Source organism: Aquirufa nivalisilvae (assembly GCF_004307455.1).
GTDB classification, from domain to species: Bacteria; Bacteroidota; Bacteroidia; order Cytophagales; family Spirosomataceae; genus Aquirufa; species Aquirufa nivalisilvae.
In genome coordinates this window covers 57,672-115,342 of the sequence record NZ_SEWX01000006.1, presented here as the reverse complement: position 1 = coordinate 115,342, position 57,671 = coordinate 57,672, and the positions used below count along the sequence as shown (strand labels likewise).

The 57,671-nt window shown below is 38.0% G+C and carries 41 protein-coding genes, 1 tRNA gene and 1 riboswitch (2 of these 43 cut by a window edge); of the genes, 32 read left to right on the top strand and 10 right to left on the bottom strand.

Going from position 1 to position 57,671, the window contains the following annotated elements; translation table 11 throughout:
• The 3 genes from EWU22_RS11090 to EWU22_RS11080 form a co-directional block, all read left to right on the top strand.
• Nucleotides 1-2,265, top strand: the end of a protein-coding gene (locus tag EWU22_RS11090) for an invasin domain 3-containing protein (RefSeq protein ID WP_231962885.1). The gene continues 8,610 nt to the left of window position 1, outside the view; only the last 2,265 of its 10,875 coding nucleotides appear in the window; its start codon lies off the left edge, out of view; the stop codon is at nt 2,263-2,265.
• Nucleotides 2,266-2,763: 498 nt separating this feature from the next.
• Entirely contained in the window at nt 2,764-6,579 is a 3,816-nt protein-coding gene (locus EWU22_RS11085; RefSeq protein ID WP_161566848.1) for a T9SS type B sorting domain-containing protein, read from the top strand.
• A gap of 241 nt (nt 6,580-6,820) precedes the next feature.
• Complete coding sequence (locus EWU22_RS11080; RefSeq protein ID WP_130925604.1) at nt 6,821-10,978, top strand: T9SS type B sorting domain-containing protein; 4,158 nt, start codon at nt 6,821-6,823, stop codon at nt 10,976-10,978.
• A 193-nt stretch (nt 10,979-11,171) separates the two neighbouring features.
• On the opposite strand, the gene EWU22_RS11075 is transcribed toward EWU22_RS11080, so the two are convergent.
• Both EWU22_RS11075 and EWU22_RS11070 read right to left on the bottom strand, forming a co-directional pair.
• Entirely contained in the window at nt 11,172-12,011 is an 840-nt protein-coding gene (locus EWU22_RS11075; protein WP_130925603.1) for a metallophosphoesterase family protein, read from the bottom strand.
• A 106-nt stretch (nt 12,012-12,117) separates the two neighbouring features.
• Nucleotides 12,118-13,728, bottom strand: a complete 1,611-nt coding sequence (locus tag EWU22_RS11070; protein WP_130925602.1) for a DUF5060 domain-containing protein — start codon at nt 13,726-13,728, stop codon at nt 12,118-12,120.
• Nucleotides 13,729-13,858: 130 nt separating this feature from the next.
• Here EWU22_RS11070 and EWU22_RS11065 point away from each other — a divergent pair.
• The 6 genes from EWU22_RS11065 to EWU22_RS11040 all read left to right on the top strand — a co-directional run bounded on the left by EWU22_RS11065 (nt 13,859) and on the right by EWU22_RS11040 (nt 22,431).
• A tRNA-Arg gene (locus EWU22_RS11065) sits at nt 13,859-13,930 on the top strand.
• Nucleotides 13,931-14,849: 919 nt separating this feature from the next.
• Nucleotides 14,850-17,222, top strand: coding sequence for a heavy metal translocating P-type ATPase (locus EWU22_RS11060; RefSeq protein ID WP_130925601.1), 2,373 nt, complete (start codon nt 14,850-14,852; stop codon nt 17,220-17,222).
• Between the two features lie 219 nt (nt 17,223-17,441).
• Nucleotides 17,442-17,651 (top strand): helix-turn-helix transcriptional regulator, encoded by a 210-nt coding sequence (locus tag EWU22_RS11055; RefSeq protein ID WP_130925600.1) that lies wholly within the window; start codon nt 17,442-17,444, stop codon nt 17,649-17,651.
• A 6-nt stretch (nt 17,652-17,657) separates the two neighbouring features.
• Nucleotides 17,658-18,929, top strand: coding sequence for a DNA methyltransferase (locus EWU22_RS11050; protein WP_161566847.1), 1,272 nt, complete (start codon nt 17,658-17,660; stop codon nt 18,927-18,929).
• 6 nt (nt 18,930-18,935) lie between these two features.
• On the top strand, nt 18,936-21,164 hold the full coding sequence (locus tag EWU22_RS11045) for a sensor histidine kinase (RefSeq protein ID WP_130925598.1): 2,229 nt from the start codon (nt 18,936-18,938) through the stop codon (nt 21,162-21,164).
• A gap of 1 nt (nt 21,165) precedes the next feature.
• Nucleotides 21,166-22,431, top strand: coding sequence for a hypothetical protein (locus tag EWU22_RS11040; RefSeq protein WP_130925597.1), 1,266 nt, complete (start codon nt 21,166-21,168; stop codon nt 22,429-22,431).
• A 192-nt stretch (nt 22,432-22,623) separates the two neighbouring features.
• On the opposite strand, the gene hflX is transcribed toward EWU22_RS11040, so the two are convergent.
• The 4 genes from hflX to atpA are packed head-to-tail and all read right to left on the bottom strand — an operon-like array spanning nt 22,624 to nt 27,261.
• Nucleotides 22,624-23,895 carry a GTPase HflX gene (gene hflX, locus EWU22_RS11035; RefSeq protein WP_130925596.1) on the bottom strand — a complete coding sequence of 424 codons (1,272 nt, stop codon included), beginning with the start codon at nt 23,893-23,895 and terminating at the stop codon, nt 22,624-22,626.
• A gap of 60 nt (nt 23,896-23,955) precedes the next feature.
• On the bottom strand, nt 23,956-24,780 hold the full coding sequence (locus EWU22_RS11030) for a DUF2911 domain-containing protein (protein ID WP_130925595.1): 825 nt from the start codon (nt 24,778-24,780) through the stop codon (nt 23,956-23,958).
• A gap of 4 nt (nt 24,781-24,784) precedes the next feature.
• Nucleotides 24,785-25,666, bottom strand: coding sequence for an ATP synthase F1 subunit gamma (gene atpG / locus EWU22_RS11025; RefSeq protein ID WP_109323375.1), 882 nt, complete (start codon nt 25,664-25,666; stop codon nt 24,785-24,787).
• A gap of 14 nt (nt 25,667-25,680) precedes the next feature.
• Complete coding sequence (gene atpA, locus EWU22_RS11020; protein WP_109323374.1) at nt 25,681-27,261, bottom strand: F0F1 ATP synthase subunit alpha; 1,581 nt, start codon at nt 27,259-27,261, stop codon at nt 25,681-25,683.
• Nucleotides 27,262-27,501: 240 nt separating this feature from the next.
• Here atpA and EWU22_RS11015 point away from each other — a divergent pair, with 240 nt between their 5' ends.
• The 15 genes from EWU22_RS11015 (at nt 27,502) to EWU22_RS10945 (ending at nt 40,826) form a co-directional block, all read left to right on the top strand.
• Nucleotides 27,502-28,278, top strand: a complete 777-nt coding sequence (locus EWU22_RS11015) for an FKBP-type peptidyl-prolyl cis-trans isomerase (protein WP_130925594.1) — start codon at nt 27,502-27,504, stop codon at nt 28,276-28,278.
• A gap of 18 nt (nt 28,279-28,296) precedes the next feature.
• Entirely contained in the window at nt 28,297-30,426 is a 2,130-nt protein-coding gene (locus tag EWU22_RS11010) for a carboxy terminal-processing peptidase (protein WP_130925593.1), read from the top strand.
• A complete protein-coding gene (locus EWU22_RS11005) occupies nt 30,426-31,226 on the top strand; it encodes an inositol monophosphatase family protein (protein ID WP_130925592.1) in 801 nt (266 codons plus the stop codon). The genes EWU22_RS11010 and EWU22_RS11005 overlap by 1 nt, the downstream gene beginning before the upstream one ends.
• 7 nt (nt 31,227-31,233) lie before the next feature.
• A complete protein-coding gene (locus tag EWU22_RS11000) occupies nt 31,234-31,386 on the top strand; it encodes a FeoB-associated Cys-rich membrane protein (RefSeq protein ID WP_109325080.1) in 153 nt (50 codons plus the stop codon).
• A 3-nt stretch (nt 31,387-31,389) separates the two neighbouring features.
• A complete protein-coding gene (locus EWU22_RS10995) occupies nt 31,390-33,147 on the top strand; it encodes an ABC transporter ATP-binding protein (protein WP_130925591.1) in 1,758 nt (585 codons plus the stop codon).
• A 39-nt stretch (nt 33,148-33,186) separates the two neighbouring features.
• Nucleotides 33,187-34,077, top strand: coding sequence for an outer membrane protein assembly factor BamD (locus tag EWU22_RS10990; protein WP_130925590.1), 891 nt, complete (start codon nt 33,187-33,189; stop codon nt 34,075-34,077).
• 56 nt (nt 34,078-34,133) lie between these two features.
• Nucleotides 34,134-34,451 carry a DNA-directed RNA polymerase subunit omega gene (locus tag EWU22_RS10985; protein WP_109325079.1) on the top strand — a complete coding sequence of 106 codons (318 nt, stop codon included), beginning with the start codon at nt 34,134-34,136 and terminating at the stop codon, nt 34,449-34,451.
• A gap of 24 nt (nt 34,452-34,475) precedes the next feature.
• On the top strand, nt 34,476-35,384 hold the full coding sequence (porD, locus tag EWU22_RS10980) for a type IX secretion system protein PorD (RefSeq protein WP_130925589.1): 909 nt from the start codon (nt 34,476-34,478) through the stop codon (nt 35,382-35,384).
• 151 nt (nt 35,385-35,535) lie between these two features.
• Nucleotides 35,536-35,626: riboswitch (TPP riboswitch) on the top strand.
• Nucleotides 35,627-35,692: 66 nt separating this feature from the next.
• Nucleotides 35,693-36,415 (top strand): class I SAM-dependent methyltransferase, encoded by a 723-nt coding sequence (locus EWU22_RS10975; protein ID WP_130925588.1) that lies wholly within the window; start codon nt 35,693-35,695, stop codon nt 36,413-36,415.
• Nucleotides 36,415-37,470 carry an AIR synthase-related protein gene (locus EWU22_RS10970; RefSeq protein ID WP_130925587.1) on the top strand — a complete coding sequence of 352 codons (1,056 nt, stop codon included), beginning with the start codon at nt 36,415-36,417 and terminating at the stop codon, nt 37,468-37,470. Before EWU22_RS10975 ends, EWU22_RS10970 begins: the two co-directional genes overlap by 1 nt.
• Nucleotides 37,467-38,093, top strand: coding sequence for a thiamine phosphate synthase (locus EWU22_RS10965; protein ID WP_130925586.1), 627 nt, complete (start codon nt 37,467-37,469; stop codon nt 38,091-38,093). Before EWU22_RS10970 ends, EWU22_RS10965 begins: the two co-directional genes overlap by 4 nt.
• Nucleotides 38,094-38,096: 3 nt before the next feature.
• A complete protein-coding gene (locus tag EWU22_RS10960; RefSeq protein WP_109323364.1) occupies nt 38,097-38,351 on the top strand; it encodes a Trm112 family protein in 255 nt (84 codons plus the stop codon).
• 333 nt (nt 38,352-38,684) lie between these two features.
• Nucleotides 38,685-39,017 (top strand): ArsR/SmtB family transcription factor, encoded by a 333-nt coding sequence (locus tag EWU22_RS10955; protein WP_109323363.1) that lies wholly within the window; start codon nt 38,685-38,687, stop codon nt 39,015-39,017.
• Nucleotides 39,007-39,978, top strand: coding sequence for an SRPBCC domain-containing protein (locus EWU22_RS10950; RefSeq protein WP_130925585.1), 972 nt, complete (start codon nt 39,007-39,009; stop codon nt 39,976-39,978). The genes EWU22_RS10955 and EWU22_RS10950 overlap by 11 nt, the downstream gene beginning before the upstream one ends.
• Nucleotides 39,979-40,049: 71 nt before the next feature.
• On the top strand, nt 40,050-40,826 hold the full coding sequence (locus EWU22_RS10945; protein ID WP_130925584.1) for an alpha/beta fold hydrolase: 777 nt from the start codon (nt 40,050-40,052) through the stop codon (nt 40,824-40,826).
• Between the two features lie 107 nt (nt 40,827-40,933).
• Here the strand turns inward: EWU22_RS10945 and tilS are convergent, their stop codons facing one another.
• Nucleotides 40,934-42,268 (bottom strand): tRNA lysidine(34) synthetase TilS, encoded by a 1,335-nt coding sequence (gene tilS, locus EWU22_RS10940; RefSeq protein WP_130925583.1) that lies wholly within the window; start codon nt 42,266-42,268, stop codon nt 40,934-40,936.
• 52 nt (nt 42,269-42,320) lie between these two features.
• Here tilS and EWU22_RS10935 point away from each other — a divergent pair, with 52 nt between their 5' ends.
• Nucleotides 42,321-43,865, top strand: coding sequence for an OstA-like protein (locus EWU22_RS10935; protein WP_109323359.1), 1,545 nt, complete (start codon nt 42,321-42,323; stop codon nt 43,863-43,865).
• A 97-nt stretch (nt 43,866-43,962) separates the two neighbouring features.
• Nucleotides 43,963-44,568: a T9SS type A sorting domain-containing protein gene (locus EWU22_RS10930; RefSeq protein ID WP_109323358.1), complete on the top strand. Its 606-nt coding sequence runs from the start codon at nt 43,963-43,965 to the stop codon at nt 44,566-44,568.
• Between the two features lie 74 nt (nt 44,569-44,642).
• On the opposite strand, the gene htpG is transcribed toward EWU22_RS10930, so the two are convergent.
• Nucleotides 44,643-46,460, bottom strand: a complete 1,818-nt coding sequence (htpG, locus tag EWU22_RS10925) for a molecular chaperone HtpG (RefSeq protein WP_109323357.1) — start codon at nt 46,458-46,460, stop codon at nt 44,643-44,645.
• A gap of 94 nt (nt 46,461-46,554) precedes the next feature.
• Here htpG and EWU22_RS10920 point away from each other — a divergent pair, with 94 nt between their 5' ends.
• The 5 genes from EWU22_RS10920 (at nt 46,555) to lpdA (ending at nt 54,456) form a co-directional block, all read left to right on the top strand.
• A complete protein-coding gene (locus EWU22_RS10920; RefSeq protein WP_130925582.1) occupies nt 46,555-47,499 on the top strand; it encodes a DUF3667 domain-containing protein in 945 nt (314 codons plus the stop codon).
• A gap of 9 nt (nt 47,500-47,508) precedes the next feature.
• On the top strand, nt 47,509-48,444 hold the full coding sequence (locus EWU22_RS10915; RefSeq protein ID WP_130925581.1) for a type IX secretion system membrane protein PorP/SprF: 936 nt from the start codon (nt 47,509-47,511) through the stop codon (nt 48,442-48,444).
• Nucleotides 48,445-48,690: 246 nt separating this feature from the next.
• Entirely contained in the window at nt 48,691-51,420 is a 2,730-nt protein-coding gene (locus EWU22_RS10910; protein ID WP_130925580.1) for a 2-oxoglutarate dehydrogenase E1 component, read from the top strand.
• Between the two features lie 22 nt (nt 51,421-51,442).
• Nucleotides 51,443-53,002, top strand: a complete 1,560-nt coding sequence (gene odhB, locus EWU22_RS10905) for a 2-oxoglutarate dehydrogenase complex dihydrolipoyllysine-residue succinyltransferase (protein WP_130925579.1) — start codon at nt 51,443-51,445, stop codon at nt 53,000-53,002.
• Nucleotides 53,003-53,049: 47 nt separating this feature from the next.
• The gene (lpdA, locus tag EWU22_RS10900; protein WP_130925578.1) at nt 53,050-54,456 is read left to right on the top strand and encodes a dihydrolipoyl dehydrogenase; all 1,407 of its coding nucleotides are present in this window, start codon (nt 53,050-53,052) and stop codon (nt 54,454-54,456) included.
• 1 nt (nt 54,457) lies between these two features.
• Here lpdA and mscL read toward each other — a convergent pair whose 3' ends face one another.
• A complete protein-coding gene (gene mscL / locus EWU22_RS10895; RefSeq protein WP_109323351.1) occupies nt 54,458-54,811 on the bottom strand; it encodes a large conductance mechanosensitive channel protein MscL in 354 nt (117 codons plus the stop codon).
• 223 nt (nt 54,812-55,034) lie between these two features.
• Between mscL and EWU22_RS10890 the strand changes: the two genes are divergently transcribed.
• Entirely contained in the window at nt 55,035-56,195 is a 1,161-nt protein-coding gene (locus EWU22_RS10890; RefSeq protein ID WP_130925577.1) for a sialidase family protein, read from the top strand.
• A 158-nt stretch (nt 56,196-56,353) separates the two neighbouring features.
• On the opposite strand, the gene EWU22_RS10885 is transcribed toward EWU22_RS10890, so the two are convergent.
• A protein-coding gene (locus tag EWU22_RS10885) for an MATE family efflux transporter (protein WP_130925576.1) crosses the window boundary here: on the bottom strand, nt 56,354-57,671 show its 3' portion. Its footprint extends 53 nt past the window's final position; 1,318 of the gene's 1,371 nt are visible here — the last part of the coding sequence; its start codon lies off the right edge, out of view — the gene reads right to left on this strand; the stop codon is at nt 56,354-56,356.

Below are 57,671 nucleotides of genomic sequence, written 5' to 3'. Positions count from 1 at the left end.
AGACCAGATGTGAATGGAAATGGATTGGCTGACTTCTTAGAAGGTAACCCTGCACCAGTACCTGATACAGATAAGGACGGAACACCAGATTATATCGACTTAGACTCTGATGGAGACGGAATCGCAGATAAGATAGAATTAACGAATGACCCAGATAAAGATGGTAAACCAAACTACCGAGATAAAGATTCGGATGGCGATTGGTTAGGAGATAGCGATGAGCGTGATACGGACAATGATGGAGATCGTATACCAAATTATTTAGATGCAGATTCGGATGGAGACGGTATACCTGATGCATGGGAAGGAAAAGATAAGTGTAGAGAATGCGATAATTCGAATGACGACAATGATAACGGTTGGGATGATCGTGGGGAATACAAAGCAGTGATAGATACCGACAAGGATGGATCACCTGACTTCTTAGATCTAGATTCAGATAATGACTGTATTCCAGACGGAGTAGAAGGCGGCGCAGATTGGGATCAAGATAAATTGGCCAATTTCCGCGATACAGATTCAGATGGAGACGGTATCCTAGATATAGTTGAAGTAGGAGATTGCAATAAACCTTGGGATACGGATGGAGATGGCTTGAAAAACTTTGAGGATACGGATTCTGATGGAGACGGTATTCCAGATGCAATCGAGGCAGGTAAGGATTTATCGAAACCTGTTGATACAGATGGCGACGGAATTCCAGATATGTTGGATTTAGATTCGGACAATGATACCATTCCAGATAAAGTGGAAGTAGGTAGCGACGTATGGAAACCATTGGATACGGATAAGGATGGTAAGGATGACTTCCGTGATACGGATTCAGATAATGATACCGTTGCAGACCGTATGGAAGTGGGTCCAAATCCAAATATGCCACGTGATTCCGATAAAGATGGTTTACCAGATTATCGTGATACTGATTCAGATAATGATACCATGCCAGATGGAGTAGAGGTAGGTATTATCAACGGTGTACCTGTGGATACGGATAAAGATGGTTTGGCAGATATGATTGATACGGATTCGGATAATGACGGAATTCCAGATAGCATAGAAGCTGGTATGGTACCATTAGTGCCATTGGATTCTGATGGCGATCTATTACCAGATTACCGTGATACTGATTCGGATAACGATGGTATATTAGACAGTATTGAGGTTGGTCCAGACGTGAATAATCCGCTGAACACAGATGGAGACTTCCTAAAAGATGGTTCACCGAAATACGATTACCGTGATACTGATTCAGACAACGATGGTATACCAGATTTCATTGAAGCTGGAGCAAATCCATTGAAACCTCAGGATTCTGATGGAGACAATCTCCCAGATTACCGTGAATTAGATGCGGATAATGACGGTATCCCTGACAGCGTAGAAGCGGGTAAAGACCCAATGATTCCTGTAGATTCCGATAAAGATGGTAAAGCCGATTATACCGATACTGATTCAGATAATGATACCATTTCAGATCGAATTGAAGCTGGCGATAATCCAAAAGTACCAGTAGACACGGATAAAGATGGCTTGCCTGATTACCTAGATTTAGATACGGATGGAGATACAATACCAGATAAGGTAGAGGTAGGACCTGATCCAACTAAACCATTGGATACAGACAAAGATGGTATTTATGATTTCCGTGATTTAGATTCTGATGGAGATGGTATTCCAGATAAAATTGAGGCTGGCAAAAATCCAAATATCCCAGATGATACCGATGGAGATGGTTTACCTGATTACCGTGATACTGATTCGGATAATAATGGTATCTCAGATAAAGAAGAAGTTGGTCCAGATCCATTACATCCAATTGATACCGATGGAGACGGAATACCTGATTACAAAGATCCTGATGATGATGGTGATGGTATCCCAGATAAATTGGAGGATGACTTGAATTACGGTGCTTTACCAGATTGTGATCATGACGGTATACCAAATAGTAAGGATAAGGATATTTGCGAACCATTTGTGACGCAAGGATTCTCACCAAATGGAGATGGTGTCAACGATAAGTTTGTGATTCCTGGAATCATGAGCATGCCAAACCACCACTTAACCATCTTTAACCGTTGGGGTAATATTGTGTACGAAATCGACAATTATAAAAATGATTGGGGTGGCGAGATACCAAAAGGCGTAGGTATCGTTCAAGGAGAAGGTACAATTACAGATGGTGTTTACTTCTACATCATCGACTTCAAAGGAGCGAAACCAAATATTCAATCGTTCATTTATGTGAACAGATTGGATAAATAAAGAAATTGAAATGATGCCCTATACATCATTTCAATAAGAGGGAAACCTCAAAAACATTAGAACACGGATTGCAGAAAGTCGGGACTTTTTAAGTTTCGACTTTTTTATTGGGGTAAATAGAGACTCTAAAATCCTATGGAAAAGAGAACAAATTTCTTGCCTTTTAATAAGTATTTTCTCCACCAATATTTTGATATTTGTAGCGCAATGAATAATTGCAATTTTAACCACTAATAGCCAGACAAAACACCTTTATGGTACTTAGTTTGTGCATATCAAAATATGTGTTCTAATCATCAATTCAATCGAAAAGCCACGAGCTTTTTGTCCTGCTTGCCTAACGCAAAATTTTTCTTAGGCCTTTGTTTCTTATTTTTTTGTTTAAGTCATTGGACTAAAGCCACCAAGCCACATTCCACTAGCAAAAATGTAATACTGCACTCAAAAGATGGGAATCAATTCGATCAATCAAAAAAGGCAGGTTCAGCATCGACTAAAATGAGCTTAGCTACCCGCTTAAAAATAACGGGAGATACCCACCAAATAGCCGGAACTAGTCAAGATATCACCATCTCGGCATTGGACGATAATGGAAACGTGGATGTGAGTTATAGTGGTTATAGAGAAATTGCATTTGCTGGACCCAGTGCTGTTTTTGAAGTAGATTCAAGTGATTTGGTACGTTCTGGAGGAGAAATACACATAGATGCCGACTTCAAACCTCAGTTTGCTGATATTGAAATGGGAACCGAAGGATTTAGTGTCAATTTTACTAATGGTCTAGCCATTTTGCCAATGACATTATTTAAAGCAGAAACAACTACAATCACAGTATTGGATAAAGTTTCTCAAATTCAATCCTCAGGCTTAGACCAGCTTACCGTACAGGTGTCTCATGCGGAATTTAGCAGATTTAAACTTCGGATAAATCAAATTCAATATAATAGAATCCCATTAATTGGTCGAAATTTAGTTTATGTAGTCGACCATTATTTTAATCCAATCACCGAATATGATGCATCAAATGATCCTGTCATTATTCGACTAGCCAATTTACCAGGAAGTTTTAATAGAACGAATGGATCTAATTTGTTGAACTTGAGTACGGATTTTGTGAATGGGGTGGCAGATTTATCGAACTTGGGTTTTAGTTATAAAGGGTTTGTTACAGTCGGAGGGACTTTAATTGCCACTTTACAGTCTAATGCAAATATTGCTAATTCAGTTCCTATGGTTTATTATGGAGGAGATGCAATCGGAATAAAAGTGTTAAATTCTTCGGGTAATGCAACCTTAATTCGAAATGCAGGATTAAGTACTAATTTAATGTTAAGAACTTATGATGTTGATGGTAATACAGCCGGTTATTATCATGGGAATAAATCCATTGTTTTTTCAGCCAATGCCAGTCCAGCAAATACAGGTCAAATCCCTCAAATTAATGGAAAAAATATAGGAGATGTAAATACTATTTTTTTTGACAAGGGACAGACCTTGTCGGTTGCTATACCTTCTGTTTTTTACAAAGTAGAAGAGTTTTATATTTCTGTTTCTGATGGGACAATTTCCTCCTCAAGCATTGTAGATCAATTATTTGTCAAAAATAATCATAATGCTACATTAGTAAAATTTAGTGTCAATTTATACAGTCCTCAAACCTCAGGAGAGGCTTTTATAGGTGATAACACCGTCACAGCTTTGGATGCTTACGACAATGTCATTACCAATTATAATGCAGGGACTACGGTAAATAATGTACGCGTTTCCACTAGTTTAAAGGGAACTATTTCGGGTTTATCAGGAATTAATATATTGAATCGAGCTGGTGATTTTGTCAATGGTGTTGCCAATTTAACCCGTTTGGGATTAAAGTTTACGGGTAGAGAAGGAGTAGGAACATTCACTTTTACAAGAACTCTCAATAACATCACAGGAACTAGTAATGTCATCACCATGTATTCTGGAGATATGGATCATGATGGTTTATTAGATACCTATGAAATTGGTAATAATAGTGAATTACCCAAGGATACGGATAAAGATGGGATCTTAGATTTCGTCGATACAGATTCAGATAATGATTCCTTGTTGGATTCTGTTGAAAGCGGGGGAGATATGGATCACGACGGTATTCCCAATTTCTTAGATTTGGATTCCGATGGAGATTGGTTAGGAGATAGCGATGAACGAGATGGCGATAATGACTTAGATGGGAAGCCCAATTTCTTAGATGATGATTCAGATAATGATGGTATACCTGATGCCTGGGAAGGGAAAAATAAGTGCGCCACATGTACCACCAGTATCGACAATCACGGAGACGGATGGGATGACCGTGGTCAAAATACGCCTGTCATAGATACGGATTTAGATGGGCAACCCGATTACCTAGATCAAGATTCTGATAATGATGGCATTCCCGATCGAGTAGAATTAGGAGCTGATATTGACGGAGATTCCATTCCGAATTTTAGAGATTTAGATTCGGATAATGATGGAATCCCAGATACCCTTGAGGCTGGAAATTTTGAGCATCCTCGCGATACCGATTCAGATGGATTAGCTGATTTTGAAGATGTTGATTCGGATAATGATGGATTACCTGATAGCTTGGAAGTAGGCCCCAATCCAAGCAAACCATTGGATACAGATCAAGATGGTATTCCTAATTACCTTGATTCAGATGCGGACGGTGATGGAATCTTAGATATTTGGGAATTGGGCAATGCTCCTTTACATCCACTCGATAGCGACATGGATGGCTTACCTGATTATTTGGATTTGGATTCTGATGGTGACGGAATCCCCGATGTATTAGAAAAAGGAAACAAGACACAACCTCAAGATACAGATCACGATGGAATCCCCGATTTTCAGGATTCAGATTCAGATGGCGATAAAATACCTGATAGACTAGAAGCCGGAGCAAATCCCTTAAAACCTTTGGATACGGATAGTGATGGTCAAGCGGACTTTCTGGACTTAGATTCTGACAATGATTCAATTCTAGATCAAATAGAAGCTGGAATAAATGCCCTTATTCCTACCGATACCGACCACGATGGTGTGCCTGATTTTAGAGAAATAGATGCAGATTCTGATCATATACCAGATCAAATAGAAGTGGGTCAGAACCCTGCTCATCCTGTAGATACCGATGCTGATGGAATGCCAGATTACCAAGATTTGGATTCTGATAATGATGGCATTCCCGACTTAATAGAGGGAAATTTCACAGGTAAAATTCCGGTGGATACCGATTCCGATGGAAAGGCAGATTATGTTGATCTAGACTCCGATGGAGATGGTATAGCTGATTTTATTGAAGCAGGCCTTAGCCCTACACATCCTTTGGATACAGACCTAGATGGTATTCCCAATTTCCAAGATGTAGATTCTGATGCAGACGGTATTTTAGATAAGATAGAGGCGGGACTGAATCCTAGTATTCCAGCAGATTTTGATGCTGATGGGATTCCAAATTATATCGACTTGGACTCTGATAATGATACAATTTCGGATAAAATAGAGGCACAGCCCTTTAGCAATGGACCCACAGATACGGATCATGATGGATTTGCCGATTATTTGGATCTAGATTCTGACAATGATAAAATTCCTGATCGAGTTGAGGTAGGGAAGGATAGTAACAACCCATTGGATACAGACCACGATGGATTACCCGATTACCGAGATTTGGATTCAGACGGAGACAAAATTCCTGATGCCTTGGAGTTTGGCAAGAATCCATTAAGCCCAATAGATACCGATGGTGATGGTAAGCCTGATTACCAAGACACCGATTCTGACAATAATGGCATCACGGACACAGAAGAAGTAGGTCCCGATCCAACAAATCCACTCGATACGGATACTGATGGAATCTATAATTATTTAGATGCAGATGATGATGGAGACGGTTTATTGGATAAATGGGAAAATGATCTCAATTTGGGAGCTTTACCTGATTGTGACCATGACGGAATCCCCAATCAATTGGACCCTGATGTTTGCGAAACATATTTGACAAATGGTTTTTCTCCCAATGGAGATGGAGTCAACGACACCTTCATCATTCCAGGAATTTTGAGTTTGCCGAATCATCGATTAAGTATTTATAACCGTTGGGGTAGTCTAGTTTTTGAAACAGATAACTACAAAAATAATTGGGATGGCATGTCCAATAATGCAGATACTCTACTAACTAATGATGGTAAAATTGTGGATGGTATTTATTATTATATCATTGATTTTGGAACTGTTCGGCCAATGATTCAATCTTACTTGTATGTCAATCGAATGAAGAATAATTAGGAAACAAGTGGTTTAATTAAATATAGGTTGTAGAAAAACGAGTAATGTTTATTGCTCGTTTTTTTGTTAGCTAGATAGATTTTTAGTTTTTAAATGAGAACAAATTTTACTTTTAAATAAAAATATTTCCATTGTTTTTTTTGTAACTAGTTAGTTGAATTAAATAAATAGTTCCCTGTGTTCGAATGGTTCTAGTATTTCTAGTCTGTTCATTTAAATTTATAAACTGATTCCTTGTATTATGTGTTCTAAAACTGTTGTATTTCAGCAGGAGAAATCCTCCGCTGGTACATTATGCATCAAGCATTTTAACTATTTTTTCCATTCCATTTGCTTCTTTCTCTCCCTATTTTTATTGCCACAGCAGACTCATGCATCTGAGGGTATGGCAGCTGCAGTCAAATTTAGAATAACAGGTACAGGAACACAAACAGCAGGGATTTCACAAACTATCACCATCACAGCAGTTGACGGCGGAGGCCTGACGGACAATACATATGTTGGAAATCATAATGTGGTTTTTTCTGGGGCGAATAACTCCACTTTAGGTGACACACCTAAGGTTAATTCCATAGCTTTTGGGACTCCAACCAGTCTTACTTTTACCAATGGGGTCGCAACAGCCTCGTTAAATTTATTTCTTGCAGAAACAGCCACCATTCAGGTTTCAGACGGAACCTTATCCTCATCAGGAGCTGATGGATTAAATGTGCTTGTTGGTTTTGGAGCATTAGGTCGATTTGAACAGGTATTGTCCAATCCGGAACAAATTGTAGGTAGGAATTTCACAGGAACCTATACGGTTACGGCACAAGATAGCTATGCCAATGTTATTACTAATTTTAATGCTGCTGCAACTCCTTTGACCATTATTGGAAACAATAATTATGCAGCAGGAACATTTACATTGGGTTATGGTGGAAATACCCTAAATCGATTGACTGATTTTGTCAATGGGGTGGCTAACTTACAAGCTATTGGAATAAAGTATTCTGGAACTACTAGTGCTTCTGGTAATATTTTAATTAGAAATGCAGATTTATCTGTCATTGGTGCTATTCCAGCCATTATTCGTGGAGGTGATGCCGTTAGACTAACTATTTCAGGAACAACTACGCGTACAGCTGGTATTAATTTAGCTGTCACCATCAACGCATTAGATAGTTATGGTAACCAGTCCTACGAATATACTGGGAATAAATCCTTGATTTTTTCAGGAGCCAGTACGGCTATCAGCGGAAATATTCCACGAGTATCTGGAGTAAACTTTGGTACTGCCACCAGTGTGACATTTTCTAATGGGATTAGTTTACCCGGCATGACATTGTACAAGGCAGAAACGGCCACCATTTCAGTCAGTGATGGAACGCTTTCTTCTTCAGGAGCGGATAATTTATCGGTAACCGTGAATCCTGGATTTTTAAATAAATTTCGAGTCATTGTTAGCAATCCACAACAAAGTGAACGTGCTTTTTCTGGAACTAATACCGTAACGGCGCTTGATGGATTTGACAATATCGTCACCTCATTCAATGCAGCAACTAATAATGTGACGGCTAGCACTACTTTATCAGGAAGTATTTCAGGGTTATCTGGTGGCAATAAATTAACCTCAGCTTCGGATTTCGTCAATGGTGTGGCTAATTTGACTGCATTAGGAATGAAGTATAGTGGGGCAGAAGGAACAGGTTCATTTACATTCAGAGCAAGCACAAGTCCAACTGGAACCAGCCAATTAATTGAAACAACTTTTGCTGATGATGATGGAGATGGAATTCCGAACTCCATGGAATGTTATGGGACTTCTTCCTTATTAGGAACCTGTGCTGATTTTGATGGTGATGGTCGCATGAATTCACAAGATACAGATTCAGATGGCGACGGAATCAATGATTCCGTGGAAAGAAATATTGATACAGACGGAGATAGGCAAGCTAATTACTTGGATTTGGATTCAGATAATGATGGCATTCTTGATGCCATTGAAGGTGAGCAAGATACAGATGGAGACGGTATTCCTAATTATATTGATTCTGATTCTGATGGTGATGGAATATTAGATGTTTGGGAAGCAACTGACAATGTGCGAGGAACTGTTGATCAGAATTATGATGGGAAAATTGATATCAATGGAGCCTTTACAGATAATAATGGGAATGGCTTAGCCGATATTTTAGAAGTGGGTTTTGGAGGAAAACCTTTGCCATTACCAGATACAGATAGAGACGGGAAAAAGGACTATATGGATTTGGATTCAGATAACGATGGAATTTTGGATCAAGTAGAGGGAACATCAGACCCAGATAAAGATTCATATCCTAATTACCGAGATTTGGATTCAGACGGGGACTGGTTAGGTGATCAAGATGAAAGAAATGTGGATAATGATGGAGATGGAGTAGGCAACTATTTAGACGCTGATTCAGACGGTGATGGAATTCCTGATGCTTGGGAAGGGAAAAATAAATGCGCTACCTGCAGCGCATTGAAAGATGAAAAGGCAGATGGTTGGGATGATCGCGGTCAATATGTGGCAGTGATAGATACAGATAAAGATGGTAGTTCTGATTTTCTTGATTTAGATTCAGATAACGATTGTTTACCTGATGCTATTGAATTGGGAGCGGATATCGATGTAGATGAAATTCCCAATTTTAGAGATTTGGATTCAGATAATGATGGAATACCTGATACGGTAGAAGCCATTTCATGCTCTAAACCAGTTGATTCAGATCTAGATGGTAAAGCAGATTTTGAAGATATAGATTCAGATAATGATTTAATTCCAGACAAAATAGAGGCTGGTTCTAATCCACTTAAGCCATTAGATTCTGACCTGGATGGAATAGCTGATTTTCAAGATTTAGATAGCGATGGGGATGGAATTTCAGATACATGGGAGGCTGGCAAAGACGTTAATAATCCTATCGACACAGATGCAGATGGAATCTTGGATTTTCGAGATACCGATTCTGATAATGATACGATATTGGATAAAATTGAGGTTGGAGTAAATACACTTAAACCACTGGATTCAGACGGAGATGGAGTTTGGGATCATTTGGACTTAGATTCAGATAATGATACTATTTCAGATAAATTGGAAGCTGGGGCTGATCCTTCTATACCAGTAGATACAGATTTAGATGGGAAACGCGATTATGTGGATACCGATTCAGATGCAGATACCATTCCTGATCAAATTGAGGTAGGTTCTGATGTAACTAAACCTGTGGATTCAGATGCGGATGGGAAATGGGATTTTCGAGATACCGATTCCGATAATGATGGGATTTTAGACATGATTGAAGTAGGCCAAAACCCAATTAAACCTGTTGATTCTGATGGAGATACGAAAGCGGATTACATCGATTTAGATTCCGATAATGATACTATTTTGGATAAATTGGAAGCAGGTGCCAATCCGACTAAACCAGTGGACACGGATAATGACGGTAAAGCAGATTATGTGGATACCGATTCGGATAATGATGGACTATTAGATTCAATAGAAGTAGGTAAGGATAGTACAAAGCCATTAGATACCGATCTAGATGGCTTGGCAAATTACCGAGATATCGATTCAGATAATGATGGTTTATTGGACAAGTTAGAAGCAGGAAATGATTTAAATAAGCCTTTAGATACCGATAAAGATGGTTTGGCTGATTATATAGATACCGATTCCGATAATGATTCTATGACAGACCGACTGGAGGCTGGTTCAGATTTTACTCGACCAGTAGATACTGATCGAGATACTTTGCCTGATTATCGAGATACGGATTCCGACAATGATTTAATTCCTGATAAAGTAGAAGCAGGCTCCGATCCTACAAAGCCATTGGATTCAGACAGAGATGGTATCTTTGATTTTCAGGATATTGATTCTGATAATAATGGAATATTAGATATCGCAGAATTTGGTACCGATGCTAACAACCCTATTGACACGGATAAAAATGGCATACCTGACTACCGCGATTTGGATAACGATGGTGATGGAATCATTGATATCTTGGAGTTGGATATCAATTATGGAGGCTTAGAAGATTGTGATCATGATGGAATAAGTAACATGCAAGATAAAGATGTATGTGAGCCATTTGCTCCTCAAGGGATTTCACCCAATGGAGATGGCAAAAACGATAAACTGATTATTCCAGGTTTATTAAGTATGCCTAAGCACCACATCACGGTATTTAATAGGGCAGGAGCTATCATTTTCGAATCGGACAATTATAAAAATGATTGGGGAGGAGAAATCAATTTTGTAAGTGGCCAATCGAATCAGTCTCAAATAGTTCCTGATGGAGTTTATTATTATGTAGTAGATTTTGCTGGCGCGAAGCCTGCTATTCAATCGTTCTTATATGTCAATAGATTGAACCTCAATTAAAATCATAAGGGAGCTAATTTAGCTCCCTTATTTGTTTCCATTGGATTATCAATATCTTGGACAATTAATGCAAAATCTCATTCGTTAAACGGCTGATTAAACCTGCTTCCGCAACGCTGGCAGGGTTTGGAACCCTGACAGCGTTAGGAGTTTCGCTAATTTCAGGAGGAAAAACACGGTTTAATCCTGGCGTTTAGAAACTTAATTCCTCCATTTTTACTTCTGGATTCATCATATAAGTGATTAAAGTGCCATCATTCAATATTTCTCCTACACGGTAACCTTTATACGGAGTTCCCCAATTACCTCCAATGTGGGAATCAAATAAAAATGGCGTATTGTTCATCATTTTTACCCCGTCTTGATCATGCTCATGTCCGTGAAATGCAGCTTTCACATTGGGGTAGTTTTTCAACAAATCAAAAAACTCTGGATGATCAATGCCATGCTTTGTCCATTTGGCCTGAGGAATATGCAAAAACAATAAGACTTGTTTATGTTTTTTATTTGCTTCTAGTTGTTCTTTCAACCAAGTTAAATCTGGACAGAGGTATTTACCTTGTTCATTCGATGTATCACCTAATAATATACCCACTTTTTTGTGAACCACTTGGTGGTTTAATGGAGTGCCCCAAATGTCTTTCCAATATTCGGGACTCACTAAATCATGATTGCCACGGGTAACATAATAGGGCATTTTTAAGCCGTCAATTTTAAGTTTTGCTTTGGGCATCCATGTCTTATCATCATGTACGATATCTCCATTCATGACACAAAAATCCAGTGGATTCTCGGAATGGAACTGATTGATTTGTGCAATAGACTTATCTAACATCTCCTCAAATGCTGTGTTAGGTTGGCCATAGTGAATGTCGGAAGCAACAATGAATCGTAGTTTTACTTTCTTACGAAAAGCCTCAACTTCAGATGGACTTAATGCTTTGACTTGTCCAGAAAGGAGAAATATAGAAGCAAATGAAACTTGCTGAATGAAATTTCTTCTGCTAAGGGATAGCTGTTCTTTTTTTGACATAGAGGTTTAGATTGAGAACCTAATTTATCTTTTTTTAACTAAAATATAGTCCTGACCATAGAATCTTAATCCTTTCTTAATAAAATTAGGAGCTAAATTCAATCAATTATCGGATTTCCCTAATTCTTAATGCCAAATAGGGCTTTTCAGGTAATCTGATTTTCTTATAATCTTTGTCGAAAAAGCGATAATCATTTTCTTTACCTGTTTCAAAGATCTCGGGCAAAGTTTGTATCGTCATGCCATAGGTATCAATGATATCTACTCGAAAACGAGTTCCAGCAGTCAATTTACCAAAGGCTCCATTATTAATAGGTAAATTAAACATCCAGTATTCTTGGATTTGTTTTCCAAAATAGACCAAATAATTCCCTTTGCCTCCGGAAGAGGTAATATTATCTCGAGAAACATCCGACAAACTCATTGGTCCCGGACCTTCCTCCAAGAGTTGTCTCAAAAATCTCACTCTTTTCCAGCTTTCCCCCATAAATCGCCCGCCTTTGGCCCAAAATATGGTGTCTCGGTGGTCTTTGAACATAAAGGATTCTCCATGAGTTACATAGGTTCCTCCTATAACGCCATTCCAGATCAAATGCGTCATGGTTTCGGGACTATAGCGGCCCCAGCGAGATTTAAGATTTCCTTCATAACCCACTTCATCTAAGACAACAGGTTTATGGTATACATTGCGCAACATAGCAGCTGAATTGGGGCTTTGAACGGGAGATTCATCTTGAACGCTCACGTGGCTAAATTCAGGTTTCCAATAATCGTAATACGTGGCTGTTGCTCCATGAATGGAACATAAATGGCGATATGGATCAGCTTTGACCACTGTTTTAGTTAATTCATCCCAATCCGCAATCGTTTTTGATTTTACATAATCCCACTCATTAGCCATCGACCACCACACGTTTCTAAAAGAAGATATTCGGGCCAAGAAATACTGAATATAACGAATGTTGACTTCTCTAGACATGGCATCAAATCCCCATCTTCCTTTGTCGTATGGATGAAAAAGTATCAAATCAGCTTCTATGCCCAAGCTTTGTAAAGCATTGATTTGTTTTTCCAATTGATGGAAAAAGGCTGGATTAAATTGATTGTAGTCCCACACTTTTACTTCATTTCCTTGGGCATCCCGCTTGGTTTCTTGTAGGACAAAAGGATATAGGCTAGGTTCTTCTTTGACCAAATCATAGTTTTTAGGAAACACACACATCCTGATTTTATTGAATCTTGATTTTTGTAGGGAATTCAATGTCAACTGTTGCAATTCAGCACCCACATGGTTCCAGGCATAAGCCGTTGTTCCAAATGGATAATAGGTTTTACCATCTGCATAAGTAAAATGAACCGAACTATTTGTACGTACCATGCCATGATTTTCAGGAGAAGGGGCAATGCATTCCACAGTACCAGTTTTTTTGGCTAGGCCAGGTACATTACTCTGAGTTGTATATTTCCAAATACCCAATCGAGTAGGCATGAATCGTAGCTTGAAGGTTTGATTGCCATCATAAAAACCAGAAATAGTTAGGGTGGTATCGGCATGAACAAATATGGCTTTAAATTCTACATCCTGATATCCGTTTCCTTTAAATGCAGTTTGATAGGATAATTCCACCCGATTCCAGCGTTCCACTTGCTCTTGTGCCATTAGGCCAAATGAAAGAATAAATAGAAAGCTGATACCTAAAAGAAATGATTTTTTCATCCAGAGGTTTTTTTTATTGTGTTAGGTTTTTGGTGTAGTAAAGTACGAATTATTGTTACAAGATAAATAGGTGTCCAATCAAATATTATCAAGATTTTTGTTCTAAAATGATTAATTTGCAGGCCTATTTGGCGCCATAGTTCAACGGATAGAATAGACGTTTCCTAAACGTTAGATGTGGGTTCGATTCCCGCTGGGGCCACTATGAAATGATAAATTATAGGTTGTAATTTATAAATGGGGTATTAGTACATTTCTTCCATCTAATCAGATTTATTTTCTAAACGTTTGATGTGCCGGGGTCGCGTTCGACTCGATTCCCGCTGGGGCCACTATGAAATGATAAATTATAGGTTATAATTTATAAATGGGGTAATTCAATACTACATTCTACATTTTCCATTCTACAATTTCTGGTTAATCCTACGAAAGATGGGAACGTAGCATGAGCGAAGCGGCAGGCTAATATTTGACCCTGTGCGTGGGCCTGAGTGTAAGCGTCAAAGATTAAAGCCGTATGCGGAGTGAACATCGGTTCCGCAAAGCGGAATTCGTGTTGGATTAACCGAAACCATCCTGTTTTTTTGTTTCTTTTTTTTCAAAAAAAGAAATACCAAAGTAATGACCTTAAAGTAGTGAGTGATTAAAGCTGTAGAAGATTAACTTGATTAAGCATAGATTATTGAGGATTATCTTTTTTTGAAAAAAAAGAAACAAAAAAAACTTGTTTTTTGTCGTTCCGCCAAGGCGAATTCTGCTTCGCAGAATCGTGATTCTCTCCGCTATCGCCTATACTTTTGACGCGGACGCGCATCGCCTATGCGCAAGGTCAAAACCTCGTCTACCGCTGCGTTCATCACATTTCGCAGGGCTGAACGACGGGATTAAATATGCAAAATTCTACATTCTATCTACATTTTACATTGAAAGGTTAATCCTACGAAAGATCGGAACGGAGCTTTTTTTGATTTATCATTTTACCGCAAAATTCTTGCTTATATTTGAATGCTTAGTGCATGATTTTTGTTTTACTATTTTATGATTATTTCTACATTGCCTCTGCTAATCACAAACCCTAATAACAATATTTCTTCATTCTACATTCTTTATTCTACATTAAAATGAAACATACCTACCCCATATCCGGAATGAGTTGCCAAGGTTGCCGGAGCCACGTTGAAAAAGCACTGAATTCAGTTGAAGGTGCCATCGCTACTGTCGATCTAGAAAAAGCAGAAGCGACCATCCAAATGGAACACCATATTCCGACCGAGGTCTTTGAAAAAGCCCTGCAAGCTAGTGGAGGCAATTATCATATCGGGCAAAGTCCCCAGCCTATGTTGGCAAAACCTAAGCCTGTCGCCATTCAAGGGGCTTTGTATTATTGTCCCATGCATTGCGAAGGAGACAAAACCTATGATAAACCTGGTTCTTGTCCAGTATGTGGCATGGACCTTGTGGCACAAGCGGGAAGTACAGAGGATGAAAATAGTACTTATAACAAGCTGCTGTTTAAACTAAAAATTGCCATTGCTTTTACCTTGCCTATTTTTATCATTTCCATGACGGACATGATTCCTGGTAACCCCTTGTTCCAATGGGCTTCCATGACCACTTGGAATTGGGTGGAATTGGTGCTATCAATACCAGTAGTATTTTATGCCACTTGGATGTTCTTTGAACGCGCTTGGCAATCCTTGTTGAGTCGGCATTTTAATATGTTTACGCTGATTGGTATTGGAGCTGGAGCGGCCTGGCTATTTTCAGTGATTGCCCTCTTTTTCCCATCTATTTTTCCGCATCAATTCCATTCCCACCATGGAACAGTCTATGTGTATTTTGAGGCCGCTACCGTGATTTTAACTTTGGTACTTTTGGGACAAGTCTTGGAAGCCCGAGCCCATGGAAAGACCAATGCCGCCATTCGTGAGCTATTGAAATTGGTTCCCAATGAGGCTACTCTTTTACGGGATAGCAAGGAAATGATTGTGCCCATTGATCAAATACAAAAGCATGATTTGATTCGAGTAAAACCAGGGGAGAAAATTCCGGTTGACGGAACCATTCAAGAAGGACATGCCTCCATCGATGAATCCATGATTTCGGGAGAGCCGATACCGGTCGACAAGCAAGTGGGGGATATGGTCAGGGCTGGCTCCATCAATGGGAATACCAGTTTTATACTGCAAACGGATAAGGTGGGGGCAGAGACCTTATTGGCACAAATCATCGATTTAGTGCATCAGGCAAGCAGTTCCAAAGCGCCCATCCAAAAAATGGCGGATACTATTTCTTATTATTTTGTGCCTGCAGTGGTGCTTTCTTCGCTGTTAACTTTTATTGCTTGGGCCATGCTGGCCAACGAAAACGCCTATACCTTTGCCTTTGTGAATGCCATTGCTGTTTTGATTATCGCTTGTCCTTGTGCGCTGGGTTTAGCTACACCGATGTCGGTGATGGTAGGAGTAGGGAAAGGGGCTCAGAACGGTATTTTGATTAAGAATGCTGAGGCTTTGGAGAAATTGGCGGAGGTGAATGTGGTGATTATTGACAAGACAGGTACAGTGACGGAAGGTAAACCTTCATTGGAGAAAATGTTGGTCAGTTCGGAGGAGATTATCGAGAAGGATGTTTGGCAAAAAATTCTTTCTTTGAATAGCTTGAGTGAGCATCCTTTGGCTAAAGCCAGTGTAGTTTTTGCCAAGAATTTAGGTATTAGTTCTGTCAAAGTTAATCAATTTGAAGCCTTATTAGGCAAAGGGGTTTTGGGACAAATAGAGGGTAAAACGTACGCCATTGGTAACCAAAAATTAATGGAAGAGCGAGGTATTAATATTCCCGTGGATTTATTTAAGCAAGTGATAGCGGAGCAAAAACAGGGCAAAACGATTTCCTATTTTGCGGATGAAAAAGAGGCTCAAGTAGCTTTGGTGATTAGTGATAAGATTAAAGAATCGAGTCAGCAAGCTATTCAAGACTTGCAGAAAGAAGGATTACAAGTGATTATGCTAACGGGCGACAACCAAGAAACGGCGGATTTAGTCGGCAAGAAATTAGGTTTAGATGCTTGGAAAGCCCAGATGTTGCCACAGTCTAAACTGGATGAAATAGTACGTTTACAGGCTGAAGGCAAAAAGGTAGCAATGGCAGGTGATGGCATCAACGATGCTCCTGCTTTATCTCAAGCGGATATTGGTATTGCTATGGGAACTGGCACCGACGTAGCCATAGAAAGTGCCGAAATAACGTTAATTAAGGGAGATTTACGGGATATAGCCAAAGCTAGAAAGCTAAGCCAGATGGTCATTCGAAACATTAAAGAAAACTTATTTTTCGCCTTAGGTTACAATGTACTCGGTATCCCCATTGCAGCAGGAGTCCTATACCCATTCTTTGGTACCTTATTATCGCCAATGCTCGCCGCCCTTGCTATGAGCTTCAGTTCAGTATCAGTGATTTCGAATTCCTTGAGGTTGAGAGGGAAGGTGTTGTAATGTAGAATGAAGAAGGTAGAATATCAATTAATTATACAAGGATTAAAATTTTTGATTTTATTTTTGTTATGCTGACCTGAATTGAATGTTTTTGTTACCTTGAATTGAAATATGCAAAAGGTCTTATTTGAATCAGTCTGATAAACAATAACTCTAATTATTACTTCGAATGCTTTTTATCATTAAAAGTTGATATATTCGCATCAAATGCTAATTGATATGAATAAAAATGCAATTAACAGATTAAAAGTTGTTTTGGCTGAACAAGGTAAGACCAACAAGTGGCTAGCGGAAAAACTCGATAAAAATGAAACGACTATTTCTCGTTGGTGCACAAATGAAGTACAACCTTCAATTGACACTTTTATCGATATAGCGACACTGCTTAATATTGATGTAAGAGAGCTTATTAATTCAACTAAACGATAGATGGGTATGTTGAACGAAAAACAATGCATATCATTTGATAAAGTACCCGTTAATCATGATTGGTGTTTTAAGAATGTACGTTCGGTTGAGCAATGGACACATGGGTATCATAGGTATCCTGCTAAGTTTTTACCCAATATAGTAAAGAAATTAATTGAAGAGTATACAAATGAGAAAGACCTCGTTGCGGACTTATTTGCTGGATGCGGAACTACACTGGTAGAAGCTAAGATTCATGGTAGAAAATCAATTGGAGTAGACATTAATCCAGTAGCGGAACTAATTACTAAGGCAAAAACTAATCCAGTAGAACCTAACAATCTGAATATTCATTATAATAAAATTGTTGAAAATTTCGATACGTTTAGACTAATTGATTATGTTGATATTGATGTACACGAACGCATTGACTATTGGTTTTCAAAGGAACATAAAGCAAAAATTGCGTATTTGTATGAAAAAATTCTAGAGACTAGAGATAATGCTATTAAAGATTTTTTATTAGTATCTCTATCTCATATTTTAAAGAATTGTTCGAAATGGTTGCAATCAAGTACTAAGCCCCAAATAGATCCGCGCAAAGTCCCACCTGATCCATTTATTGCTTTTCAGACACATACAAAACAAATGTTAAAGAAAAATGCTGAATTCTATAAACAATTATCTGAAAACAAATATTTAAAAACGAAGTGCGAAATAAGATTAGAAGACGCAAGAAAAACTTCAATACGGGCAAATTCAGTTGGGGCAATTATTACTTCTCCTCCTTACGTAACTTCTTATGAATATGCTGATATTCATCAACTTACAGCATATTGGTATGAATACATTACTGATTTATCAGGCTTTAGAAAGAATTTTATTGGAACTTTTTATTCTTTGAACCAAGAAACAATTTGTGATTCAATAATTGGGCAAGATATTATTAATAGTCTCTTAAAAAAGGATAAGAGAACAGCGAGGGAGGTGGCTAATTATTTTAATGATATGCATGCAGTTGCCAAGGAAATGCATAGGGTATTAAAGTATAATGGGCATGTATGTTTAGTAATTGGTAATACTACGTTTAAAAATGTCAAAATTAAATCAGCTGAGGTTTTTGCAGAAACACTTACAATTTTAGGATTTGAAATGGTTGAAATAATAAAAAGAAGTATTCCTAATAAACTTATTCCTTCTATAAGAGATAAAAAATCAGGTAGATTTTCAAAGCTAATTAACAAAGACAGTAAATTAGTTTATCCAGAAGAATACATTTTAATAGCAAAAAAAGCATAACAAAGTATGGCAATAATTAAATCAAATTCTGAGCCATTTAGACCTTATGCAAGGTTAATGAATATCATAGGTGATCAGTTAATCACAGATAAGAAAGTAGCTGTTATTGAAGTAGTTAAAAACTGTTATGATGCAGACGCTGAAAATGTTCAGGTTCGTTTTTTTAATTTAAATAACTATGGTAAAACATATTTAACGGAAAAAGAACAGCCATATATTGAAATAGAGGATGATGGAGATGGCATGACTCTAAAGACAATAACAGATATTTGGTTGAGACCTGCAACTCCTAATAAATTAGATAAGAAGAAAAATAAACTGAATAAAACGAAAAGGGGAAGAATTATTCAAGGGGAGAAAGGAATTGGGCGATTTGCAATTCATAAACTAGGAGAGAAAATAGAGTTATATACTAAATCTGAAGGTAATAATGAAATTAAACTTGAAATGGATTTTACTGAATTCAATCCTGAAAAAGCTGACTTATTTAATCAAGGGCCTTCTGATTATAAGCTTTTAGAAGATGTTAATAATAAATGGTTTGTAAATGAGCCTCCTATTGAAATTGTAAAAGAGAAAGGGACTTTAGTTAGAATTTACAACTTAAGAGAGAAATGGAATAATTCAGACCTTAACGAATTATATAAATCTATTCAACGTCTCTTACCTCCAATCGATGAAAATGCAGAAAATTTAGAGATTGCATTTAAGCAAGACTTTGTAGTTACAACTTATCTTGATGAAAAAGATTTTACACCAACTGACATTACAACATTTAGTGATATAATTGAGAGGGCACAATACACTATGTTTGGTTCCGTTTCAAGCGATGGTATTTTAGAATTCACTTATAGGTCAACTGCTCCCAAAAGAGAATTAAAGAGAAGGGTAAATCTTTTAAATAAAGAATCATTGAATCAATTTCAATATCCTACTAAAACAATAGAAGAATGGTTTATTGAAAACGATCGAACTCCAACGTGTGGTGGATTTAAATTTTCATTTTATGCATTTAATCTTAAAAATAGAGATAAGACGGTTCTAACTAAAGAAATTGAATTATTTATAAAAAAGAATTTTATTTACCTATTTAGAGATGGTGTACGTGTTTATCCATTTGGGGAACCAGGATATGATTGGTTAGAATTAGATAAATTAAGAGCTCGGGTGAGAGCAGGTGATTATATTAGTTATAATGATTTAACAGGATTTGTATATATTGGTCAAGGTGAAAAGGAGAATCCCCTACTTAAAGATTCGACGAATCGTCAAGGAATGATGAATATTGATGGTGCATATGAAGATTTTAAAACACTTGTTACTGCTGTAACTCAAGTATTGAATCTTGAGAAAAAAATAGATGAAAACAGATTGAATGTTATAAAAGAAAGGTCATTTAAGGATTCTAATGAAATAGTCCTCAATTCATTTAATACTTTTAAATCTAGTCTTGAAAAAATAGATAATAGGGAAGTTCTTGAAAAGGCCAATAAATTCTTGGATACTGTTCAAAAGCATAATGTACTTATGAATGAGCGTATGATTACAGTTGAAGATTTGGCGGGTCTTGGAATGGCAGTAGAAAAAGCTTCACATGATGCTTTAACATTATTGTCAAAGATGAGAGGGAATGTAAAAGACTTTAGAGTTAAAGCAAAAAACTTAGATTATAATAATGAAGAATTAATTTCATTCCTTATTGAATTGGATGAAAATTTGAATTTTGTTTACGATGAAATGCAAGTAATACAGCCACTTTTTAAAAACCAGCGAAAGGCAATTCAAGATATAAGTGTATATGAATGTGTTGAAAAAGTTCTAAAATATTTTAGGAGGGAGATAGATGGAAAAATAAATATCAGAATAATTAAGGATAATGATATAATTGTTAAAACTAATAAAGGGCTTATTCTTCAAGTTCTTATAAACTTGATTGACAATGCAGTTTATTGGGTTAGTAAGAATGAAACAAGGAGTAAGGAAATTACTATTAAATTAAATTCAGCAAATAAATCTTTTGTAGTTGCAGATAATGGGCCAGGAATTAGAGAAGAAATTATCCCTATGATTTTCAATGAATTTTTCTCATTAAAATCTGATGGACGTGGCTTAGGACTGTATATTGTAAGGGAAATACTCCTTCGAATTGATGGAGAAATAAATGTGGTAAAAGAAGGAATGGACAAGCTCTTAACAGGAGCCAATTTTATAATCAAATTCAATCAAGAACAATAATATGCAAGGAGTTATTCTATTTGTGGATGACCATATTTTTGATTCCCATAGGCTTGAAAACGAGCTGTTTCATAAATTCAATTCAGATGGAACTTTTTCTGTTTTACCTATTAATAATCTGAAAATTCTTGAAAAAACAATTAGATCTATTTCAACTTTTAAAGCTTTGATTCTTGATTGGAATTTTGAACGTGAAAAGGAGAGTGATGAGACTGATTTCATATTACCCGATGAAACTTCGTATAACTTTTTGAAAGCTAGTAAAATTTATTCTCTGGTATATGTTTATTCTCAGAATGATATTTCTACTGATATTAAAAATGAATTAGAGTCTTTGTATCCTGGCAAGATTTTTTTTGAGAGAAAAGATTCTAGTAATGATGTTGGATTGGAATTTGATAAAATAAGTTTAGGAATTAAAGATTTTGAAGAAAAAAATAAACATTTATCTGTACCATTTGTATGGAGTCAAGCAATTAATCAGTCTGCCCAAGCTATTTTTACCGAGCTGGAACAAGCGGATCCAAATTGGATAAAAGATATATATTTAACTGCGAAAGAAGATGGAGGAGACCCAAATTCGGAAGTGATTCAAGTTTTTCAAAATTTATTAAATGAATCAATTATTCAAAATGAACAATTAATAGAGGGTTTAAAGATATCTGCTAGTTTAAATGAAATTAGTGATGAAAATAAAGAAAAGTCATTAGCACAACTTTATAATAGGATTTATTATACAAAATTAGTTGATAATGCTCCTTTGATGACTGGTGATATTTTTAAATTTACCAATGAAGAGTATGCTATTCTATTTACTCCTGAATGTGATATAAATAATAAAAAAGAGACTAATTTAGATTTTTTCGTATTTAACAAGAACAAGTTTGATGAATATTTGAAGAAAAGAGAGTATGAGAAAATTGATTATGAAACTTTGAAATCAAATTCATTTAAAACAGATGAATTAGGGAATAAAGTGTTAAAAGGGAAATTGAAGGATTTAGTTAAAGAGTTCAATAATGGAAATATAAAAGTTCATATTTTGCCTTCATTTCCATTTGAAGCTGATAAACATAATTTGTCTGCTTTAATTGATTTTGAAACGTCATTAATGGTTAAATCTAAAGTAGAATTTGAAAACAAGAGATCTGATTTTAAGCTAAATTCGCCTTATATTTATCAATTACGCCAAAGATATTTGGCATATATAGGGAGGGTAGGTGTGCCATCAATTCCTCAAAGCCTTAGATTTTTCAATCTAAAATAGGTGCTATTGGAATTTTTAAGTTACACTTATAGCTAAAATAAGTATATTCTTAATAATCGCATCAAACTTTTAATTAAAATATTTTCAAATGAAATTCAGATTTCAAATTATTGAAAAATTGCAGCTTTGGGGAAGCTTATTCTTCGAAAATTATAAAAACTGAGTAATATCCCAATTCTACATTCCCAATACCTACTCCGGCACATACTCATCACTATGTCCCATCAAGTGATTGCCGCTTAGCCAGTTCGGGAAGATTTGGTAGTGCTTATCTTTGATTAGGTTCATGACGGTTTCACGCAATTCGTTCAAATTGCTTTTTTGCTCAGCCGAAATAAAGACAGTTTTAGGTTGATTGGTTTGCCAGTGGGTCTGTTTCAAGAACTGAGTTACTCGATCCATCTTGCTCAATTCAGGTTCTCCATCCTCATTCAAGGCTGCACCTTCAAAGAAAACGTCTTCCACTGGGAATAAGTCAATCTTATTAAATACTAGGATGGTTGGCTTATCGCCCGCACCCATTTCATTCAATATTCCTTGAACGATTTCTATTTGTTCCTCAAAATTTGGATGGGAAATGTCAACGACGTGTAAGAGTATATCCGCTTCTCTTACCTCATCCAAAGTAGATTTAAAGGATTCAATCAGCAGGGTAGGGAGTTTACGAATAAAACCTACGGTGTCGGTCAAAAGGAATGGAATGCCTTCCCAACTTACTTTACGTACCGTTGAGTCTACCGTAGCAAATAACTTATTTTCAGCAAAGACTTCAGCCTTAGCCAATTTTTGCATCAAAGTAGATTTCCCTACGTTGGTATAACCCACCAATGACACACGCACCATGCGGTCGCGGTTCTTACGCTGGGTAAATGTTTGTCGGTCTATAGCTTCCAATTTCTCCTTCAAAAAGGCAATGCGGTCATTGGCAATACGACGGTCAGTTTCCAATTCCTTTTCTCCTGGACCACGCATACCTACCCCACCACGTTGCTTGGAAAGGTGAGACCACATGCGGGTCAAACGAGGTAGCATGTATTGGTACTGAGCCAATTCTACTTGAGTTTTGGCTTGTACCGTTTTAGCTCTTTGTGCAAATATGTTCAAGATCAACAGACTTCGGTCCAAGACCTTCATCTCCTTACCACATAATGAAATCTCGTATTCAATGTTTCTTACTTGAGAGGGCGACAAATCATCGTCAAAGATGATCATATCCACATCTTTGTCAATCACATAGCGAATCACATCATCCAATTTTCCCTTACCTACATAGGTACGGTTATCTGGCTTGGCTAGTTTTTGAGTAAAACTTTGCAAGGTCAGAACCCCAGATGTTGAGGCCAAAAAAGCAAGTTCGGCTAGGTACTCAGCCGTTTGCTGTGCATTTTGTTTTTGAGTAGTTACGGCCACTAAGACGGCGGTTTCTTGCTCTTTATCTGTACTATAACCCTTTTCTTCTCCCATATATAAGCTAAAAAAAGCCTTCCCGTTAAGAAAGGCTTTTTCAAATTAAGCGATTCTATTTTATAAGCCCTTAATTAATTTCTCATTAAGCGCTACGTAATCATCATTTTTTGCGGCTTTCGCCAATTCGATGGATTTCAAAGCCGTTGCTTTGGCACCCGCTTTATCACCCATTTTCGCTTGAATTCTCGCTTTAAGATAGAATACCCAAAAAGCACTTGGATCCGAAGCTGTAGCTTTAGTTACCCATTCCAAAGCCTTGTTTAAATCACGTCCTGTTTCAAAATAGTAGGAAGCAGATTCAAAATAAGGTTTAGTATCAGCACTCATCACTTTTTCAATGGAAGCAGCAATCTTGGCATCAATCTCTGTTTCTACCGGAATAGATACAAAGGTCTTTTCCCAAGATATCTGTATGAACATCTTATTGGCTGCAACTAGTTCAAATTGATATGCCAAAGATTCCATAGGGTATTGTAAAGTAGCAGTTGGAACTGTCACTGTCAATACATTTTCCTCTGGGTGGTAATTGAAAACACCGTCTGTTCCTTTGTTGAATATAATCTCCCAAGATTTTTCTGAAGGATTAATCATCAATTGGTATGAACCTGCTTTCAAGCTTTTGCCCATGATTTTCACATCTTCACCAAATGTTACTTTGGTAGGAGCATTAGCACCCGCTCTCCATAATTTTCCAAAAGGAACGATATCACCAAAAATCTTACGGCCACGTAGGGCAGGACGAGAATAAGTGATCTCTACGGATGATAAAGAAAACTCTTGTTTAATCGTTTGCAATGGACTAGGAGTAGGGACTTTGAACGATTGCGCATTCGCATCCATTCCTAATGCCGTCAATACCAAAAACAATAGTAACTTTTTCATAAATCTAAGCAGATAAAGCCTCAGCACCACCTACAATCTCTAGGATTTCGTTGGTAATAGCGGCTTGACGTGAACGGTTATACTCTAATTTCAAAGCTTTGATCAATTCACCAGCATTGTCTGTTGCCTTATCCATAGCTGTCATACGAGCACCATGCTCAGAAGCATTGGACTCTAACAAAGCACGGAAGATGGACAATTTGATGGATTTTGGAATCAATTCATTGATGATTTCTGCTTCTGATGGTTCAAAAATATAATCCACAGCAGAAGGTTTCACCTCACCAGTATTGCTTTCTTGCAAAGGCAATAATTGTTCAGTACGAATGATTTGAGTGGCTACGTTTTTGAATTCGTTGAAAACGATTTCTACGACGTCGTATTGTTTCTCAGCAAAGCCATTCAATACTTCTTCACCAATTAAACGGGCATTGCCAAAATTCAATTTGGTGTAAATATCTTGGTGATCGGCGTTTAGCTTGTAGCCTCTACGACCCAAATATTCACCCCCTTTTTTACCCAATGGCATCACCGTTACATGACCTGCTTGGTGCAAAGCCGCATATTTTTGTTGAATTAAAGCAATGGTTGCTTTACCAATGTTCGCATTAAAAGCACCACACAAACCACGGTCAGAAGTTACTACTAAGATCAATACGTTTTTAATTTCACGTACTTCAGTGAATGGATTTTCTTTCCCTGCATCCGTACGTCCTGATACTGTCGCAATCATTTCTGATAACTTCTTCGAATAAGGGCGCATTTGGACAATGGCATCAGTGGCACGACGCAACTTCGCTGCCGAAACCATTTTCATGGCTTTGGTAATTTGTTGCGTCGAATTAACTGAAACGATTCTATTTCTTACTTCTTTTAAGGAAGCCATACGATTCTAATTTTTTAAACTGCGTATTTAGCTGCTACTTCATTTCCTACACGCTTCAGTGTAGCTGTCAAGGTATCATCAAATTTACCTGCTCCTAAAGCATCTAAAGTTGCTTTTTCAGTGGCACGTAATACTTGGATGAAATCTTTTTCAAATTCACGTACTTTCTCTACTGGTACTTTATCCAAGTTACCTGTAGTAGCCAAGTAAATCATCGCTACTTGATCTTCTACACGTTGTGGAGAGAATTGAGGTTGTTTCAACATCTCTAAGTTACGACGACCACGGTCGATCGTTAATTTAGTAGAAGCATCCAAATCAGAACCGAACTTAGCAAAAGCTTCCAATTCACGGAATTGAGCTTGATCTAATTTCAAGGTACCTGCTACTTTCTTCATCGACTTAATCTGTGCGTTACCACCTACACGTGATACCGAGATACCTACGTTGATCGCTGGACGAATACCTGCGTTGAATAAGTTAGACTCCAAGAAGATCTGACCGTCAGTAATGGAAATTACGTTGGTAGGGATATATGCAGAAACGTCACCCGCTTGAGTTTCAATGATCGGAAGAGCTGTTAAGCTACCACCACCTTTTACCAAGTGCTTGATAGAATCTGGTAAGTCGTTCATCGACTGAGCAATAGCATCTGAAGCATTCACTTTAGCAGCACGCTCCAATAAACGCGAGTGAAGATAGAATACGTCACCTGGATATGCTTCACGTCCTGGTGGGCGACGAAGTAATAGGGACACTTCACGGTAAGCTACGGCTTGCTTAGAAAGGTCATCATAAACAACCAAAGCAGCACGACCTGTATCACGGAAGAATTCACCAATCGCTGCACCAGTAAATGGAGCGTAGAATTGCATCGGAGCTGGATCAGCCGCACTCGCCGAAACGATTACCGTATACTCCATAGCACCTGCTTTACGCAATGTTTGCTCTACTTGTTTGATGGTAGAAGCTTTCTGACCGATGGCTACATAGATACAGAAAACAGGCTCACCTTTATCGTAAAATTCTTTTTGATTAATAATCGTATCGATACAAACAGCTGTTTTACCTGTTTGACGGTCACCAATAACTAACTCACGCTGACCACGTCCTACTGGAATCATGGCATCGATTGCTTTGATACCTGTTTGAAGAGGCTCAGTTACAGGTTGACGGAAAATTACCCCTGGTGCTTTACGCTCCAATGGCATTTCATATAAGTCTCCAGTGATAGGACCATTTCCGTCGATAGGCTCACCTAAGGTGTTTACTACACGACCTAAAATGCCATCACCCACTTTAACCGAAGCAATTAACTTGGTTCTCTTTACGGTATCGCCCTCTTTTACCAAAGTGGATTCGCCTAATAATACGGCTCCCACATTGTCTTCTTCTAGGTTCAATGCCAATGCTTTAAGTCCGTTTTCAAAAACGATCAACTCACCTGCTTGTACATTGGATAACCCGTAAATACGAGCTACACCATCACCCACTTGGAGTACGGTACCTACTTCTTCTAATTCTGCTTGGGTCTTAGCCTGAGATAATTGCTCCCTAAGGATGGCTGAAACTTCGTCTGGTCTTACTGATGCCATGTTAAAATGGAGTTTTCTGGGATGTTAAATACTTATTTTGAACTAAATTTTCGGGTGCAAAATTAGTTATGAAATTTCAATATTCCCATAACTATTGCAAAAAATGTATGAATTCATAAGACTTTTTTTAGATACTAGCCGTTAGGTCAATATCAGTTCCGTTAAATGGCGTTAAAATAATTGAGAAAGAGCCATTTTTCTGTATCTTAGAGGCTTTGTTTGACTATATTAATAAATTCTATGAAATTTCCATTGGTTCGAATAACTACTATTCTTTCACTAACTGTTCTATCTTTTTCCACTTTTGCTCAGACAAAACCTGCTGTCAAAGCGAAAGTAGCAACTAAATCTGCTGCTCCAGCTTCTAAAGCAAAAGCAACTCCTCATGGAGGGGCGCATTTTGCCAGCACCATTGATTCCGTTTCATATGCCGTTGGAGTTTTAGTAGCTCAAAATTTCAAATCACAAAATGTGGTTTTGAATCCTGAAACCGTAGCCAAAGGTTTTGCTGCAGCTTCACAAGGTAACACTTTAAGCCTCAGCGAACAAGAATGCCAAAAAGTAGTGAATAATTTCATGATGCGAAATCAGGAAAAACAAATGGCAGAAGGTGCCAAGCAATATTTACCAAATAAAGAGGCTGGGGAAAAGTTTTTAGCTGAAAACAAAAAGAAAGCAGGCGTTCTAGTGACACCTAGCGGATTGCAATATCAAATCATCAAAGCAGGAGATGGTCCCAAGCCTACTTCATCCGACAAGGTTAAAACACATTATCATGGAACTCTGATTGATGGAACCGTGTTTGATTCATCTGTGGATCGTGGAGAACCAATTTCTTTCCCTGTATCAGGTGTTATTCCTGGTTGGGTAGAAGCATTGCAGATGATGCCTGTAGGTTCTAAATGGAAATTGTACATTCCTCAAGAATTAGCATACGGTATCCGAGGTGGTGGAGCAGCCATCAAACCTTACTCTGCTTTAATATTTGAAGTTGAATTGATTGCTATCGAAAAATAACATAACGCACCTCGGTATATGAAAAAGATACTGCCTATTTTAATCCCTCTATCACTTTTGGTGGTATTGTTTTTGCACGGCAAAAATCAAACAACCTTCCCTTCAACCAAATCGGTTGTTTACCAAGAAGGTGATTTACAACCCACAGAAACCCAGCGCAAAGTAGAGCGATTGGTCTTTGGTATCTTAAGTAATTACCATTACCGTAAAATCCCAGTAAACGACTCGCTGTCGTCCAAAATCTACGATGCCTATTTGAAAGAATTAGACCCTAACAAAGTTTTCTTCCTTGCGTCTGATATTGATGAATTGGAGAAATACCGTTTGACCATCGACGATCAGTTGAACGAAGGGGATTTGACTTCAGCATTTGCCATTTATAATCGTTACCAGCAGCGCATGAAGGAGCGCTATGCTTATATTGATCAAATCTTACAGAAAATACCTGATTTTACAGTGGATGAAACGTATCAGCCAGGTAGAGAAAAAGTCAAATATGCGGCTTCTAAGGAAGAGCTCAATGACTTTTGGCGCAAAGACGTGAAAAGACAATTGTTGGATTGGAGAATATCAGGAAAAGCAGATACCACAGCCTTGCGTGAGCTGAAAGAGCGTTATAAGCGTTCCGAAAAATACTTGGCACGTACCCGTTCGGAAGATGTTTTTCAAGTATTCATGAATGCTTATACCGAAAGCATTGATCCGCATACCTCTTATATGATTCCGCGGACAGCTCAGGCATTCAATACCGACATGGCACAAAGCTTTGAAGGCATTGGTGCTACACTTCGTTTGGAAGGAGATTATGTGACTATTCAAGATTTGATTCCAGGTGGTCCTGCTTTTAGAAGTAAACAAATCAATCCCAAAGACCGCATCATTGGTGTGGCTCAAGGAGATGATGGCAGTTATGTGGATGTAATTGGTTGGTTTACTGACGATGCAGTTAAGTTGATCCGTGGGCCGAAAAACACGGTGGTTCGTTTGAAATTATTGCCTGCGGGTGCTGGTACTGGTTCTCCGGGAACAGAAGTGCGTTTGGTCCGCGAGAAAATCAAGTTAGAAGAGCAAACGGCCAAAAAAGAAATTTTGACCTATAACCAAGGGGATAAGAAAATCAAATTAGGTTTAATTACTATCCCAATGTTCTATCGTGATTTTGAAGGGGCTCGTAAAAGAGAATCGGATTTCAAATCCACTTCGGCGGATGTGAAGAAATTCTTGACAGAGTTTAAGACCGAAGGTGTAGATGGGTTGATCATTGACCTGCGTAATAATGGAGGAGGTTCTTTGATTGAAGCAGTGGATTTAACAGGTTTATTCATTCCTAAAGGTCCTGTGGTGCAAAGAAAACAATCCGACGGTAAGATTACTCAGGAAGTTGATAGAGATCCAGAGCAATTTTATGATGGCCCCATGGCGGTGTTGATTAACCGTTTCTCTGCATCTGCATCTGAGATTTTTGCTGCAGCTATTCAAGATTATAAGAGAGGGATCATAGTAGGAGAACAATCTTATGGGAAAGGTACCGTACAGTCAGTGGTAGATTTAGATAATTACATGAATAATGAGAAGGAGCCAGTAGGTCAATTGAAAATTACCTTGGAGAAATTCTATCGTATTAATGGTAGCTCTACTCAGCACAAAGGAGTAAGTCCTGACTTTGCTTTGCCTTCGGCATTTTCAGCAGAAGAGTTCGGGGAAAGTTCTCAACCGAGTGCATTGCCATGGGATATGATCTCTCCAACCAACTATCAAATTACTTCTAATATCAATCCAGGATTAATTAATAAAATGCAGACGAGCTTCCAAGCACGTTTGAAATCGAAACCAGATTTGATCAAATTGAAAGATGATTTTGAGCGTTGGAAGAAAATTAAGGAATTGAATTCTATTTCCTTACAAATCGACAAGCGTAAGAAGGAGTTAGATGATCAAAAGAAAAAGCCAGACGAGTCGCAAGCTGTGATGGATAATATTGCAGGTTCAGCAGCTGATACTCCAGAAGGAGATAAAGATAAAAAAGCATCCACAGCAGACAAGCATGCAAAAGATGTGTATTTAAAAGAAACACAACAACTATTGGCAGACTGGGTGTTAGGTCCACTACCTACCAAAGTAGCGGCCAAGCCTTCTGCAAAGAAATAATGGCTGATTTAGAGAAAATATTAGAACAATCCTTACCTCTGGTTCGAGAAGTTGGCCAATGGATACAATCCATGGTGAATCAGATTGCGATTGAACAAATACAATATAAGGGCAAAAACGACTTGGTCTCTTTTGTCGATCAGACTGCTGAAGTTCGCTTGAAAGAAGGTCTTGCTGCTATTTTTTCCGAGGCGGGTTTTATTGCCGAGGAATCTGCGTCCGATTTTTCAGATGTAGGAGATGGCTATTATTGGGTGATTGATCCTTTGGATGGTACTACCAATTTCTTGCATCAATTGCCTATTTATGCAGTTTCTGTCGGTTTGATTTATCAGAAACAACCGGTGTTAGGCATGATTTATGAACCTAATCGGGATGAGTTATTTTATGCCGTTCAAGGAGCAGGTGCACATATGAATGGTTTGCCCATTCAGGTTTCCTCTCAGCCAACCTTGGAAAAGAGTTTGTTAGCCACGGGTTTTCCATATCATGATTTTTCTTACCAAGACAAGTATTTGACTTTATTAAAGGAACTCATGCAGAAAAGTCATGGTTTACGTAGAATGGGCGCTGCAGCCATAGACCTAGCCTATACTGCCTGCGGTCGGTTTGAAGGCTTCTTTGAAGCTAATTTGAAACCTTGGGATGTAGCTGCTGGTAAAATCATCATTGAAGAAGCAGGAGGGAAGGTAACCAACTTTACGGGTGGTCCTGATGTGGTATTTACGGGTCAAATTATTGGAGCAGGGGCTATTTTTGAAGAATTTTTAGGAACTTTGCAAATGCATTGGGAAAACTAATATGCTCATGGAAACGATCATTATCAGTCTTATATTTATTGGAGCACTATTTTATTTGGGGAGATTGGTCTATCGGATGTTTTTTTCCAAACAAGTTGGTTGCGCTAAAGGTTGCGGAACTTGTTCAGCCATGCCTACGGAAACCAATAATCCCGTTTAAGCTTTGAAAGAGACGTCCAGCGGTAAAATAGTCGATTTACACATCATTCGCAGAATTTATGGGTTTATACTACCTTATAAATTCCGTTTTTGGTTGTTGGTATTTCTGATTCTTTGCATGGCAGGCGTTTCTCCTGTAGTTCCATTACTGATCCGTTACACACTTGACCATTATGTGGATGTGGCACGCATCCAAGATTTATTGCGCATGTTTTTCATCATGCTGGGAGTGTTATTTCTTCAAACAGGTTTACAGTTTTCCACCAGTTATTTGGCCGGTTATTTGGGTCAAACTGTGATTCGAGACATTCGAGTGACCCTTTATCAAAAAATCATCAACCTACGTTTGGCCTTCTTCGACGCTACGCCCATTGGACGCTTAGTCACTAGGACTGTTTCGGACATCGAAACCTTGAACGATGTATTTTCTGAAGGTTTAGCATCCATTGCGGGTGATTTGTTGCAATTGTTTTTGATTGTGGGCGTCATGTTTTATACAGATTGGCGTTTGACCTTAATCATTTTGGCAACGGTACCTTTCATGGTTTTGTCCACTTACATTTTCAAAGAACATATCAAAAAATCCTTCAATGAGGTCCGTTTAGCTGTTGCTAACTTGAATTCATTTGTCCAAGAGCATATTTCGGGGATGATGATTGTGCAACTATTTCATGCCGAAAAAAGGGAAATGCTTAAGTTTCAGGAAATTAATAAGGAGCATCGTGATGCGAATATTAAAAGTATTTGGGCATATTCCGTTTATTTCCCAGTTGCGGATGTGATTGCTGCTGTGGGTACGGGTTTAGTCGTTTGGATGGCTTCAACCTATATTTTGAAAGAACAGCAAAGTGTAGGTACTTTGACGGCCTTCATCATGTTTATCAACTTGTTTTTTAGACCCATTCGAATGCTGGCAGATCGTTTCAATACCTTACAAATGGGTATTGTTTCTACAGAGAGGATTTTGACACTTCTGGATTCAACAGATTACATTCAAAATAATGGGACGCATTTGGCCGATAAGTTGGAAGGAAATGTAGCATTCAAAGATGTGACATTTGCTTATAATGAGCCAGAATGGGTAGTGAGACATGTGAGTTTCGACGTGGAGGCGGGAAAGACTTTAGCGATTGTGGGTGCAACAGGTGCAGGTAAATCTTCTATCATAGGATTACTAAGTAGAATGTACGATTGTCAATCGGGCCAAATACTGATTGATGGTATTGCTTTGACCGATTATGAAATTGGAAGTTTGCGTAAAAACATAGCAGTAGTATTACAAGACGTGTTTTTGTTCAGTTCTACAATTGCATACAATATCAATTTGGGAGATGAATCCATCACTCAAGAAAAGATGGAGGAGGCTGCCAAAGCGGTGGGAGTGCATGATTTTATCATGTCTCTGCCAGATGGCTATCAGTATCAAGTGATGGAAAGAGGGGCAACCTTGAGTGTGGGCCAGCGACAATTGATTTCATTCGTACGTGCGTTGGTGCATGATCCCAAGATTATTATTTTAGATGAGGCCACGTCATCTGTTGATACTGAAACGGAATTGATGATTCAGGAAGCTATAGCTACTTTAATGAAAGGCCGCACGGCCGTCGTGATTGCTCATCGTTTATCTACTATTCGACATGCCCACCAGATTTTGGTGATGGAAAAAGGAGAGATTAAAGAGCGGGGGAACCACGATAATTTAATTAAAAAGGATGGTTTGTATGCTCAATTATATCATTTACAATTTAGTAAAGCAGTTTAATTCGGACGTACAAACAATTATGATTATCTTTGCGCTCTTATGAAGTTGAAAAATTTAGGATTGATTCTTTTGGTGGCCGTGATAGGCTTAAGTTCTTGTGGGAAATTTGAGAAATTCCGTAAGAGTGCCAGCGTGCCTACCAAGTATAAGGCAGCCATTGATTATTACAAAAAGAAAGATTTCGCTAAGGCGGGAATACTTTTTGATGAGATTTTACCCTTGTTGAAAGGAGATTCTACTCAAGAATTAGCTACTTTTTATCAAGCTTATTGCGATTTTAATACAGGTAATTATACACTGGCCAATTCTCATTTCAAGAAATTTGCAGAGGTTTTCTCCCGAAGTGAATATGCGGAAGAGGCGATCTATATGTCGGCATTTGCTTTATATAAAGATTCTCCTAACTACAATTTGGATCAAACAGGGACTTTGTCTGCCATCAACGAGATTCAAAGTTATTTAAATAATTACCCTGATACGAAGTTTAAAGAAGAGTGTAGTAATATCATTCGGGAATTACGTAAGAAATTAGAACGTAAAGCCTATGAAAAAGCGAGATTGTATTATAAAACATCTCCTTTTAATATTGCTACATTGAAGTCGTCCGTGATAGAAATTACCAACTTTCAACGTGATTTTCCAGATTCAGATTATAATGAGGAAATGGCTTATTTGAAGGTTTTATCTCAATTTGAGTTGGCGAATAGCACCATTGAGATGAAACAAAAAGAACGTTATTCTGACGCCTCCAAGTTTTATTTGGAGTTGGTGGATAAATATCCAAACAGCAATTATTTAAAATTAGCTGAGAAGATGTACACGAAAAGTGTCGAGGAGGTAGCTCGTATCACTAAGTTGGAAGATGAGTACAAGGCGGCAGTGGAAAAAGAGAAGGCAAAAACCTCCAAATTGGCCACGAGTCCTCAATAGTTTTTACCAAAAATTTAGTCTAAATTTGCAATCTTAAATTTATAGAGATGTCTAAGATCCAAACAAACCCATCGATCATCACCCGTGATGTAGATAAAATTGCCGAAAAGACGGGAAATGTATATGAATCAATTTCCATTATTTCGCAAAGAGCGCGTCAAATCTCTAGTAAGATGAAGGAAGAATTATCAGGTAAACTTTCTGAGTTTGCATCTTCAGTAGATAATTTAGAGGAGATATTTGAGAACCGCGAGCAAATAGAAATTTCAAAATACTACGAGCGTATGCCTAAGCCATCTGCTTTAGCTATCGACGACTTTATGGCTGATAAAGTTGATTTTCGTATCCGTGAAGAAGGTACAGACGAAAAATAATTTTATTTCGTTTGATTTCTAACCATGAAATCTACTCCCTTTTTTCTGAGCTTAATCTTGTTGCTAACTTCCTGGGGACTTCGTGCCCAGGAGTTACAAGCAACGGTGACCATCAATACAGAGCAATTACAGCTCGATCAGCAGCGAGGAAGCAATCAAATCTATCCAGAATTACAAAGGACAATGCAAGACTTCCTGAATGGAAGACGTTGGTCCAATGACAATTTTGCTCCTGAAGAAAAAATCAAAGTGAACATCAATTTGCTTTTGACGAAAGCCACTTCTCAAGGTGACTTTGAAGCAAATGCCCGTGTGCAAGTTTTGCGACCAGTCTTTGGGACTTCATATGAGACAATCGTCTTGAACATCATTGACAAGAACTTTAATTTCAAGTATTTATTGGGCATGCCATTGACCTACAATGACAATTCTTACATTGAGAATTTAGGTGCTATGTTAGCCTATTACGCGTATTTGGCCTGTGCATATCAATATGATTCTTTTGGTAAAATGGGAGGCGATGTATTTACGCAGAAGTTATTTAACTTGACTAATTTGGCTCAGACATCTGGTACAGGTTGGGGTGTTGTGAGTGATGTACGTAGTCGGGTAGCCATTTCAGAGAGTTTAATGAATCAGCAATTACAAGGTATTCGTGAGGTAAATTATACGTATCATCGATTATTATTGGATACTTATAAAGATCAGCCAGATGAGACTCGTAAAGGTATCCTGGAGTTGTTGAATCAAATCAGACAAATTAATCAAATTCGCCCAGGTGCGGCCAGTATACGTATTTTCTTTGATGCCAAGGCTGATGAAATCTTCTCCATCATGGATGAGGCTAGCCCTAGCGAGCGCCAACAGGCCTTTGCCTACCTAAGTTTATTGGATCCGATCCGTACGGAGACGTATAGGAAGTTGATTAGGTAGCAATTTTTCATTTCAAAGAATTTCTTCGTTTAACCAGTTATGCTAATTCCATTGGGAGGAGATTTGTCAAATCTTCAAGATTTGACAAATCTAAGGATCATTTATTTTAACTCAAGACAACATTTGATGAATTAATTGATATATTTGAGTGTAATAAAGCACGGGGTGCCTGTACAAGGCTGAGATGATACCCGAGACCTGATTTGGATAATGCCAACGTAGGGATGCCTTTGAAGATTTTTATTTCAAGCTCCATCCATTGGTATATACAATTGGGTGGAGCTTTTGATTTTTATACATAAATCAAGATGGAAATAGAAAAGTTTTCAACCGACTTAATTCCCTTAAGTCAACAAAATTGGCAAAACAGGCCAGAGTGGTTTTTTAATCGCGAGCATACGGATAGCTATGAACAATGGTATGAGGGACGTTATAAGCGAGCCGAGATTTGGCAAAAAAAAGTCATGGAACAACTCGTTTCCAGTGATAAACGAGTTAAAACATTATTGGAATTCGGTTGTGGTACAGCTCGATTTACCCGTTGGTGGAAAGAGATTGGGATTGAAGCCACCGGTGGGGATATTTCCCCTTTAATGCTATCGCAGGCTAAGCATTTGTTTGGTGGAGATTTAGTGATGGCAGATTCTCATTACATGCCTTTCAAGAATCATACTTTCGATTCACTGGCTTTTATTACCACATTCGAATATTATAAAGATCCCGTAAAAGTAATCCGCGAAGCTGCTCGAGTTGCCAAGTATGGTGTTGCCATGGGAATGATGAACCGAAATTCAACCAAAGTTGTCAGACGTCGAGTTCAAGAACTCTTTGGCCAAAATCCATTTTATTTAACAGCTACCTTTTATACACCAGCTAGATTGACTGAAATTATACATGAAGCCTTAGCTGGTAGAGAATATACGATTCATTGGACTTGTACTGGGCTTCCTTCTTGGTTTCCTGTACAACAGTGGAGTTTACCTTTTGGTGATTTCTTTGGTTTATATATTCAATTGAAGGACGTAGAATAATGAGCGAGAAACTGGGTAAGCTAGAACATCATTTATTTGAACAAATAATTTTCAATAAATGTGGATATCCTCGTAATGAAGTAAGGGCAGGAGCGCAGTTTGGTGTTGATGTGTCCATGATTGATTTGCCAGGAGATATGGCTTTAGCACTCACGAGTGACCCCTTATCATTAATTCCATCTTTGGGTTTACAAGAATCTGCCTGGCTTTCTGTTCATTTAATGGCGAATGATATGGCTACTACGGGATTTGCTCCCATGTACGGTCAATTTGTCCTAAATCTTCCTTCTACATTTTCTAAAAGTGATTTTCAAATCTATTGGGATTACATCCATCAATTTTGCTCAGATATTAAGATAGCTATTACGGGAGGACATACCGGTTTTATCGAAGGGCAAAACTCGACCATAGCAGGAGGTGGAACTTTACTGACTGTGGCGCCCAAAAGTAAATTGCGCCTGTCAAAACAGGCAAAATCAGGAAATGTATTGTTGGTGACTAAATCCTGTGCGATATCTTCTAGTGCCATTCTTGCTATGAGTTTTCCTCAAACAGTCAAGAATCATGTAGGGAACGAAATCCATCTTTTGGCATGCGAATCATTTTATCAAACCTCATCCTTGTCTGATGCTTTATGTGCTGTAGGTGAAAACCAAGAGTTCATGGAAGTGACAGCCATGCATGATGTTACGGAAGGTGGGGTAATTGGGGCAATTTATGAAATGGCTATGGCATCAGGTAATGGTGCTATTATTCGTCATCATCAATTACCAATTCATGAAGTTCAAGCCAGTGTTTGCCAAGTATTTGATTTAGATCCTCGCTATTGCATAGGTGCAGGATCAATGCTTATTGCCTGTGAAAAAGAATCAGCCAATCAAGTAATTGCACGATTGGCACAAAGTAATATACCCTGCGTAGAAGTAGGAGAGCTATGTTCTCAGGAGCAAGGAATTACTCTACTGGAAAACGACGAAAGTAAAGTGCTAACCTATACGGAGACAGATCCTTACTGGGTAGCATATTTTAAAGCATTTAATGCAGGCTGGAAATGAGAAAAGAAATGCTAGGAGGAATTTACTTGATATTGGATATAACAATGGACAAGGTAGAATTATTGAATAAGCTAAATGAGATTATTCAAGAAGAAATCGCCGCTGTGCAGATTTGGGATAATTTTCAGCTAGACGATACGAAACTGGGGTTGATTCAAGAAATCATTCAAATGTGTCATCAGAATGGTATCCCTGTACTAATCAATAATCAGTGGGAATTATTGGGATTAACGCAGTTAGATGGGGTACATTGGGATAAGATACCCGCAGATATTCAAAAGATTCAACAAGCTTGTTCTCAGGATATATTATGGGGAATTACCTGCAATAATGATTTGTCGGTGGTTCAAGAGGCGAAGAAAAATGGGTTTGATTATATTTCATTTTGTTCCATGTTTCCATCATCTACAGCCAATAGTTGTGATTTAGTACGCTTCGATGTTGTTCAAGCAGCAAGTGAAATGACTTCTATTCCTATTTATTTGGCAGGAGGGATTAAACCTGAAAATTTGGATTTATTGAATGAATTACCCTACGCAGGGATTGCTCTTGTTTCAGGAATCATGAGTTCAGATCAGCCGCGAGAGGCTATAAAAAAATACCAACTGAATATTAAAAAATAAACGATGAAATTAGAAACTATTAATAAGCTTTGTTGTCCATTTGATCAGGAAGATTTACAATTGACAATTATTACAAAAGATATTCAAGAGAATATCGTTGAGGGAGTATTAGTTTGTTCTTCCTGCAAGCGGGTTTACCCAATTGTATCAGGTATTCCAATTATGAGTCCTGATGAATACCGCGAATTCAAATTGGAACAACCCTTATTGGAACGTTTGACAAAAGAAAAAGTTTCGGATAACTTTCGATTGATGTAAGCGTCGACTAATACTTGAAAAGCTGTTTCCGATAGATTTTTCAAATAGGTTTTTCAGCAGTATTTCAACAGTTTTTCAGTAGTTTTTCGTATAGATTTGTCAACTTTTCAAAAGTTGACAAATCTAAGGGAAATCATGATTTTTAGCTTCTCCAATTATTCAAGTTGTTGATATTCTCAATTTAATAAACTGATAATATGTAGATTCCAGAATTTTGCCAATGACCTCTTCGGCAACCATCTTGTTTATCCCCCATTTATTTTCAAAATAATTTAGTCTTTTTTTTGTGAAACTAAGTGGTTGCGCATATATTTGCAATCAAATAGTTTCATAATGAATACCAGAAGAGATATTTTTCAGGCCATTGCTGATCCCACTCGTCGTGCAATAATCACACTCATTGCCTTACAAGCTATGACACCAAATGCCATTGCCGAACATTTTGATTCCTCGCGACAAGCCGTTTCCAAGCATTTACGCATTCTTTCTGAATGTGAATTAATCAGCCAAAAACAAGAGGGGAGGGAAATCTATTATCAATTGCAAGTAAATAAAATGAAAGAAATAGACCAATGGATAAATCAGTTTCGCCAGATATGGGAAAACAAGTTTAATCAATTGGATGAAGTTTTAGCCACTCTAAAATCACAGAAAAATGAACAGTAACTTAAATTTTGACTTTACCGTCAATAAAGAAAACAATTCCATCCGTATAAAACGCGAATTTAATGCTAACCTGGAACTCGTTTGGGAAGCCTGGACTAATCCAGAGATTCTTGATCAATGGTGGGCGCCTAAACCCTATCAAACTAAAACCAAATCAATGGATTTTAGAGAAAATGGAAGCTGGTTGTACTGTATGATCAGTCCACAAGATGAAAAACATTGGTGCAAAGCGGATTATATTACCATTGATCCTAAAAACAGCTATTCTTATATTGATAATTTTTGCGATGAAAATGGGAATGTGGGTATTAAATTTCCTAATTCCCATTGGACAAATGTTTTTAGTGAAAATGGTGCAATAACCAACATTGATATTACTATCCAATATGAAAATTTGGAAGACCTAGAAAAAGTGGTAGAGGTTGGCTTTAAAGAAGGATTTTCCATGGCTATTGATAATTTGGATCAATATTTGGAAGCCCAATTTATGCTTCGTCTACAAAACAAAAGCAGCAAGAAAGCCAGAGTTTGTACTTACCTGAATTTTGATGGTAAAACAGAAGAAGCGTTTTTATTTTATAAACAAGTATTCCAATCTGAGTTTATAGGCAAAGGTATTCAACGTTTTGGTGATATTCCAGCTAGTTCAGAGCATCCACCTGTGGCTGAGGAAATCAAGAAAATGATTTTGCATGTGGAATTACCGATTACAGGAAATCATATTTTGATGGGAACAGATGCTCCCAAAGAAATGGGCTTTAACATGACTCAAGGAAATAATATGCACATTTGTCTAGAGCCAGAATCCCGAGAAGAAGCTGATCGACTGTTTCGTGAACTTTCTGTAAATGGCCATGTTACCATGCCTATGGCAGATATGTTTTTTGGTGCCTATTTTGGAGAATTTACCGATCAATATGGAATTAATTGGATGATTAACTTTCAACATTCCAACGAATAGATATCGATTGACTTGAATATCTTAGAAATTAGCCGAATTAAAATTAGTTTCACTTCTTAGCATTATTTCCGATGAATGTAGAAAAAGCTTATGCCTCTGTGAATGGATTAACTATGTATTATGAAATACATGGTCAAGGTAAGCCATTGGTATTAGTGCATGGAGGAGGCTCTACCATACATACTAATTTTGCAAAAATCATTCCATTGTTTGCTGCAAACCGTATGGTAATTGCCTTAGAATTGCAAGCCCATGGTCGAACAAATGATCGTAATTCCGATCTTTCGTTTGAACAAGATGCAGATGATATAGCTGAATTGCTCATGCAATTAGGCATTCCAAAGGCTGATTTCTTGGGTTTTAGCAATGGAGGAACTACCACTTTACAAGTAGCAATTCGTCATCCAAATTTGGTTAATAAATTGATTTTAGGCTCGGTATTGGCAAAAAGACATGGAGTCCCTGCTTGGTTTTGGGACTTTATGTCAAATGCTCATTTGGATAATATGCCAGCAGCTTTGAAAGAAGGGTACATTCAAGTGGCATCAAATCCCAATAACTTGCAAATCATGCATGATCGAGATGCCAAAAGAATGGTCCATTTTATCGATATCCCAGATGAACAATTGATTACTATTGAAGCTCCAACTTTAATCATTATTGGTGACAAAGATATCATTTCACCTGAACATGCCTTGGAGTTACATCGATTAGTAGCCAATTCTGAATTAGCCATCATTCCTGGTGGACATGGCGAATACATTGGAGAAGTAACCACATTGAATGCTGAATTTAAGGAAAGTGAATTGGCAGTACCTCTAATGGAAAAGTTCTTGAATAAAAATTAGTCGATTATAGCTGTATAATAATACATCAGTCAATCAGCTCTCAATCAAGCATCTTAATCACCGAAAATGATTCACCATTATATGGTGGCTGAGGCTCCTGAAGCTACCTATTTGTTTTCCATGGTCAAAATACACAAGCCTTCCGTTTTATCCGTTACCTTATTGCGGTTATCAATCCGATGGCCCATCACCCATACCACAGAACCTTTGCTTAAGACTAATTGCACGTTTTTCTTCAAGTTTAAAGGTACTTTCTTATCGGTCAAAAAATCAGAAATCAATTTCTTTTGGTTCATGCCCAGTGGACAAAACCAATCCCCCTCTTGGTATTTTCTGATTTCCAATGGAAAATGCAAAGTATCTGCATCCAAACAAGCCACATGTGAACCTATAGGAGGCGTGAATCCTTTTTCATTTTCTCCAAAATCAATGTGTAGTAAATGATTCCCTAAATCCACAGTTTCATCCTCTTCCTGTACCAAAATCGGCTTAAACTCAGATTGGTCTTTGGGACTCAGTACCCATTGTTGGCGGTCAATATTCAAGATATGACTAGGTGATTCAAATAGCTTGCCCACTTGTAGTTCATCCGCTGCCAAAATATGAGCCAGATTATCAGTATTAAAATGATAAGTCAACAAAAATTGTTGTCGCATCACTAGTTCTTTTTCTGCTAAACTTGATCCTGATAATTGCACAAAGACGTTTCCTGCCTCATCTGTCTTACAACGCTCATGTTTCCAAAGCACTAATTCAGCCTGCATCCATTTTTCGATGGAAGCTATGTTGGCACTGCATTGAGCTACACTTTGCTCAAAATGTGGATTTAATTCGATGAACTTGGGAATAATCTCATGTCGAATAAAATTCCTTTGGTATTTAGTCGAAGCATTCGATGAATCTTCTCGCCAAGCTAATTTGTGACTTACCACAAAATCAAATATTTGTTCTTGACTAGCAAATGCCATCGGCCGAATGATATTTCCATTTTTAATAGGTATTCCATGAAATCCAGCTAGGCCACTACCTCGGCTCAAATTCATCAAGACAGTTTCTGCACTGTCCATTTGGTGATGCGCTGTAGCTATATAATCATAGCCCTCTTGTTGACGAATCTCCTCAAACCAATCATAACGCAAGATTCTGGCAGCCATTTGAGTAGAGAGCTTTTCTTTTTCTGCAAAGGCTTTCGTATCAAAGCAAATGGTGAAATAGGGTACTTTTAGGGTCTTGGCCATTTTTTTGACAAATACCTCATCTGCCAAAGATTCCTCACCCCTTAAACTGAAGTTGACATGCGCAATTCCAAAATTGAATTTGGCCAATGAAAACAGTTTGGACATGATGACAGAGTCAATTCCGCCACTAACAGCCAACAAAATTTTTTGATCGGCCTGGAATAAATTCTCTTTTCGGATAAATTGGATGAAATCTTCCAGCATAAAAATGGTAAATTGCGTGATAAAGCCACGAAATTAACGATTCGCTTTCAACATGCGTTATAAATCGCTCATTTTCCTGATGTTTCTCTTGCTTTTACCTGCCTTGGCCTGGTGCCAAAGTCAAGTACAAGTAATTTCTGCGGATAGCTTAAATGGTATGCAGGTGGAATCTGCCATGGTTAAGAAATTGATCGGGAAGGTGGTCCTTCGTCAAGGAACTACCATTTTATCTTGTGATCAAGCGATATTGAATAGCAGTACCAATAATGTGGAAGCCTATGGTCGAGTGAAGATTGTGCAGGCAGATACAGTCACTATTACAGGTGATTCAGCTTTGTATAATGGAGACCTTAGGCAAGCCTATATGATCGGCCGAGTAAAATTGGATGATCATACCATTGTGTTGAATACCAATAAGTTAGACTATGACATGAATACAAAAATGGCTGTCTATCATACGGGAGCTAAGATTTTGGATAAGAAAACGACGCTTACAAGTAAGGAGGGATTTTATAATACTGTGACCAAAAACTTTTTGTTTAAAGAGAAAGTCAGGGTGTCGGATAAAGAAGGTGGTGCCTTGAAGGCAGATTCTTTACGCTATAATACGGCGACCAAAGAGGCATTTTTTATTTGTCCAACAGAAATTATCAACAAGAAGGATACCGTTTATACAAAGTCGGGTTTTTATAATACTCAAACAAAAGTCTCCAATTTTACAGGTAGATCTACCGCCAAAATGGAAGATTATACCTTGACTGCCGATACCTTATTTTATGATAGTCCTACCAAAATAGGTGTTGCCAAAGGAAATGTGGAATTCTTAAGTCAAAAGGATAAAGTGGTTTTGACAGGAAAAAATGGTCGATACAATGGGAAAACTGGTATAACCCGAGTGTATGGCCATGCTTTGATGCGTAATATCATGGAAAAAGATACTTTGTATTTGACAGCCGATACCTTAGTTTCATTTGATAATAAACAGGATTCTGTTCGGAAGCTTTATGCGTACAAACATGTGCAAATCTATAAATCAGATTTATCCGCCCGTTGTGATTCTTTGGGATACGATATGCGAGATTCGGTGATACATTTTTATCAAAAGCCCATCATATGGACGAATGATTCCCAATCTACAGCCGACTCGATTTCTTTATATATGGTCAATCAGAAATTGAAAGAAATGCGCTTGCGTGGACATTCATTTGTGATATCAGCCGATTCGGCTTCACATTATAATCAAATTAAAGGTCGGAAGGTCTGGGTCTTTTTTAATGACGATTCTAAATTGCGGCGAGTGAATGTGGAAGGAAATGGGGAAAGTATATATTATGTCATGGACGACAAAAAAGTGACTACAGGTTTGAATCGGGTAGAGTGTAGTAGGATGAATCTGTTTTTTGAAGAAAATAAAGTCAAGCGTATTACCTTCATCACCAAGCCCGAGGCGAGGTTTGTTCCCCCAAAAGAATGGAATGATGATCTACAGGTTTTAGATGGATACCGCTGGCGTATTAGCGAAAAGGTGACTTATAAAAAGCTGATGGAAACAGTGAATGCCCCGGAAATATCCATTCCAATTGTTAAAAATCCTTAAAATTGGGCCTTTGGTCATTTATAATGTACCATTTGACCTATTTCATTTTTTCTAAGACAATATCTGTCTTATTTTTGTTTTACTATTTAATTATTGAATGAATCGAGTTTTACCTTTCATACTTTCTTGTGTAATTATATTACTCTTAGTGGAGAGTTCTTGGAATGTGAATGCTCAAGGAGAAAGCAAGTCTCGTTCTCGTTTGGAATTGAAATCAAAACCCAATCCAGTTCGTTTACCTATTTTGTTAGCCAAAAGAAGTTTTAAGATTAACCCTCAATTACAAACGAATTTAAATATTCACGATAATACCTACATCAGTCAGTTTTTGAAGAATAGTTATGCACAAGCTAGTACTACAAAATCAGCTGAACCGATTAGTATGGATCGTAAAGTTTCCGAAGAGAATGGAGCTAATGATAACTATTTGTTCCAGTCGGACCGCCTAGTAGTTTCTAATTTATACCCCAATCCGGCTAGTGAATATGCCGATATTGATTTTCAAATGGCTACATCGAACCAAGAGGTCAAAATTGTAGTATACAATATTTTGGGTCAAGAAATCAAGGAATTGATATTGGATAGAGATCAACGCAATGCACGTATTTCTTTACGTGATATCAATAGCGGAATGTACATGTATCAACTAATGATTGATGGTCGATCAATTGTTACCAAGAAGTTGATTGTTAGAAAGCAATAATTTTAATTTGAAATTCGTTCGTTAAAACAACGTCGGCAAGGTTCGGAACCTTGACGACGTTGTTCAACACATCTTTAAAATCCACTCACCGTTCTCTTGATGAAGGCTGTTAAATCAGCTCCAGTTAATAGATTTTGAGATAATAAGGCTAAATCCGCAATTTGTTTCGCTAAATTTTTCTTTTCCTCATCAGATGGTAAATCGATCAATTTATTAATCAATGGATGGTTAGCATTGATGGTGATTTGATAGGTCATTGGCATATTACCAAACATACCCATTCCCCCACCACCCGTTTTGGACATATCACTCATTCGACGCATGAACTCATTTTGAGTTACGATGGCTGGTAATTCATCTGGTGACATGGCTTCCACACTTACTTGTTTTTGCTTATCGTTTAGTGTTTCTTCAAAAATAGCTTTTACCGCATTTTTTTGATCATCTGTCAAGATAGCCTCTAGTTGAATGCCTGTATCAATCAATTTATCAATAGAGTCCGCATCCACTCGTTTCCACTGCGTCTTTTCAATTTTAGATTCCATTTGATTGATAAAGTGGGCATCAATCATGGAATCCATTTTTAATACGGAGTAACCTTTTTGAATGGCGGATTGAATAAAGGCATCTTGCTGTTGTACATCTGTGGTGTATAAATACACTTTTTGACCATCTTTATCCGTTTGCAAAGCTTGTACTTCCTCGGCATATTCATCCAAAGTATACAGCTTATTTGCTGTGGTTTCTACCAAGCAAAAATCTTTAGCCTTTTCAAAGAACTTTTCATCTGATATCATTCCATATTTGATGAAAAGGCCAATATTGGCAAATTTCTCCTCAAATCCTGGACGGTCAGATTTGAACAATTCTTGCAATTTATCAGCTACTTTTTTGGTGATATAGCTATTGATTTTCTTAACATTGGAATCCGCTTGTAAGAAACTACGGGATACATTTAATGGAATATCTGGAGAGTCAATGACTCCATGTAAGAGCATTAAAAACTCTGGAACGATGTCTTTGACCTCATCGGTAATAAATACTTGTCGGCTATACAACTGAATTTTTTCGCGTTGCAACTGAAATTCATTTTTTACTTTTGGGAAGTATAGAATTCCAGTCAAATTGAATGGATAATCTACATTCAAGTGGATCCAAAACAATGGTTTCTCTTGGAATGGATATAATTCCTCATAAAAATTAAGGTAATCTTCGTCTGTTAATTCAGATGGTGATTTAGTCCAAAGTGGAGAAGGGTTGTTGATGGTTTTCTCTTGAAATTCAATTGGGATAGGTAAGAATTTTCCATATTTTTCCAAGATGGATTTTAAACGAAACTCATCTAAAAACTCTTCGGAATCTTCAGCAATATGCAAGATGATATCGGTACCTCTATCTGCTTTTTCAGCTGAATTGATGGTGTATTCGGTAGAACCATCGCAAATCCATTGAGCAGCTTCTGCGCCTTCTTGATGCGATTTTGAGATGATTTCTACCTCGGAAGCAACCATGAAAGCAGAGTAAAAACCTAAGCCAAAATGGCCAATAATACCTTTGTCGTCCCCCTTATCCTTATATTTTTCCACAAACTCTGTGGCGCCAGAAAAGGCAATTTGATTGATGTATTTTTTAATTTCTTCAGCTGTCATACCAATACCATTGTCTGAAATGGTGATGGTTTTAGCTTCTTTGTCAAAACTCACTTTGACTTTCAATTCTCCTAATTCGCCATTGAATTCACCAATGGAGCTCAATCTCTTGATTTTTTGACTGGCATCTACCGCATTGGAGACTAATTCACGAAGGAAAATTTCGTGATCCGAATAGAGGAATTTTTTAATGATCGGAAAAATGTTCTCGGTGTGAATGGAGATATTACCTGTTTCTTTCATATTGTTCATGAGGAGTGATTAAAAATCTTTAATTTAATGCTGGATTAACAAATTCGAATCCAAATATTACTTGGGTGTCATATTGTCAGTAATTATGTCGAAAAGCATCATTCGAAGTGAAACAGATTGTCTCAATTGTGGAAATGAAGTAACGGCACGTTACTGTTCACACTGTGGGCAAGAAAACCGAGAACCATATGAATCATTTTGGTCCTTGTTAATCCATTTTGTCGAAGATATTACTCATTTTGATGGGGCCTTATTTAAAACATGCAAAACGCTATTTACGCAACCTGGAGGATTAACTCAAGCTTATTTGTTAGGTAAAAGGAGCAGTTATTTGCACCCCATTCGATTTTATTTATTTACTTCTGCCTTTTTCTTTTTGACCTTGTTTTACGTGTTTCAGCCATTGCAATTCCGATTGAACAAGGATTTGAAAGCCATTGAAGTCGCTTCTTTTCAGGTGAAATTGGATAAACGAGGTGCCTATTTGAATTCTAATGAGATTCAATCCTATAAAAAAAATCAATTGGCAAAACCTGAATCAGAGCGCGATTCTCCACTGTTTCAAAATATCATTTTTCATTTTTACGAGCTTCAAAAAAAATACCCAGAGAGCAAGCAGTTTTACAAGGCTTTGTATGAAGGAGTGACTCATAAGATGTCCCAAGTATTATTTTTGACCATACCATTATTAGCTTTGATTTTACAAGTAGTTTTTATTCGAAGAAAACACTTTTACTTCATGCACCATGGGATATTTGTCTTACACATGGCAACGAGTTGGTTTATCGTTTTGTTGCTTAGAAATGTATTAGATCTGGTGCAATTAGCGTTATACTGGGAATTCATAGATGTGGTAAAAAGTTTCATCATGCTTGCTTGGTGTTATTTTTATTATAAAAGCTTTAAAAACTTTTACCAATTGAAAGGGATTAGATCCATTGGATTGTTTACAGCTTCGTTTTTTTTACAATTGATTTTAGTCTTTGTTGTGTTTGTATCCTTGGTTCTATTTTCATTTTTTAGTTTATAAATTATCGTTATGCGTCATATTTTGCTTGGATTTTTGTGTTTTTGTACCGTTTCTCTCTGGGCTCAGCAAGAATCATTGCGCATGGTTTATCCTTTTATTCCTTTGTCCATTAATCCTGCAGATGCAGGAGGAAAAGGAGTAGCTTCTATAACTGGGATCTTTCGAAAAAAACCTTTGTTTCAACAAACAGGTGGGGCCACATCCTCGCAGCAATATTTTAGTTTTGATATGCCAATTCGACAAGAGAAATGGGGAATAGGTTTTTTAGCATATAATACGGATCAATCTTATGGGCCATTAGGTGGAGGAATTGCGGCTAATTTAGGTTTGGCGGGATTAGTAGCCAAGCGATTTATTGTTGGAAAAGGGCAGGGGCTTCAATTGGGACTTAATTTAGGATTGAATCAATATCCAGTTTTGGGAAAGAGCGGAACATCTGAGTTTGGTGGGAGTATCGGTTTTGGTATATCTTATCAATATGACCGACTGGAATTAGGGCTGAGTAGACCTACACAAAGTTTACGGAGTTTGGAATGGACCAATCCTAATCCTGTATATGCTAAAATTGGCTATCAATTGGAACCGGGACAAGGTAATTTGTTGAAATTGGGAGCTTTAATGCGGCATCAGTATTCTGAAACTAGAATCGATTTGAATGCTGTATTTTGGTGGCAAGAAAAAGTAGGTGTAGGTATTTGGTGGCAAAATACGGGATCTGAATTTTCCAATGAGGCATTGTTAGGAAGTGTAGAAGTGCCGTTTGGGAGAAATTTCAGAGTGGGGTATGCCTATGATTTTTTAGGAAAAAACTCGGTGTATTATGCTCCGGGTACAACCAATACGGGCACGAGTACGGTCCAAACAGCGGTCTCTGCTTACCATCAAATTTTCATGAGATATGAGATTGATTTAGGGAATGGAAAGATTGCTAATTTTAGACCTTAGGTATTGTTGTAAATAATTTGATTATCCGTAGATATAATAATAAAATATAAAGATTTTTTTTGACATAGGTAGATGAGTCATAAATCCTTGGAAATTTGTGCTCCAAACGGGAAAAAACCCCAATTTTTTTGGGGATAATTATAATCCCCTTCGTAAATTGCGAAGATTTTTTTAGACAAGAATAATTAAATTTAACCAATCAATAACGTTTGAAACTTTTCTGGATTATAGGCCAGATTTTACATTATGGATTCATTTTCCTACGTTGCCAATGCTGATACACAAGTTATTTCTGACTTGTTTGATGCGTATAGAGTTGACCCCAATTCAGTAGACAGTTCTTGGAGAGATTTTTTCAAGGGGTTTGAGTTTGCTCAAACTTGGCAAGGAGAAGGCGCTTCGCCTTCAGGTGCTGCCTTAGATTCTTCGCATGTTCAAAAAGAAATGTCCGTTATCAGCTTGATTAAGGCATTTCGTTCCAGAGGACATTTACTTTCCAAGACCAACCCAGTGCGTGATCGTAAAGATCGTCAACCACGTTTGGAGATTAAGGATTATTCGCTTTCGGAGGCTGATTTAGATACAGTTTTTCAAGCAGGTAGTTTTTTGGGAATAGGTCCAGCTACTTTACGTAAGATATGTGAAGTATTGGAGAAAGTGTATGCGGGATCAATTGGATTTGAGTATTCGTATATACGTGAGGTTCGAGTTAAGGAGTGGTTACGAAATAAAATTGAAAAAGAGGCATTGTCTTTCATGCCTTCTATTGAAGAGAAAAAGCAGATTCTACAAAAGCTGAATGAGGCAGTAGTATTTGAAAACTTCTTAGGGACCAAATATTTAGGTCAAAAGCGTTTTGGATTAGAAGGAGGCGAAAGTACGATAGCTGGTTTAGATGCTATTATTAATAAAGCTGCTGATTTTGGTGTGAAGCAAGCGATGATTGGAATGGCTCACCGTGGCCGTTTGAACGTGCTGGCTAATATCATGCATAAATCTTACGAGGCTATTTTTGATGGATTTGAAGGAAATGTACCAGATCAGATTCATGGAGATGGTGATGTGAAATACCATTTAGGTTATTCCAGTCAGCATACAAGCCCTAATGGAAATGAAATTACATTGAAATTAGCGCCCAATCCTTCTCATTTAGAGGCAGTTAACCCTTTGGTTGAAGGCTTTTGTCGGGCTAGTGCAGATGCTCATTATGAGGGGGATTACTCTCAGGTATTGCCTATTTTGATTCATGGTGATGCGGCTCTAGCAGGCCAAGGGATTGTATATGAGGTAACTCAAATGGCCAAATTGAAAGGTTATTCTACGGGTGGAACCATTCACTTTGTGATTAATAATCAAGTGGGATTCACAACGGATTTTGAAGATGCACGTTCGGCTATTTACTGTACCGATGTGGCTAAAATCATTGATGCTCCTGTATTCCATGTGAATGGAGATGATCCAGAAGCCGTTGTATTTGTGTCGCGCATGGCGGCTGAATTCCGTCAAGAGTTTGGGCGTGATGTGTTTGTGGATATGGTTTGTTACCGTAGAAATGGTCACAATGAGTCGGATGAGCCGCGTTTTACGCAGCCTACTTTATATGCGAACATTACCAATCACCCTAATCCAAGAGAAATTTACACGCAAACATTAATCAAGCGTGGTGATATCGATGCCCAATTAGCTAGCCAAATGGATTCTGAATTTAAAGCAGAATTGCAAGCTCGTTTGGATATGGTAAAGCAAAAAGTAAAACCTCCTTATGTTCCTTTAAAATTGGATAATAAGTGGTCTAACTTACGTTTCTCTAAAGCAGATGATTTTGCTTCTTCGCCAAACACGGCAATTACCAAAGCGACAATTGATTTGGTTGCGAAGGCAATTACTTCTTTGCCTGCAGGATTTGTAGCTTTGAAACAAATTGAAAAAGTAATATCCGATCGTAAGACCTTTTTTGAGAAAGGAGAATTGAATTGGGCAACGGCTGAGTTATTAGCTTATGGCTCAATTTTGGCTGAAGGAAAAACGGTTCGTTTATCCGGACAAGATGTTCAACGTGGTACATTCTCTCACCGTCATGCTGTATTGCATGATGCAAATACGAACAATAATTATTGCAATTTAGATCATATTAAAGAAGGTCAAGAGAAGATGCAAATCTTTAACTCTTTGCTTTCAGAATACGGTGTTTTAGGGTTTGAATTTGGTTATGCCTTAGCTAATCCAGATGCATTGGTGATTTGGGAAGCTCAGTTTGGTGATTTTGCAAATGGTGCTCAAACAATGATCGACCAATTTGTCAGTTCACATGAATCTAAATGGGGAACACAGAATGGTTTAGTGATGCTCTTGCCTCATGGATATGAAGGTCAAGGACCAGAGCACTCGAATGCTCGTCCAGAGCGTTTCTTGCAATTAGCTTCAGAGAATAACATGGTTGTAGCCAATTTAACTACACCGGCTAATATTTTCCATGCATTGCGCCGCCAATTATCTTGGGAATTCCGTAAGCCATTGGTCGTGATGTCGCCAAAATCTATTTTCCGTCATCCTAAAGTGGTTTCTCCGCTAGAGGCATTTACTAAAGGTAAATTCCAAGAAGTGATTGGAGATGCTTATGCAGAAAAAGCGAAGGTTAAAAAAGTGTTATTATGTAGCGGAAAAGTGTATTTCGACTTGTTAGAAAAACAAGAAAAAGATGCTCGAAAAGATGTAGCGATTATTCGTATCGAACAGTTACATCCGCTACCTACCGCGCAGATTGAAAAGGAATTAGCTCAATATAAAAATGCAGATGTGTATTTTGTCCAAGAAGAACCAGAGAATATGGGTTATTGGTCATACATCATACGTGAATTTGGTTGGTCTAAATTCAAGGGATTGGTTGCACGTAAGAAAAGTGCATCTCCTGCCACAGGATTCTTAAAGGTGCATGCTGAAGAGCAGGCTGCCTTAGTTAATAAAGCATTTGAATAATTAAAACAAAAGCCGAACAACAATGGCCATAGAAATGAAAGTGCCCGCTGTGGGCGAATCGATTACGGAAGTTACCGTTGCTACTTGGAATAAGAAAGAGGGTGATGTCGTGAAGTTGGATGAAGTTCTTTGTGAATTGGAGTCAGACAAGGCAACTTTTGAATTGCCTGCAGAAGCAGAAGGGATTTTACACATTGTAGCGAAAGAAGGTGATGTTTTACCTATTGGTGCTGTAATTTGTACCATTGAGGTGGTTGGTGCTCAAGCAACTGCACCGGCACCAGCTCCAGCAGTTGTAGCAGCAGACAGTCCTGCTCCTGCGCCAGTAGCTGCTGCACCAACGGCTCCTTCGGCAGAAAGCAAAGTATTGGAAGTAAAGGTTCCTCCTGTGGGAGAATCAATTACAGAGGTGACTGTTTCTGTTTGGAATAAAAAATCAGGAGATACCGTTGCCTTAGATGAAGTTTTATGTGAATTAGAATCAGATAAAGCGACTTTTGAATTGCCAGCTGAATCAGCAGGTGTATTACAAATTATAGCTGAGTCAGGTGCTGTAGTACCTATAGGTGGCATTTTGGCAACTATTACCGTTGGGGCGGGTGCAACAACTCCTCAAGCTGCAGTAACTCCACCAACTGCCAACGTTGCTGCACCTGTTGCAGCTCCTGTCTCTGGTGAATCTTATGCAGCCGGTCATCCTTCTCCAGCAGCAGCTAAAATTTTGGATGAAAAAGGAATTGCTGCTTCGCAAGTAGCAGGAACGGGTGTTGGCGGAAGAATTACGAAGGATGATGCACAAAATGCACAGCCAGTTGCAGCTGCACCGGTAACAGCAACGCCTGCACCAGCAGCATCTTCAGCTCCAGCTAGTGCTTCTGATGCACGTGGTTCTCGCCGTGAAAAAATGAGCTCATTGCGTAAAACAGTAGCTCGTCGATTGGTAGCCGTAAAAAATGAAACGGCCATGTTAACTACCTTCAATGAGGTAGACATGAAACCGGTCATGGATTTGAGATCTAAATACAAAGATAAGTTTAAAGAAAAGCATGGAGTAGGATTAGGCTTTATGTCCTTCTTTACGAAGGCTGTATGTGTAGCCTTGAAGGAATTCCCTTCTGTCAATGCAAAAATTGATGGGGATGAAATGGTTTTCCATGATTTCTGTGATATTTCCATTGCAGTTTCTGCACCTAAGGGTTTGGTGGTGCCGGTTATTCGTAATGCAGAGAATTTGAGTCTTGCTGGAATCGAATCAGAAGTGGTTCGTTTAGCTGTTAAGGCGCGTGATAATAAATTGAGTTTGGAAGAAATGACTGGTGGAACATTTACTATCACCAATGGTGGTGTATTTGGATCGATGATGTCAACTCCAATCATCAATGCCCCGCAAGTGGCTATTTTGGGTATGCACAATATCGTGGAGCGTCCAGTAGTAGTGGATGGCCAAATTGTGATTAGACCTATGATGTACTTGGCTCTATCGTATGACCACCGTATTATTGACGGTCGTGAGTCGGTAAGCTTCTTAGTACGTGTGAAGCAGTTGTTGGAAGACCCTGCTCGTTTATTATTAGATATTTAACAACGTGAATAGGCCTTTAGGGGCCTATTCCTTTTTTCCATTGCCTTATGTTAGAATTTGATGTTGTCGTTATTGGTTCTGGTCCTGGTGGTTATGTTGCAGCTATTCGTGCGGCACAATTAGGATTTAAAACCGCCATAATTGAAAAATATGCTGTTATGGGTGGTACCTGCTTAAATGTAGGTTGTATTCCTTCCAAAGCTCTTTTAGATTCTTCGGAACACTATTATAATGCCATTCATCATTTTGAAGAGCATGGAATTGTGGGTGGAAAGCCAAAGGTAGATTTGGAAAAAATGATTGCTAGAAAAGCAGGTGTGGTCGAAAAAATGAATGGCGGTATTTCATTTTTGATGAAGAAAAATAAGGTATCGGTATTTCACGGTTTGGGTTCTTTCGAAAGTGCTAAAGTGGTAAAAGTATCTCAAGCAGATGGAAAAGAAGAATTACTAAGTGCTAAAAATATTATAGTGGCAACGGGTTCAAAACCAACCAATTTGCCATTTATTTCAGTAGATAAAACTCGAATTATCACATCCACTGAAGCTTTAAAGCTGAAGGAAATACCTAAGCATCTGATTGTTATTGGTGCAGGAGTTATTGGTGCTGAATTAGGTTCTGTATATGCTCGTTTAGGTTCTAAAGTTAGTTTTGTGGAATATGCTGATGGCATGATTCCAACCATGGATAGAACGATGGGAAAGGAATTGCAAAAGTCAATTGCGAAGTTAGGGGCTGATTTTTATTTCTCTCACCAAGTTACTGGGACAGAAAATAAAGGTAAAGAAGTTGTGGTTAAAGCGAAAAATGCCGCTGGAGAAGAAGTAGAAATTAAAGGAGATTATTGTTTGGTATGTATTGGTCGTAAACCATATACCGAAGGTTTAAATCTAGCTGCAGCTGGATTGCAAGCGGATGAGCGTGGAAGAATTGCAGTAGATGAACATACCTTACAAACTTCAGTTCCAGGTATTTATGCCATTGGGGATTTGATTCGTGGTGCTATGTTAGCCCACAAGGCAGAGGAAGAAGGAGTATTTGTTGCTGAAGTAATTGCTGGTCAAAAGCCGCATATTAATTATAATTTGATTCCAGGTGTTGTTTATACTTGGCCTGAAGTAGCTTCTGTTGGTAAAACAGAACAAGAACTTAAAGCCGCCGGTATAGCCTATAAAGATGGATCTTTTCCATTTAAAGCTTTGGGACGTGCCGTAGCTTCCATGGATGTGGATGGTTTAGTAAAGGTTTTGGCTGATGCCAAAACAGATGAAATTTTAGGAGTTCATATCATTGGTGCTCGTGCAGCCGATATGATAGCGGAAGCCGTTGTTGCGATGGAATTCAGAGCCAGTGCGGAAGATGTGGCACGTATGTCACATGCCCATCCTACCTACACGGAAGCTATGAAGGAAGCTTGTTTAGCTGCTACCAGCAAACGCGCGATTCACGCCTAATTTATTCGCTCGCTTTTTCCTCGGAAGATTTAAAGCGATTGGTCATTTTAATAAGTAAAAACATCACAAAAGCGACTAAAATAAAGTCGATAAAAATTGTGATGAAGTTACCGTATTGAATGGCGTTTTCTGGAGAAAGGATTTTGCCACTGGCATCATATTGAGCTTCTCGGAGGACATATTTCATGGCTTTGAAATCAACTCCTGTGGTAAGTTCTCCAACAATAGGCATAATGACCCCGTCAATCAATGCAGTTGTGACCTTACCAAATGCAGCTCCCATGATGAAGGCAACGGAAATTTCAATAAGGCTGCCTTTCATGGCAAATTCTTTGAACTCTTTGATAATACTCATAGTGAATGGTTTTAATTTGGAATTAGTAGGAAACAAGGAATTTGAAGCAATTCGTTTGATATACCAACGTTATGAGATATAAATCTCAAGTACATGGGTCGATTTAACCGAATTACTCTCCAAATACTTGATTTTTTTTTAAATTTCAATCGCTTGCTTGAAATTGTTTCAAAACAAATTTCTTTGCAATAAATGAGTAAATTTGATTTTATCGTTCTTAGCCATGAAAGCATCACTCATTTTATCTACTTTAAGTTTATTTTCTTGGGGACTTTTTGCTCAAAAGTCGGAGAGAGTAACAGTATTTCAATCTGGCCAAGATACGTATGCCAGTTATCGCATTCCTGCAATTATTAAGCTTCCACATGGTGAGTTATTGGCTTTTGCAGAAGGTAGAAAGGGTAGTGCAGCTGATTTTGGAAATATAGATATCGTTTCCAAGCTTAGTAAAGATGGAGGAAAAACTTGGTCCGTTATTCAAAAAGTAGTGGATTTCGATTCTTTGCAAGCTGGTAATCCCGCACCAGTTGTAGATTATTGGGATCCAGAATACCCACAAGGAAGAATCTTTTTATTTTATAATACAGGCAATAATCATGAGAATTTAGTTCGACAAGGTAAAGGACTAAGAGAAGTTTGGTACATAACCTCCACGGATGATGGTAAGACTTGGTCTGTACCAGTCAATATTACCAAATCCGTTCATCGCCCTATCCAAGAACCTTATAAGTATGCTGAAGATTGGCGCTCCTATGCCAATACACCCGGCCATGCGATGCAAATTAGTTCGGGAAGGTACCGTGGTAGAATATATGTAGCTGCAAACCATTCGATTGGTGCCCCCAAAGCAGACTTTACTGATTATGTATCTCATGGTTTTTTTACTGATAATCATGGTCAAAGTTTTCAATTAAGTCAGTCCTTAGGTCTACCAGGAAGCAATGAAGCCACAGCCGCAGAACTGTCGGATAATCGACTGCTATTGAATGCTAGAAACCAAAAAGGAGATGTGCGAACTCGAATTGCAGCTATAAGTTCGGATGGGGGGAATACCTGGGATAAAACGTATTATGAAACCTCACTACCTGATCCTGTTTGTGAAGGCTCCTTACTTTCCATTGGATATAGGCAAGGTAAAAGTGTATTAGCATTTAGCAATGCAGCAGATCAAGAAAAACGCAATCATTTAACCCTTCGAATCAGTTTTGATGAAGGGTTAACTTGGCCAATAAGCCATGAAATAGATGGTACAAGTGATCCCATAAAACATCCTGATTTTACAGCATATTCCGATATAGTTAAACTAGATGAAGATCGAATTGGCGTTTTATACGAACGAAATGATTATGCTGAAATAGTCTATGTCAGTATCAAATGGGAGTAAAACAAATCTTTTTTGGCTAAGGCCAGCCAACGCTGTCAAGGTTCCAAACCTTGCCAGCGTTAGCGATTTAGCTAACGCAATTGGAAGGATAGCTTCCTTAGCCAAACGAATGAAAATTCAAAAAATGTATATCAATATTTAAACTATCAAGTTCTTGATTAATCTTCCACTTTCAGCGAATTGAAATCAATGACTTTAGTGCGAGCGTAGAATCGCCAAGAAAGTAATGTAGCTGAGCAAATTAAGCTACAAGTTAAACCAATCCAAATCCCAACCGCCCCCAAATCACCCGAAATACCTAAGTAATAACTTAATGGTATTCCTACGCCCCAATAGGAAACCACGGTAATAGCTGTGGGTATCTTGACGTCTTGAAGCCCACGAAGTAGGCCTAAAGAAACAGCTTGAATACCATCAAAAAGTTGAAATATGGCACCCCAGGTCACCAAACTAACAGCAATGGCGATTACATTTGCTTCCTGAGTATATCCACGAACTAACCATGATTTGAAAGTAAACATAATAATGGCACAAATACCCATAAATGCAACAGAGAGAAGTAATGCGGCGTTACCAGATATGTAAATTCCAGCACGATTTTTTTCTCCTATGTCTGTACCAACATGAATTCCACCGGCAGCTGCAATGCCAGTTGCCATCATGTAAGTCAAAGATGCCATGTTGATAGCTACAATATGTGCTGCTTGAGCTGTAGACGAAATCCAACCCATCATCACTACTGCCATGCCAAAGGTGGCGATTTCAAAGAATCCTTGGAAGCCAGCTGGAATACCGACTTTTAATATGGTTTTTTCCAGTACCCACGTGTGATGTTCAGAACCCATGTGCGCGAAATACTTGGTAAAAGATGCAGATTTGAAGATGTATAATCCTAAGCTTAAGGCCATAAATACGCGACAAAGCAAAGTAGAAATACCTGCCCCAAATAAACCCATGGCAGGAATGGGTCCTAAGCCATTGATGCAAATATGATTTCCAATTACATTTAAAACTAAGGCAACGATGGTAATATTCATCGCTATACTAGTACGTTTCAATCCATCCGTAAAACTTTTAAATGCTGCAAATAAAAAGGTTGGTATTACAGATATGGCAATTAATACCAAATAGGGAAGGGTTAACTCTTTGTTAATGGCACTTTGTTGGAAAAGGTCATAATTCAATCCAATTATCGCAATGATTAAAATTGTAATAACAGAAAGGATTAGGGCAACTCGAATTCCAGCTCGCATTAAATTACCACATTCAGCGTCATTGTTTTCGGCCACTGATTTTGAAATCATGGGTGAAATGATTTGTAAACAGATTAATCCAATAATAGCAATGGTGAAAAATATGGAATTGGCCATGCCTGAAGCCCCCAAGCTTTCAGCCACTTGCGACTGCATTTGACCAACTTGGACGGTATCGGCTAAACCCATCAACATCACACCTAATTGTCCTATTACAATGGGT

Excerpts from the sequence above, each read along its gene's own strand:
- EWU22_RS10955 (WP_109323363.1), top strand. The coding sequence starts at position 38,685 with ATGAATACCAGAAGAGATATTTTTCAGGCCATTGCTGATCCCACTCGT.
- EWU22_RS10960 (WP_109323364.1), top strand. The coding sequence starts at position 38,097 with ATGAAATTAGAAACTATTAATAAGCTTTGTTGTCCATTTGATCAGGAA.
- EWU22_RS11000 (WP_109325080.1), top strand. The coding sequence starts at position 31,234 with ATGGAAACGATCATTATCAGTCTTATATTTATTGGAGCACTATTTTAT.
- mscL (WP_109323351.1), bottom strand. The coding sequence starts at position 54,811 with ATGAGTATTATCAAAGAGTTCAAAGAATTTGCCATGAAAGGCAGCCTT.
- EWU22_RS11070 (WP_130925602.1), bottom strand. The coding sequence starts at position 13,728 with ATGAAAAAATCATTTCTTTTAGGTATCAGCTTTCTATTTATTCTTTCA.
- EWU22_RS10945 (WP_130925584.1), top strand. The coding sequence starts at position 40,050 with ATGAATGTAGAAAAAGCTTATGCCTCTGTGAATGGATTAACTATGTAT.
- lpdA (WP_130925578.1), top strand. The coding sequence starts at position 53,050 with ATGTTAGAATTTGATGTTGTCGTTATTGGTTCTGGTCCTGGTGGTTAT.
- EWU22_RS10890 (WP_130925577.1), top strand. The coding sequence starts at position 55,035 with ATGAAAGCATCACTCATTTTATCTACTTTAAGTTTATTTTCTTGGGGA.
- EWU22_RS10910 (WP_130925580.1), top strand. The coding sequence starts at position 48,691 with ATGGATTCATTTTCCTACGTTGCCAATGCTGATACACAAGTTATTTCT.
- EWU22_RS11005 (WP_130925592.1), top strand. The coding sequence starts at position 30,426 with ATGGCTGATTTAGAGAAAATATTAGAACAATCCTTACCTCTGGTTCGA.
- htpG (WP_109323357.1), bottom strand. The coding sequence starts at position 46,460 with ATGAAAGAAACAGGTAATATCTCCATTCACACCGAGAACATTTTTCCG.
- EWU22_RS10920 (WP_130925582.1), top strand. The coding sequence starts at position 46,555 with ATGTCGAAAAGCATCATTCGAAGTGAAACAGATTGTCTCAATTGTGGA.
- EWU22_RS11060 (WP_130925601.1), top strand. The coding sequence starts at position 14,850 with ATGAAACATACCTACCCCATATCCGGAATGAGTTGCCAAGGTTGCCGG.
- EWU22_RS10915 (WP_130925581.1), top strand. The coding sequence starts at position 47,509 with ATGCGTCATATTTTGCTTGGATTTTTGTGTTTTTGTACCGTTTCTCTC.
- EWU22_RS11055 (WP_130925600.1), top strand. The coding sequence starts at position 17,442 with ATGAATAAAAATGCAATTAACAGATTAAAAGTTGTTTTGGCTGAACAA.
- EWU22_RS10930 (WP_109323358.1), top strand. The coding sequence starts at position 43,963 with ATGAATCGAGTTTTACCTTTCATACTTTCTTGTGTAATTATATTACTC.
- EWU22_RS10990 (WP_130925590.1), top strand. The coding sequence starts at position 33,187 with ATGAAGTTGAAAAATTTAGGATTGATTCTTTTGGTGGCCGTGATAGGC.
- EWU22_RS10950 (WP_130925585.1), top strand. The coding sequence starts at position 39,007 with ATGAACAGTAACTTAAATTTTGACTTTACCGTCAATAAAGAAAACAAT.
- EWU22_RS10965 (WP_130925586.1), top strand. The coding sequence starts at position 37,467 with ATGAGAAAAGAAATGCTAGGAGGAATTTACTTGATATTGGATATAACA.
- odhB (WP_130925579.1), top strand. The coding sequence starts at position 51,443 with ATGGCCATAGAAATGAAAGTGCCCGCTGTGGGCGAATCGATTACGGAA.
- EWU22_RS10970 (WP_130925587.1), top strand. The coding sequence starts at position 36,415 with ATGAGCGAGAAACTGGGTAAGCTAGAACATCATTTATTTGAACAAATA.
- EWU22_RS11030 (WP_130925595.1), bottom strand. The coding sequence starts at position 24,780 with ATGAAAAAGTTACTATTGTTTTTGGTATTGACGGCATTAGGAATGGAT.
- atpG (WP_109323375.1), bottom strand. The coding sequence starts at position 25,666 with ATGGCTTCCTTAAAAGAAGTAAGAAATAGAATCGTTTCAGTTAATTCG.
- tilS (WP_130925583.1), bottom strand. The coding sequence starts at position 42,268 with ATGCTGGAAGATTTCATCCAATTTATCCGAAAAGAGAATTTATTCCAG.
- EWU22_RS10975 (WP_130925588.1), top strand. The coding sequence starts at position 35,693 with ATGGAAATAGAAAAGTTTTCAACCGACTTAATTCCCTTAAGTCAACAA.
- hflX (WP_130925596.1), bottom strand. The coding sequence starts at position 23,895 with ATGGGAGAAGAAAAGGGTTATAGTACAGATAAAGAGCAAGAAACCGCC.
- EWU22_RS11045 (WP_130925598.1), top strand. The coding sequence starts at position 18,936 with ATGGCAATAATTAAATCAAATTCTGAGCCATTTAGACCTTATGCAAGG.
- EWU22_RS11085 (WP_161566848.1), top strand. The coding sequence starts at position 2,764 with ATGAGCTTAGCTACCCGCTTAAAAATAACGGGAGATACCCACCAAATA.
- atpA (WP_109323374.1), bottom strand. The coding sequence starts at position 27,261 with ATGGCATCAGTAAGACCAGACGAAGTTTCAGCCATCCTTAGGGAGCAA.
- EWU22_RS11050 (WP_161566847.1), top strand. The coding sequence starts at position 17,658 with ATGTTGAACGAAAAACAATGCATATCATTTGATAAAGTACCCGTTAAT.
- EWU22_RS10935 (WP_109323359.1), top strand. The coding sequence starts at position 42,321 with ATGCGTTATAAATCGCTCATTTTCCTGATGTTTCTCTTGCTTTTACCT.
- EWU22_RS11015 (WP_130925594.1), top strand. The coding sequence starts at position 27,502 with ATGAAATTTCCATTGGTTCGAATAACTACTATTCTTTCACTAACTGTT.
- EWU22_RS11010 (WP_130925593.1), top strand. The coding sequence starts at position 28,297 with ATGAAAAAGATACTGCCTATTTTAATCCCTCTATCACTTTTGGTGGTA.
- EWU22_RS11040 (WP_130925597.1), top strand. The coding sequence starts at position 21,166 with ATGCAAGGAGTTATTCTATTTGTGGATGACCATATTTTTGATTCCCAT.
- porD (WP_130925589.1), top strand. The coding sequence starts at position 34,476 with ATGAAATCTACTCCCTTTTTTCTGAGCTTAATCTTGTTGCTAACTTCC.
- EWU22_RS11080 (WP_130925604.1), top strand. The coding sequence starts at position 6,821 with ATGTGTTCTAAAACTGTTGTATTTCAGCAGGAGAAATCCTCCGCTGGT.
- EWU22_RS11075 (WP_130925603.1), bottom strand. The coding sequence starts at position 12,011 with ATGTCAAAAAAAGAACAGCTATCCCTTAGCAGAAGAAATTTCATTCAG.